At 33.2% G+C, this 57671-nt stretch carries 55 protein-coding genes and 1 riboswitch (2 of these 56 cut by a window edge); of the genes, 31 read left to right on the top strand and 24 right to left on the bottom strand.

The annotated features are described in order from the left end of the window. Positions 1–39, bottom strand: partial view of a FecCD family ABC transporter permease gene (locus ACWA1B_RS16015; RefSeq protein WP_456908573.1) — the beginning only. The gene continues 990 nt to the left of window position 1, outside the view; 39 of the gene's 1029 nt are visible here — the first part of the coding sequence; its start codon is at positions 37–39; the stop codon falls past the left edge of the window. A 1-nt stretch (position 40) separates the two neighbouring features. Continuing rightward, the gene (locus ACWA1B_RS16020; protein WP_456908575.1) at positions 41–1183 is read right to left on the bottom strand and encodes an ABC transporter substrate-binding protein; all 1143 of its coding nucleotides are present in this window, start codon (positions 1181–1183) and stop codon (positions 41–43) included. Positions 1184–1278: 95 nt separating this feature from the next. Here ACWA1B_RS16020 and ACWA1B_RS16025 point away from each other — a divergent pair, with 95 nt between their 5' ends. The 8 genes from ACWA1B_RS16025 to ACWA1B_RS16060 all read left to right on the top strand — a co-directional run bounded on the left by ACWA1B_RS16025 (position 1279) and on the right by ACWA1B_RS16060 (position 8991). After that, the gene (locus ACWA1B_RS16025; RefSeq protein WP_456908577.1) at positions 1279–1641 is read left to right on the top strand and encodes a DUF5522 domain-containing protein; all 363 of its coding nucleotides are present in this window, start codon (positions 1279–1281) and stop codon (positions 1639–1641) included. A 31-nt stretch (positions 1642–1672) separates the two neighbouring features. After that, positions 1673–2056 (top strand): four helix bundle protein, encoded by a 384-nt coding sequence (locus ACWA1B_RS16030; RefSeq protein ID WP_456908579.1) that lies wholly within the window; start codon positions 1673–1675, stop codon positions 2054–2056. 16 nt (positions 2057–2072) lie between these two features. Continuing rightward, the gene (cobU, locus tag ACWA1B_RS16035) at positions 2073–2582 is read left to right on the top strand and encodes a bifunctional adenosylcobinamide kinase/adenosylcobinamide-phosphate guanylyltransferase (protein WP_456908580.1); all 510 of its coding nucleotides are present in this window, start codon (positions 2073–2075) and stop codon (positions 2580–2582) included. A gap of 149 nt (positions 2583–2731) precedes the next feature. After that, complete coding sequence (cobT, locus tag ACWA1B_RS16040; RefSeq protein ID WP_456908582.1) at positions 2732–4411, top strand: nicotinate-nucleotide--dimethylbenzimidazole phosphoribosyltransferase; 1680 nt, start codon at positions 2732–2734, stop codon at positions 4409–4411. A 54-nt stretch (positions 4412–4465) separates the two neighbouring features. Beyond that, positions 4466–5263, top strand: a complete 798-nt coding sequence (locus ACWA1B_RS16045; RefSeq protein WP_456908584.1) for an adenosylcobinamide-GDP ribazoletransferase — start codon at positions 4466–4468, stop codon at positions 5261–5263. Then, positions 5248–5784, top strand: a complete 537-nt coding sequence (locus ACWA1B_RS16050; RefSeq protein ID WP_456908586.1) for a histidine phosphatase family protein — start codon at positions 5248–5250, stop codon at positions 5782–5784. The genes ACWA1B_RS16045 and ACWA1B_RS16050 overlap by 16 nt, the downstream gene beginning before the upstream one ends. Positions 5785–5851: 67 nt before the next feature. Then, a riboswitch (cobalamin riboswitch) is annotated at positions 5852–6056 on the top strand. Positions 6057–6083: 27 nt separating this feature from the next. Further along, complete coding sequence (locus ACWA1B_RS16055) at positions 6084–7937, top strand: TonB-dependent receptor plug domain-containing protein (RefSeq protein ID WP_456908588.1); 1854 nt, start codon at positions 6084–6086, stop codon at positions 7935–7937. Between the two features lie 4 nt (positions 7938–7941). Further along, a complete protein-coding gene (locus tag ACWA1B_RS16060) occupies positions 7942–8991 on the top strand; it encodes an amine dehydrogenase large subunit (RefSeq protein WP_456908590.1) in 1050 nt (349 codons plus the stop codon). A gap of 74 nt (positions 8992–9065) precedes the next feature. Here ACWA1B_RS16060 and ACWA1B_RS16065 read toward each other — a convergent pair whose 3' ends face one another. Further along, on the bottom strand, positions 9066–10538 hold the full coding sequence (locus ACWA1B_RS16065; protein ID WP_456908592.1) for a S41 family peptidase: 1473 nt from the start codon (positions 10536–10538) through the stop codon (positions 9066–9068). Between the two features lie 163 nt (positions 10539–10701). Between ACWA1B_RS16065 and ACWA1B_RS16070 the strand changes: the two genes are divergently transcribed. The 5 genes from ACWA1B_RS16070 to ACWA1B_RS16090 all read left to right on the top strand — a co-directional run bounded on the left by ACWA1B_RS16070 (position 10702) and on the right by ACWA1B_RS16090 (position 13422). Beyond that, entirely contained in the window at positions 10702–11211 is a 510-nt protein-coding gene (locus ACWA1B_RS16070) for an RNA polymerase sigma factor (protein ID WP_035649689.1), read from the top strand. Next, positions 11198–11656 (top strand): hypothetical protein, encoded by a 459-nt coding sequence (locus ACWA1B_RS16075; protein ID WP_456908594.1) that lies wholly within the window; start codon positions 11198–11200, stop codon positions 11654–11656. The genes ACWA1B_RS16070 and ACWA1B_RS16075 overlap by 14 nt, the downstream gene beginning before the upstream one ends. Before the next feature lie 16 nt (positions 11657–11672). Next, on the top strand, positions 11673–12200 hold the full coding sequence (locus ACWA1B_RS16080; RefSeq protein WP_456908596.1) for a DUF4252 domain-containing protein: 528 nt from the start codon (positions 11673–11675) through the stop codon (positions 12198–12200). Positions 12201–12202: 2 nt separating this feature from the next. Beyond that, positions 12203–12739, top strand: a complete 537-nt coding sequence (locus ACWA1B_RS16085; RefSeq protein ID WP_456908598.1) for a DUF4252 domain-containing protein — start codon at positions 12203–12205, stop codon at positions 12737–12739. Positions 12740–12873: 134 nt separating this feature from the next. Beyond that, the gene (locus tag ACWA1B_RS16090) at positions 12874–13422 is read left to right on the top strand and encodes a Riean_0653 family protein (RefSeq protein ID WP_456908600.1); all 549 of its coding nucleotides are present in this window, start codon (positions 12874–12876) and stop codon (positions 13420–13422) included. A gap of 71 nt (positions 13423–13493) precedes the next feature. Here the strand turns inward: ACWA1B_RS16090 and carB are convergent, their stop codons facing one another. After that, complete coding sequence (carB, locus tag ACWA1B_RS16095; RefSeq protein WP_456908602.1) at positions 13494–16349, bottom strand: carbamoyl-phosphate synthase large subunit; 2856 nt, start codon at positions 16347–16349, stop codon at positions 13494–13496. 145 nt (positions 16350–16494) lie between these two features. Next, entirely contained in the window at positions 16495–16656 is a 162-nt protein-coding gene (gene rpmH / locus ACWA1B_RS16100; protein WP_008464848.1) for a 50S ribosomal protein L34, read from the bottom strand. A 168-nt stretch (positions 16657–16824) separates the two neighbouring features. On the opposite strand from rpmH, the gene ACWA1B_RS16105 reads away from it, so the two are divergent. Next, positions 16825–17340, top strand: coding sequence for a DUF2892 domain-containing protein (locus ACWA1B_RS16105; RefSeq protein WP_163398961.1), 516 nt, complete (start codon positions 16825–16827; stop codon positions 17338–17340). Between the two features lie 252 nt (positions 17341–17592). Here the strand turns inward: ACWA1B_RS16105 and ACWA1B_RS16110 are convergent, their stop codons facing one another. Next, a complete protein-coding gene (locus ACWA1B_RS16110) occupies positions 17593–18252 on the bottom strand; it encodes an alpha/beta hydrolase family protein (protein ID WP_456908605.1) in 660 nt (219 codons plus the stop codon). Between the two features lie 281 nt (positions 18253–18533). Between ACWA1B_RS16110 and ACWA1B_RS16115 the strand changes: the two genes are divergently transcribed. Further along, positions 18534–18839, top strand: a complete 306-nt coding sequence (locus tag ACWA1B_RS16115) for a GNAT family protein (RefSeq protein ID WP_193745228.1) — start codon at positions 18534–18536, stop codon at positions 18837–18839. Here ACWA1B_RS16115 and ACWA1B_RS16120 read toward each other — a convergent pair. The 3 genes from ACWA1B_RS16120 to ACWA1B_RS16130 all read right to left on the bottom strand — a co-directional run bounded on the left by ACWA1B_RS16120 (position 18836) and on the right by ACWA1B_RS16130 (position 23297). Then, the gene (locus tag ACWA1B_RS16120) at positions 18836–20266 is read right to left on the bottom strand and encodes an anion permease (RefSeq protein WP_456908607.1); all 1431 of its coding nucleotides are present in this window, start codon (positions 20264–20266) and stop codon (positions 18836–18838) included. The genes ACWA1B_RS16115 and ACWA1B_RS16120 overlap by 4 nt on opposite strands. Before the next feature lie 20 nt (positions 20267–20286). Beyond that, entirely contained in the window at positions 20287–21438 is a 1152-nt protein-coding gene (locus tag ACWA1B_RS16125; protein ID WP_456908609.1) for a porin, read from the bottom strand. A 224-nt stretch (positions 21439–21662) separates the two neighbouring features. Then, positions 21663–23297, bottom strand: a complete 1635-nt coding sequence (locus ACWA1B_RS16130; protein ID WP_456908611.1) for an ABC-F family ATP-binding cassette domain-containing protein — start codon at positions 23295–23297, stop codon at positions 21663–21665. Between the two features lie 243 nt (positions 23298–23540). On the opposite strand from ACWA1B_RS16130, the gene ACWA1B_RS16135 reads away from it, so the two are divergent. Continuing rightward, positions 23541–23984 carry a PepSY-like domain-containing protein gene (locus ACWA1B_RS16135; RefSeq protein WP_456908613.1) on the top strand — a complete coding sequence of 148 codons (444 nt, stop codon included), beginning with the start codon at positions 23541–23543 and terminating at the stop codon, positions 23982–23984. 272 nt (positions 23985–24256) lie between these two features. On the opposite strand, the gene ACWA1B_RS16140 is transcribed toward ACWA1B_RS16135, so the two are convergent. Next, positions 24257–25432, bottom strand: a complete 1176-nt coding sequence (locus ACWA1B_RS16140; protein ID WP_456908615.1) for a GlmU family protein — start codon at positions 25430–25432, stop codon at positions 24257–24259. A 165-nt stretch (positions 25433–25597) separates the two neighbouring features. Further along, positions 25598–25852, bottom strand: a complete 255-nt coding sequence (locus tag ACWA1B_RS16145; protein ID WP_011921626.1) for a type B 50S ribosomal protein L31 — start codon at positions 25850–25852, stop codon at positions 25598–25600. Positions 25853–26101: 249 nt separating this feature from the next. On the opposite strand from ACWA1B_RS16145, the gene ACWA1B_RS16150 reads away from it, so the two are divergent. The 5 genes from ACWA1B_RS16150 to ACWA1B_RS16170 all read left to right on the top strand — a co-directional run bounded on the left by ACWA1B_RS16150 (position 26102) and on the right by ACWA1B_RS16170 (position 32198). Continuing rightward, positions 26102–26632, top strand: a complete 531-nt coding sequence (locus ACWA1B_RS16150; protein WP_035649711.1) for a DUF4199 domain-containing protein — start codon at positions 26102–26104, stop codon at positions 26630–26632. Between the two features lie 9 nt (positions 26633–26641). Continuing rightward, complete coding sequence (locus tag ACWA1B_RS16155; RefSeq protein WP_142451809.1) at positions 26642–27598, top strand: glycosyltransferase family 2 protein; 957 nt, start codon at positions 26642–26644, stop codon at positions 27596–27598. A gap of 146 nt (positions 27599–27744) precedes the next feature. Further along, the gene (locus ACWA1B_RS16160) at positions 27745–29472 is read left to right on the top strand and encodes a phospho-sugar mutase (RefSeq protein WP_456908618.1); all 1728 of its coding nucleotides are present in this window, start codon (positions 27745–27747) and stop codon (positions 29470–29472) included. A 75-nt stretch (positions 29473–29547) separates the two neighbouring features. Further along, positions 29548–31377 carry an ABC transporter ATP-binding protein gene (locus tag ACWA1B_RS16165; RefSeq protein ID WP_456908620.1) on the top strand — a complete coding sequence of 610 codons (1830 nt, stop codon included), beginning with the start codon at positions 29548–29550 and terminating at the stop codon, positions 31375–31377. A 119-nt stretch (positions 31378–31496) separates the two neighbouring features. Next, entirely contained in the window at positions 31497–32198 is a 702-nt protein-coding gene (locus ACWA1B_RS16170) for a DUF2971 domain-containing protein (protein ID WP_456908622.1), read from the top strand. A 150-nt stretch (positions 32199–32348) separates the two neighbouring features. Here ACWA1B_RS16170 and ACWA1B_RS16175 read toward each other — a convergent pair whose 3' ends face one another. The 4 genes from ACWA1B_RS16175 to ACWA1B_RS16190 are packed head-to-tail and all read right to left on the bottom strand — an operon-like array spanning position 32349 to position 37924. After that, on the bottom strand, positions 32349–33071 hold the full coding sequence (locus ACWA1B_RS16175; protein ID WP_456908624.1) for a CREC-EF hand family protein: 723 nt from the start codon (positions 33069–33071) through the stop codon (positions 32349–32351). 31 nt (positions 33072–33102) lie between these two features. Next, the gene (locus tag ACWA1B_RS16180) at positions 33103–33771 is read right to left on the bottom strand and encodes a hypothetical protein (protein WP_456908626.1); all 669 of its coding nucleotides are present in this window, start codon (positions 33769–33771) and stop codon (positions 33103–33105) included. After that, positions 33768–36230, bottom strand: a complete 2463-nt coding sequence (locus ACWA1B_RS16185) for a TonB-dependent receptor plug domain-containing protein (RefSeq protein ID WP_456908628.1) — start codon at positions 36228–36230, stop codon at positions 33768–33770. Before ACWA1B_RS16185 ends, ACWA1B_RS16180 begins: the two co-directional genes overlap by 4 nt. An 11-nt stretch (positions 36231–36241) precedes the next feature. Continuing rightward, positions 36242–37924 (bottom strand): M23 family metallopeptidase, encoded by a 1683-nt coding sequence (locus ACWA1B_RS16190; protein WP_456908630.1) that lies wholly within the window; start codon positions 37922–37924, stop codon positions 36242–36244. A gap of 179 nt (positions 37925–38103) precedes the next feature. Between ACWA1B_RS16190 and ACWA1B_RS16195 the strand changes: the two genes are divergently transcribed. The 3 genes from ACWA1B_RS16195 to rny all read left to right on the top strand — a co-directional run bounded on the left by ACWA1B_RS16195 (position 38104) and on the right by rny (position 40463). After that, positions 38104–38394 carry a hypothetical protein gene (locus ACWA1B_RS16195; RefSeq protein WP_026727596.1) on the top strand — a complete coding sequence of 97 codons (291 nt, stop codon included), beginning with the start codon at positions 38104–38106 and terminating at the stop codon, positions 38392–38394. 6 nt (positions 38395–38400) lie between these two features. Beyond that, complete coding sequence (locus ACWA1B_RS16200) at positions 38401–38694, top strand: cell division protein ZapA (RefSeq protein WP_456908632.1); 294 nt, start codon at positions 38401–38403, stop codon at positions 38692–38694. Between the two features lie 209 nt (positions 38695–38903). Then, positions 38904–40463, top strand: a complete 1560-nt coding sequence (gene rny / locus ACWA1B_RS16205) for a ribonuclease Y (protein ID WP_456908634.1) — start codon at positions 38904–38906, stop codon at positions 40461–40463. Positions 40464–40541: 78 nt separating this feature from the next. On the opposite strand, the gene ACWA1B_RS16210 is transcribed toward rny, so the two are convergent. The 5 genes from ACWA1B_RS16210 to ACWA1B_RS16230 form a co-directional block, all read right to left on the bottom strand. Then, positions 40542–42062 (bottom strand): PAS domain-containing sensor histidine kinase, encoded by a 1521-nt coding sequence (locus ACWA1B_RS16210; protein WP_456908636.1) that lies wholly within the window; start codon positions 42060–42062, stop codon positions 40542–40544. A 141-nt stretch (positions 42063–42203) separates the two neighbouring features. After that, positions 42204–43100, bottom strand: a complete 897-nt coding sequence (gene xerD / locus ACWA1B_RS16215; protein ID WP_456908638.1) for a site-specific tyrosine recombinase XerD — start codon at positions 43098–43100, stop codon at positions 42204–42206. An 84-nt stretch (positions 43101–43184) separates the two neighbouring features. After that, complete coding sequence (locus ACWA1B_RS16220) at positions 43185–43793, bottom strand: porin family protein (RefSeq protein ID WP_456908640.1); 609 nt, start codon at positions 43791–43793, stop codon at positions 43185–43187. 312 nt (positions 43794–44105) lie between these two features. Continuing rightward, a complete protein-coding gene (locus ACWA1B_RS16225) occupies positions 44106–44687 on the bottom strand; it encodes a porin family protein (RefSeq protein WP_456908642.1) in 582 nt (193 codons plus the stop codon). A gap of 161 nt (positions 44688–44848) precedes the next feature. Continuing rightward, a complete protein-coding gene (locus ACWA1B_RS16230; protein ID WP_456908644.1) occupies positions 44849–45361 on the bottom strand; it encodes a hypothetical protein in 513 nt (170 codons plus the stop codon). Positions 45362–45640: 279 nt separating this feature from the next. On the opposite strand from ACWA1B_RS16230, the gene ACWA1B_RS16235 reads away from it, so the two are divergent. The 3 genes from ACWA1B_RS16235 (at position 45641) to ACWA1B_RS16245 (ending at position 49301) form a co-directional block, all read left to right on the top strand. Continuing rightward, positions 45641–46201, top strand: a complete 561-nt coding sequence (locus ACWA1B_RS16235) for a porin family protein (protein ID WP_132988377.1) — start codon at positions 45641–45643, stop codon at positions 46199–46201. Positions 46202–46328: 127 nt separating this feature from the next. Further along, positions 46329–46742 carry a type II 3-dehydroquinate dehydratase gene (gene aroQ / locus ACWA1B_RS16240; RefSeq protein WP_035649746.1) on the top strand — a complete coding sequence of 138 codons (414 nt, stop codon included), beginning with the start codon at positions 46329–46331 and terminating at the stop codon, positions 46740–46742. A gap of 69 nt (positions 46743–46811) precedes the next feature. After that, positions 46812–49301: a DUF5686 and carboxypeptidase regulatory-like domain-containing protein gene (locus ACWA1B_RS16245; protein ID WP_456908646.1), complete on the top strand. Its 2490-nt coding sequence runs from the start codon at positions 46812–46814 to the stop codon at positions 49299–49301. Positions 49302–49469: 168 nt separating this feature from the next. Here the strand turns inward: ACWA1B_RS16245 and ACWA1B_RS16250 are convergent, their stop codons facing one another. From ACWA1B_RS16250 to ACWA1B_RS16265, 4 genes are all read right to left on the bottom strand, one after another. Then, complete coding sequence (locus ACWA1B_RS16250; RefSeq protein WP_456908648.1) at positions 49470–50348, bottom strand: cation diffusion facilitator family transporter; 879 nt, start codon at positions 50346–50348, stop codon at positions 49470–49472. Between the two features lie 153 nt (positions 50349–50501). Beyond that, positions 50502–51815: a UDP-N-acetylglucosamine 1-carboxyvinyltransferase gene (murA, locus tag ACWA1B_RS16255; protein WP_091497287.1), complete on the bottom strand. Its 1314-nt coding sequence runs from the start codon at positions 51813–51815 to the stop codon at positions 50502–50504. A gap of 93 nt (positions 51816–51908) precedes the next feature. Further along, on the bottom strand, positions 51909–52628 hold the full coding sequence (locus ACWA1B_RS16260; RefSeq protein WP_456908650.1) for a DUF4290 domain-containing protein: 720 nt from the start codon (positions 52626–52628) through the stop codon (positions 51909–51911). A gap of 3 nt (positions 52629–52631) precedes the next feature. After that, positions 52632–52928 (bottom strand): DUF493 family protein, encoded by a 297-nt coding sequence (locus ACWA1B_RS16265; protein WP_035649758.1) that lies wholly within the window; start codon positions 52926–52928, stop codon positions 52632–52634. Positions 52929–53214: 286 nt separating this feature from the next. Between ACWA1B_RS16265 and ACWA1B_RS16270 the strand changes: the two genes are divergently transcribed. From ACWA1B_RS16270 to fmt, 4 genes are all read left to right on the top strand, one after another. Beyond that, the gene (locus tag ACWA1B_RS16270; protein WP_456908652.1) at positions 53215–54132 is read left to right on the top strand and encodes an alpha/beta hydrolase family protein; all 918 of its coding nucleotides are present in this window, start codon (positions 53215–53217) and stop codon (positions 54130–54132) included. Positions 54133–54368: 236 nt separating this feature from the next. Continuing rightward, positions 54369–54902: an AAA family ATPase gene (locus tag ACWA1B_RS16275; protein ID WP_035649762.1), complete on the top strand. Its 534-nt coding sequence runs from the start codon at positions 54369–54371 to the stop codon at positions 54900–54902. Positions 54903–54967: 65 nt separating this feature from the next. Further along, positions 54968–56863, top strand: a complete 1896-nt coding sequence (locus ACWA1B_RS16280) for a RecQ family ATP-dependent DNA helicase (protein WP_456908654.1) — start codon at positions 54968–54970, stop codon at positions 56861–56863. After that, positions 56863–57671 carry the 5' portion of a methionyl-tRNA formyltransferase gene (gene fmt, locus ACWA1B_RS16285; RefSeq protein ID WP_456908656.1) on the top strand. It continues 139 nt past the right edge of the window, so the window shows 809 of its 948 coding nt (coding positions 1–809); its start codon is at positions 56863–56865; the stop codon falls past the right edge of the window. The genes ACWA1B_RS16280 and fmt overlap by 1 nt, the downstream gene beginning before the upstream one ends.

Below are 57671 nucleotides of genomic sequence, written 5' to 3' on the forward strand. Positions count from 1 at the left end.
AACGACAAATAAAATGGTATTTCGTTTTTTGTTTGCCAATTTAATTCAGTTTTGATGCAAAAGTAAATTCATAACCCGTCAATAAATCCGGATGGAAAATCTTGATATAATCTTTTAAAACCAAATCCGGACGGCTTGGCGATAACTCATAAAAAATCGTTCCGCCAGTTGCTCCAAATTTACTCTCTAAAGAATAAACCGCTTTGTTTTTAAAAGCATCAAATTCACCATAATGCGGATTCGCTTTCTGTAATTCTTCTAAAGTTTTAAAAGAACCTGAAACCACCCAAACATTTGCACCTTTTGCTTTATCCAGCACTTTTTCAAAAGACAAACCTTCACTTCCTGTTCCTTTTAAATTGCTCCATAAATAATCGGCTTTTGCATCTTTCATAAATTGTGCAACCCAGCTATTCCCTTTGGCTACATACCAAACATCTTCATACATTGAACCGTATAAAACTTTTGTTGTTGCCGGTTTATCTGTTACTAATTTTTTGGCTTGATTGTAGCTTTCAACAATTTTATCAAACAATTCTTTGGCTTTGTCTTCTTTTCCAAATAACGCCCCGTAAAGCTTAATCCATTCGGCTTTTCCAAGTGGAGATTGTTCCATCCAATCGCCTTGAATCAAAACATTCAAACCGCTTTTTTTCAAATTATCCAACATCGGATTATTGTTGTCAACTCCAAAAGTCACAATCAAATCTGGGGATAATTCGATCAGCTGCTCACTATTTAATTTTTCGTTTTGTCCAACATTTTTTACCGAACCTTTATCAATAAGTACTCTTGTTTTTTCAGACGAAATATAATCGGTGTGTGGAAAACCAACCAATTTATCTTCAACTTCCAGCATTTCTAAAAACGGAATATTTGTTGTCGAAGTAACCACTACTGACTCTAATGGCACTTTTATTGTTGTATAGGTTTGAAGACTGTCCGGAACTTTAGCATCTTTCTCTTTTAAAACATATTTAAAATCCTTATTTGCATTAGGCCAAGGATTTGAGATTGTAACTACAAAATATCCTTCTTGTTTTACGATAGAAAGCCCTGAAGCGAATTCGATGCTGTTTTTTGCAGTTTCTGATTTTACGGTTTCAATATTCTCACTTTTTTTACAACTTGTAAGAAGAAAAAAAGAAAGAAAAAATACTAACTTAGGTAAATAAAATTTCATATTTAACGTTTTGGATAGGGACAAAGGTAAATCATTTTCTGATTTTTTTGTTTACTTTTATTCTTACAAAATTCAACAAATTGTATCTTTACATTATGAATACCACAAAAACAAAAATTTGCTCAAGCTGTGAAACTTCTTTCAGCTGTGGAGATATTTCAGTTGAAAACAAATGCTGGTGTAATGACTACCCACCTATTTTTAATCTTTCAGAAGGAGGTGACTGTTTGTGTCCAGACTGTTTCAAAGAAGCCTGCGAAGATAAAATCGATGCTTATATAGAAACAATAACTCCTGAAAAAGCTTTAAAAAACAAAGCCGCATCGTTGCCCAAAACAGATAAACTTATTGAAGGTATTGATTACTACATGGAAAATGGCAATATGGTTTTTAAAACCTGGTATCATCTCAAAAGAGGCAAATGTTGTGGAAACGGTTGCAGACATTGCCCTTATTAAATTATTAATTATAAATTGTTAGTTGTTAATTATGAAAAACAATGTCGTTAAAAATAAAAGCTTTGATTTCGCAATTCGTATTATCAAATTAAATCAACATCTAAACAACAACAGAAAAGAATTTACTCTTTCTAAACAACTTTTAAGATCTGGAACAAGTGTTGGCGCAATGATTAGGGAAGCTGAACATGCAGAAAGTAAAAGCGATTTTATTCATAAATTTGCAATAGCACAAAAAGAAGCTAATGAAACTGTTTACTGGTTGGAGTTATTAAAAGCAACAGATTATCTTAACGAAAAAGAATTTGATAACATTCATCACGATGCGATTGCAATTTTAAAATTAATAACAAGTATCTTGAAGACTTCAAAAAACCAATTAGTAGCAAAACAAATCCAAAAAATTAATAATTAACAATTAACCATTATAAATGATTTATTTAATTACTGGTGGAGAGCGTTCTGGAAAAAGCCATTATGCACAAAATTTAGCTTTACAACTTTCTGATTCACCTCTATACGTTGCAACAGCGAGAAAATGGGATTCCGATTTTCAGAATCGTATTGATCGTCATCAGCAAGAACGTGACGAACGCTGGACTAATATTGAAAAGGAAAAACATTTAAGCGAAATTGATTTTTCAGGAAAAGTGGCACTTATTGATTGCGTCACGCTCTGGCTGACTAACTTTTTTGTTGATACTAAAAATGATGTTTCTTTATCTTTAGAAGAAGCAAAAAAAGAATTTCTTTCGATTGCCAATCAGGAAAATGCTACACTAATAATTGTTACCAACGAAATTGGAATGGGCGTCCACGCCGATACTCACATTGGCAGAAAATTCACTGAGCTACAAGGTTGGATGAATCAATTTTTAGCCTCAAATGCTGATGAAGTTGTCTTGATGGTTTCTGGAATTCCAGTTAAAATAAAGGGCTAAAATTCCAATATTTAAATTCCAAATCCCGAACATCTATAAAATTCAAATATTTAAAATTCAAATTCCAATATACTGAAGTACCTTTACAAAAGAGAACAATCATATTAATAATGATTTTGGAATTTGAAATTAAAAACTTGGAATTTAAAATGAGCCATTTAGATGATATCTTAAAATCACGCCGCGATACACGACATTTTACTACCGATGAAGTTCCTGACGAAGTGATTCAAAAAGCTTTGCAGGCCGGTCACTGGGCACCTTCTGTTGGATTAACAGATGCAACCAGATATTATCTCATAAAATCTTCTGAAGTTAAAACAGCTATTAAAAATCTGTTTTTAGAGTACAACAAAAAAGCCGAAGAACTTACCGATAATCCAGAACAGAAAGAACTTTACAGATCCCTAAAACTGGAAGCAATTGAAGAAGCTCCGGTCGGTCTTATAATTGCTTATGATCGTTCGGTCTTGAATCAATTTACGATTGGAACTGTTGGCAGCAATGAAGCGGTGAAATTTAGTTCGGTTTGTGCGGCACAGAATATTTGGCTTTCACTTACAGAACAAGGCTACGGAATGGGCTGGGTTTCTATTTTAAACTATTATCAATTCAAAAAAATTCTGCATTTACCCGAAAATATTGAACCGCTTGGTTATTTCTGCGTTGGAAAACCGGCAACAAATTATAACAATCAGCCAATGTTGCAACAATTGCATTGGAAACAAAAATCGGAAGCGCCAATTTGTACAGAAATTCAAAATGTAAACGAAAATTCTGTTTCAGAAATCACAACTAATTTCACATCAAAAAATAAAATTGCAACCGATTTTGATAAACTTCTTCAAGAAAAGATAGATTCAAAAACAAAACCAATTGGCGCTTTAGGAACTTTAGAAACACTAGCTTTTCAAATAGCAACGGTTTTTGAAACTTTAACTCCGAAAATCAAAAATCCAAATATGGTCGTTTTTGCCGCTGATCATGGAATTGCAAATCATGGCGTAAGCGCTTATCCGCAAGATGTGACCCGCCAAATGGTTGGGAATTTTCTAGACGGAGGCGCTGCAATAAATGTTTTTTGCAAACAAAACCATATGCAATTATCAATTGTCGATGCTGGAGTCAATTATGATTTTCCAACAAATGCAAAATTGATTGACGCTAAAATTGCTAAAGGAACACAATCTTTCTTGCATGTGCCCGCCATGAGTCAAACGGAACTTCAATTGTGTTTTGAAAAAGGAAAATCAATCGTTCAAGAAATCGCGAAAACGGGTTCGAACTGCATTGGTTTTGGCGAAATGGGAATTGGAAACACTTCAACAGCTTCAGTTTTAATGAGTCTTTTGACCGGTTTTCCTATTGAGGAATGTGTTGGAAAAGGCACAGGAGTTGTCGATGAAAAATTAATTCAGAAACAAAATCTTCTCAAAAAAGCAATTGAAAATTATTCCGGTCAAGCCGAATTAAAAGAACAATTGGCTTTCTTTGGCGGTTTTGAAATTCTACAAATGGCAAGCGGAATGCTGACTGCCTTTGAAAATAAAATGCTGATTCTAATTGACGGGTTTATTTGCAGTACCGCATTTTTAATTGCAACCAAAATGAATCCTGAAATTATACAAAATGCTGTTTTTTGCCATTGCTCTGCTGAGAATGCACATCAAAAATTACTTGATTATTTAAATGCCAAACCAATTTTAAACCTAGATTTGCGTCTTGGCGAAGGAACTGGCTGTGCAATTGCTTTTCCAATTTTAAAATCGGCTGAAGTTTTTTTGAATGAAATGGCTAGTTTTGAAAGTGCCGGAGTTAGTAGAAAATAGTATTCAGTCTCAGTTTTAGTCTTAAAACTAAATTTTCTTAATTAATTATCTTAAATGAAAAAAGAACTACACATCTTCTTTACCTGTTTAATGTTTTACACCCGAATTCCATGTCCAAAAAACATTACGCATCATCCTGATTATTTAAACAAAGCCACACGATATTTTCCTTTTATCGGTTGGATTGTCGGAAGCATTTCATTTCTTGCTTTCTACCTTTTTTCGTTATTTCTTTCTATAGAAACCGCTGTAATTTTTGCAATTATCGCTTCTATTTTAACAACTGGAGCATTTCATGAAGATGGTTTTGCAGATGTTTGTGATGGTTTTGGCGGCGGCTGGACCAAGGAAAAAATCCTAATGATTATGAAAGACAGTGCAATTGGTGCTTATGGAGCAATTGGACTTGTTTTATTGTTTTTGGCCAAATTCAAATTGCTTTCAGAATCTCTTCTAATTTTCAAAAATGACAATAACTATTTTTTATTATTCTTATTATTTATCTCGGCTCACTCTTTAAGCCGTTTGGCAGCAATCAGTATTATTTTTACTCATGAATATTCACGAGATGATGCAACAAGTAAAAGCAAACCGATCGCAAAAAACCATACCTGGAAAGAAATTCTCGGATCCTTTTTCTTAGGGTTACTTCCTTTGCTGGCACTCTCCTATTTCTCTTTTGAGATCAAAACGATTTTGATTTTGATTCCTATTTTTTTGACAAGATATTTTCTAGCAAGATATTTCCAAAAATGGATTGACGGCTATACAGGCGATTGTCTTGGAGCCACACAGCAAGTCTGCGAAGTTATTTTTTATTTAAGTCTTCTTTTTATATGGAAATTTATCTAGTCCGCCACACCGAAACAATCTGCGAAAAAGGAATTTGCTACGGACAATCGGATGTTGATATTGTGGTTCCTTTTGATATTATTTTTGATGAAATTGTTTCGCAGTTGCCTTCTGAAGCAATGATTTTTTCGAGTCCGTTGAAGCGCTGTGTAACTTTGGCAAAACACATCCAAAATAATATCAAAACGATATCCTATCAAGAAGATGATCGTTTAAAAGAAATGAACTTTGGCGATTGGGAACTTAAAAACTGGAATGAAATTCCGCCCGAACAACTCAATCCCTGGATGGAAGATTTTGTGAATATAAAGGTTTCAAATGGAGAATCTTTTGTTGAATTGCATGATCGTGTTGGCAACTTTTTGTTGAATACAATTTCAAAAAATGTACAACATCCAATTGTTATTGTTTGTCATGCCGGAATTATAAGAAGTATCTTATGTCATCAAACTTTCCTGCCTTTAAAAGAGGCTTTTCAAAATAAAGTTGATTTTGGTCAAGTCATTAAAATTGAGCTTTGACAAAGCTTTCGTTCAGAATTTATCGGAAAAAGTAAAACAAATTTGAAAATTCAATAATTTTAACTTTATCTTTGCGCAAAATTAAGGTTGTGTTTTAATAACGAAAACACATTAAAAGGGAATCAAGTAAAAACTTGAGCTGTACCCGCAACTGTAAGCTTAGTTCTGAAAAGAATGCTTGTTGTAACTACAAAGCCACTGCTCGCCACGGCGAATGGGAAGGCATACAACAAGACGCAAGCCAGGAGACCTGCCTTTGAAACAAAGATCGAACTCTCGGGAAAAAGAGTGTAGAAATTATGACTTTAAAAAAATATTTCGCTTTTACTTTATTATTGTTGTGCCAATTTATTTGGGCGCAAAAAGATTCTATTACCAGTCTGAAAGAAGTTTTGGTTTCAGATTCAAATCTTAAAAAATACTCTGCTTCGCAATCGGTTTTAAAACTCAATGATTCTGTTATCAATAAAAACGAGGCTTTATTAACTGATCTATTAAATTTCAATTCCACTATTTATTTTAAAGAATACGGCCGCGGCATGCTTTCGACGGTTGCTTTTAGAGGCACGACTTCGTCACAAACAGCAGTGATTTGGAATGGAATCAACATCAATTCCCAAATGAATGGAAGTACAGATTTCAACACTATTTCTGGTTCCGATTATAATTCTATCAGCGTAAAAGCTGGTGGAGGAAGTGTCATTTACGGAAGCGGTGCCGTAGGAGGAACTGTTCATTTAAATAACGATTTGGCATTTTATAATCGTTTTGAGAATAATTTAAAACTTGATTACGGAAGTTTCAATACAATTGGAATTAATTATAAAACCAATATTTCGAACGAAAAATGGAGCGCACAAATTGGTTTCTCAAAAAACAGCTCAACAAACGATTATAAATATTTGAACCGATATACTTGGAAAGGCGAACAACGCTGGAACCAAAACGGACAATACTACATTATCACAATGAGCGCCAATTTGGGTTATAAATTTGATGCAAAAAACAGTTTGAAATTATATACTCAGACTTCAAATACTGATCGAAATACTTCTTTAATAACTGAGACAGAAACTCCAAGTAAATATGTAAACGGCTTCAATAGAAATTTACTGGAATACGACGGAAATTATGGCAAGTTTACTACCAATTTCAAAACAGCATATATTTTCGAAAATTACCAATATTATCCAGACAACGCTTTTAATCAATATACTTACGGAAAAACAGAAAGTTTTATCACAAAAGCTGATTTAGGATATACACTTTTCAAATCAACTCAAGTAAATGGAATTTTAGATTATAACCGAACTAAAGGCTACGGAAGCGGTTTTGGAGATAATACAAGAGAAATCAGTTCTGCGGCATTATTAGTAAAACAAGATTTTTCGAAAGACTGGAAAAATGAATTTGGTATTCGAAAAGAATTCACAGACAATTATAAATCGCCAGTTTTGTTCAATTTAGGTTCTTCTTATCAATTTGGAAAACTGTATAATTTAAAGTTGAATTTATCCCGAAACTTCAGAATCCCAACATTTAATGATTTGTATTGGGAAGAAGGCGGAAATCCAAATTTAAAACCCGAAAGTTCGTATCAGGCGGAAATAGGAAATGTTTTTACTTTCAAAAATATTTCACTTACGCAAACACTTTACTACATCAAAATTACCGATTTATTACGATGGGTTCCAGGAAGCGGGGGCATCTGGAGACCAGAAAACACAGACAAAGTAAACAGTTATGGTGCTGAAACTTTAATTAGCTGGAAAAAACAATATGGCAAAAATTATTTTGGAGCTAATGCCACTTATGCATATACAGTATCAGAGAACACAGAAACTGACAAACAGTTGTTTTTTGTTCCATTTAATAAAGTAACGGCCGCTGTGTCTTATTCAAGAAACCGAATTTCAGCTTACTACCAATTCCTTTACAATGGTTTTGTTTATACGCAAGCAGATAATGATCCAAATGAAATAGTTGATGCTTATATGGTTTCAAATATTGGAATCGACTATGATTTAAAATTTTTAAGTTCTTTCAAACTTGGATTTCAAGTATTAAATCTTTGGAACGAAAATTATGAAAGCCTTGAAAATAGACCAATGCCAGGAAGAAATTTTAATTTGTACTTAAACCTTAAATTTTAATATAATGAAATTAACTAGATTATTTTTATTAGCAATAAGCGCATCGCTTTTTGTTTCTTGTTCTAACGACGATGATAATGCCCCAAAGAGAGTTTATGATAATGGATTTTTCATCTTAAACGAAGGAAATTCTGGCGGTGGATCAGTTTCTTTTGCAAGTGATGATTTAGCCAATTTTACAGCTGACGTTTATAAAACAGCAAATGCAGGTGATTTTGCAGGAGTATATCTTCAAAATATCTTTTTCAATGGAGACAACGCTTATATCATTGCTGGTGGATCTAACGTAATTAATGTTGTAAACAGATACACATTTAAGTTAATTGCAAAAGTTGACAGCGGATTGGCAAACCCAAGATATGGTGTTATAAAAGATGGAAAAGCATATGTAACAAATGCTAACACCTATTCTTACAGCAATCCTGCAACTGGAGATACTGATGATTATATTGCTGTAATTGATTTGGCCACAAACAAAGTAGAATCTAAAATTGAATTGAAAGCTACCGCAAACCGAATTTTATTAGAAAACGGAAAATTATACATTACAGATTCTTACAATGACAAAGTATTGGTTGTAAATCCTACGACAAAAGCATTAGAAACTCCTGTGACAATTGGTTTCAGCGGAGACAGCATGGAAGTTAAAGATGGGATTTTATATGTTTTGAGAGCGCCTTACGGAGACAACAGAAGTGAAATTGTAAAAGTAAAACTATCTGATAAATCAGTTACTAAAATCACTTTCCCAAAATCTTTAGACAGAGCTGGGTATTTGGATATTTATAATGATAAAGTTTACTATACTTCTAACAAATCAGTTTACGCAATTAGCCCTTCTGCAACAGAAGCATCTACAACACCAATTTTAACTGCGAATCTTCCAACTGGTGGTTCTATTTATGGATTTGCTGTTGAAAACAATAAAATTTATATTGCTGACGGTGGTGATTTCGGATCAAACAGTAAAGCTTACATCTATAATTTAAGTGGTGTATCACAAAAAGAATTAACTGTAGGAGTTGGACCAAATGGTTTCTACTTCAACAATTAATATACCTTTTATTTTTAAATTAGTTTTTGGATTTTTTTTGAAAAAAAGGCTTTCATTTCTGAAAGCCTTTTTTTTTATTTTAACGATTTTGAAAACCCTTTTGGAACAGTTTCCAAATACATATCATTTCGTAATCCGTTGATTTTTTTCGAATCATCTATATAAGGCAAAACAAAACTTTTATCGGTTTGAATCTTTTTAGCAGTAGCTCCGGTAATTTTAGAAATTGCCAAATTTAATAATGGTTCCGCTGGATCTCCAAGTACTCCGTAACTGCTCACATATTCTAACTGTACATATGTAGGCACTAAGCCAGAAGTATAATCTCCAAAATCCTGAGCGTTGGTAATTTTAAAAACCAAAGGCTGCATTGCATATTTATGATTTGGATTTACATTAGATTTCGTGAAAGTCGGAGAATCATAAACGGTAAATGAACCAACATTTTTTCCAATGGTTGTTTCTCCAATTTGAACAACATCAATATAAGGCTTTAAACCATTAATAACTAATTCACTTGCCGATGCCGTGCTCGAAGTTGTTAAAATATAAACCTTTGATAAATTCAAACTATTTAAAGCCGTACCGTCAATATTATTGACAAATCTTTGGTTCAAAGTCTCCAGATCATCTGTAGTCATTGTAGCCATTAATTTCAAGTTATATTGCTGTTTCGAAAATATTTTTCCGTTAAATTGCCCTGTGATCATGCTCGCTAAACGAGTTGATGTACGTACAGAACCACCTCCGTTATATCTTAAATCCAAAACTAAATCGGTAACACCCTGTGCTTTTAATTCACCAAAAGCCTGATTCAGTTTAACATCATAATCCGAATAAAAACCATTATACATTAAATAGCCAATTTTACGACCGCCAGAAGTAATCACCTTATTAATTAAAATTGGATTTTCTTCTAAAACTGTTTTCGTCAAAGCCACCGATTTGCCATTCAAAACAAAAGTTGAACCATTATAATCGGCAAGATTTAAGGTATAACTGTCTGGGGCTAACAATAATGATTGATAATTAGAAACCGTTAGTTTTGTACCATTTACAGCCGTAAATAAATCACCTCTTTTTATTGCTTTCCCCGAAGCATCAGAATTTGCAACAATATAACGTACATAACCCACAACATCATTTGAGCCACTGGCAACTCTCATTAGTCCAAAATCTACTCCATTATTTTTCGTGATTCCGTTAAGTTCTTGTTCCAAAACAGTATAATCATCAACGATCCAGCTAAAACGGTCAATTGCTGTAGCAGGATATTTACTGATTGGTTTATTTAATAAATCTTGAAACAATTCTTTTGGATCTGAATATCCAGATAAGTACGAGTTTAATTCTGCTTGACTGCTAAATCTATCATCAGCTAAATTTGGCACATCAGCCTGCCACAAATAAACTTCATTTAATCCTTTCCAGATAAAATCATTTACTTGTAAAGTTGCCGGAGCCTCTACATCATCCTGATCTTCACAGGACTGCAAAGTAAAGACAAGCAAAAAAATTAGTAGTAAACTCTTTAATATTGTTTTCATAAAAAATGTTCTTGGTAATCTATTAACGTAAAAATACTACCTTTAGTTTTAACTCTATCAAGTTTATTTCATTTTTTCATCATTTTTTTTAAAAAATGGCTGTAACAAAAATAATAGTGCCTCGTCTTGACTATATAAGCTAACGAATAACCAACCAAATTTTATGAATCAGAATGTGTTTATAGAATTAATTAATCCTTTTAAAGACAAAGTTTTTCGTCTGGCAAAAAGATTGCTAACCAGCACCGAAGAGGCTGAAGATGCCACTCAGGAAGTGATGGTAAAATTATGGAACAAAAAAGACAATTTAGATTCCTATAATAATATCGAAGCAGTAGCCATGACAATGACCAAAAATTATTGTCTGGATCAATTAAAATCTAAAAGAGCCGGAAATCTCAAAATTGTGCACAACAATTTTACAGACCGGGAACCTCAATTGGATAAAAAATTAGAAGATTCTGACAGTTTGGAATGGGTCGAGAAAATTATAAATCAGCTGCCAGAGCAGCTCCAAATATTAATTCAGCTTCGCGATGTTGAGCAATATGAATTTGATGAAATTGCGAAAATTGTCAACATGAATGAAACGGCTATTAGAGTAGCACTTTCAAGAGCGAGAAAAAAAATTAGAGAATCAATGGTTAACACACACAGTTATGGAATTAGATAGAATAGAAAATATATTAGAAAAATACTTTCAGGGAGAAACTACTATTGCTGAAGAAAAAGAATTAAAAGAATATTTTTCGTCTCCAAATGTTGCGCAGCATTTAGAGCAATATCAGCCAATGTTTGGATATTTCTCTCAGGTAAAACAACAAAAATCAACGCAGGAAATTCCACTACAAACTAAGAAACGAAATGTGGCGTGGTTATCGATTGCAGCATCTGCTGTTGTTTTACTCGGAATTGGGACTTACTTCTTTACAAGCGAAAAAAATTCAGCTCCTGCTGTAGCGCAGTCAGAATTAGGAACCTATGATAATCCAGAAGAAGCTCTCGCAGCAACGCAAAAAGCTTTAGCACTATTATCAAACAATGTTAATGTAGGCATTGAAAGTGTGCAATATATTAACGAATATGAACAATCAAAAAACAAAATCTTTAAACAGTAATTAAAATCAATCAAAAATGAAAAATCTTATTATAACACTAGTTTTCACCTTTTTCACACATTCATTCTACGCGCAAGGCGCTTTTGACAAATTTGATGGTCAAGACGATGTAACATCAGTAATTGTAAACAAAAAAATGTTCGATTTAATGAGCAAGGTAAAAGTTGATGCTTCTGATAAAGAAACGCAGCAATACATTAATCTGATTAAAAAATTAGATTACCTAAAAGTGTTTACAACTAAAAATCCTAAAATCGAAGCTGATATGAAAGCTTCTGCAGACAAATACATCAAAACGGCAGGTCTTGAAGAATTAATGCGTGTAAACGATAGCGGTAAAAATGTCAAAATAATGGTAAAATCCGGAGCAAGCGATACACAAATCAAAGAATTACTGATGTTTGTTGACGGTGCAAAAAATGATGAAACTGTTTTATTATCACTAACAGGTAATTTTGACCTAAACGAAATTTCAGTATTGACAGATAAAATGCAGCTTCCTGGTGGAACTGACTTAAAAAAAGCCTCTAAAGGCAAAAAATAATCATGAAAAGTCGTGTTTTTACCTCAGCCCTTATAGCATTGCTAACTTTGATAAGCTGCAATTCTGAACCTTCATTGCAAAAGTATTTTGTCGAAAATAATGAGAAAAAGGACTTTATTGCAATTGATGTTTCATCTAATATTTTAAATATAGACAAAGCTAAATTATCAGCCGAGCAAGCAGAAGCTTTAAAATCATTTGACAAGATGAACATTTTAGCTTTTAAAGCGACAGATAAAAATCAAGCCGAATTTGAAACAGAACACACAAAAGTAAATGCCATTTTAAAAAATCCTAAATATCAGCAATTGATGAAAGTGGGTTCTGGCAAAGACGGCGCTTCAATAAGTTATGTTGGTACAGATGAAAATATCGAAGAATTCGTAGTTTTTGCTAACCGAAAAGAAAATGGTTTTGCTGTTGTCCGCGTTTTAGGAAAAAACATGAATCCGAATAACATTATGACAATTATGTCGGTTCTTCAAAAATCAAAAATAGATATGGAACAATTGAAGCCTTTGCAGCAATTGATTAAATAATCATCAATCTTATTTTTTATAATCAGAAAAAGCTCCGAAATTGTTTGGAGCTTTTTTTATACCCATTACGTTTTACCGTAAAATAGATTACAATCGTTTAGCTACTTTTGGATTTTAATCCAAAAATCAACCTAATGAAAACACCAAAAATCATCCTTTTTCTTTCTCTAATTATTGCTTTAAACAGCTGTTCAAGCGACAACTCAACTCCAGACGACACTACACCAACTTCAACATTCGCAATGACGGCAAAAGTTGATGGTACATTATGGGAAATGCAAAATCCGTTTGGTTCAGATTATGCTACAAAAACATTATTTGATATGTATCCAGCAGAACAATATATTCTTTTACAAGGAAGAAACAGTAATTTTGTAGATGAAATCAGACTTTACATTAAGAGAAGCGATCTAAAAGTTGGAACCTATCCTATAACAAAAAATACTTTTGATGCATCTAAAACACAAGTTGAAATCTCATTCAATACTAAAGGAAAAAGTCAATATCCTGTTAATGGTTCAGTATCAATTACAACAATTGACTTAAGTGCTAAAAAAGTAACTGGAACATTTTCATTTAATTGTGTAGATGATGACGCTAAACCAATTAGCGCAACTAATCCTATTACAACAAAAGTAACGGAAGGTACTTTTAATTATAGATATGATGTAGCAGGGAAATAATTCTGATGTATTTCTATATAAAAAAGCTCCAATCTTCATTGGAGCTTTTTCTTTTATAATAGAATCTGAGATTATTTACTCAAATACATTTTTCTTCTAGAATACAATTCGTAGAATTGATCGTCTTTTAAATCATCAATAAACAAGATACTTTCTCCTGTTGACTTCATTTCTGGCCCTAACGCTTTGTTTACGTTCGGGAATTTGCTGAAAGAGAAAACCGGTTGTTTGATTGCATAACCTTTTAATTGCGGATTGAAATCAAAGTCAGTTACTTTATTGTGGCCTAACATTACTTTTGTAGCGTAGTTCACATAAGGCTCTCCGTAAGCTTTTGCAATAAAAGGAACCGTTCTAGAAGCTCTTGGATTTGCCTCGATGATGTAAACCGTATCATCTTTAATCGCAAACTGAATGTTGATTAAACCAACCGTTTTTAAAGCTCTAGCAATTTTATGTGTATGATCTTTAATTTGCTGCATTACAAATTCTCCTAAGTTAAAAGGAGGCAATGTTGCGTTACTATCTCCAGAGTGAACTCCACAAGGCTCGATGTGCTCCATAATTCCGATGATGTAAACATTTCCATCAGCATCACAAATTGCATCTGCCTCAGCTTCGATTGCTCCAGCTAAGTAGTGATCCAAAAGTAATTTATTTCCTGGAATTGCTTTCAACAAATCGATAACGTGTTCTTCCAACTCTTTTTTGTTGATTACAATTTTCATTCCCTGACCTCCTAATACATAAGAAGGACGAATTAAAAGCGGAAAATCTAAAGTATCAGCCAATTTTGAAGCTTCGTCTGCTGTTTCAGCGATTCCGAATCTTGGGAAAGGAATATGTAATTCAGTCAATAAGTCTGAGAAACGTCCTCTGTCTTCTGCTAAGTCAAGTGCATCAAAACTAGTTCCGATAATTTTTACGCCGTATTTAGATAATTTATCTGCTAATTTAAGAGCTGTCTGACCTCCAAGCTGAACGATTACACCTTCTGGTTTTTCATGTTGGATGATGTCATAAATATGCTCCCAGAAAACTGGTTCGAAGTATAATTTATCAGCAGTATCAAAATCTGTAGAAACCGTTTCAGGATTACAGTTAATCATGATCGTTTCATAACCGCATTCTTTCGCAGCTAAAACTCCGTGTACACAAGAATAATCAAACTCGATTCCTTGTCCAATTCTGTTTGGTCCAGAACCTAAAACGATTACTTTCTTTTTATCTGTTACAACACTTTCGTTGTCAACAAAACGTTCTCCGTTTGCTTTCTCAATTTCAGCCTCAAAAGTCGAGTAATAATAAGGAGTTTGTGCCTTAAACTCAGCCGCACAAGTATCTACTAATTTAAACACACGGTTGATTTTTTGTTCCATACGTAAAGTATGAACTTCACTTTCTAAACAACTCATCATGTGAGCTAATTGTCTGTCGGCAAAACCTTTTTGTTTTGCCTCAAGCAATAATTCTTTTGGAAGATTTGAAACTTTGTAGTTTGAGATTTCTTTTTCTAAAGTATAAAGCTCTTCGTATTGTTTCAAGAACCACATATCGATTCTTGTAATTTCATGAATTGTACTCAATGGAATTCCCATTGCGATTGCGTCATAAATTACAAAAACACGATCCCAGCTTGCATAAGTCAGTTTCTCGATAATTTGTTCGTAATTTTTATATCCTTTTCCGTCAGCACCTAAACCATTTCTCTTAATTTCTAGAGATTGAGTTGCTTTATGAAGCGCTTCCTGAAAAGAACGCCCGATTCCCATAACCTCACCTACAGATTTCATCTGAAGACCTAAAGTTCTATCTGAACCTTCAAATTTATCGAAGTTCCAACGTGGTATTTTTACGATTACATAATCTAAAGTTGGTTCGAAAAGAGCCGAAGTAGATTTTGTAATTTGATTTTGCAACTCATCTAAGTTGTATCCTAATGCTAATTTAGAAGCGATTTTTGCAATTGGATAACCAGTCGCTTTTGATGCCAAAGCAGACGAACGAGATACACGAGGATTGATTTCGATTGCTACTATATCTTCTTTTTCGTCTGGCGAAACTGCGAATTGCACATTACATCCTCCTGCAAAATTTCCGATACTTCTCATCATTAAGATAGCGTAGTCACGTAATTTTTGGAAAGTTGTATCCGATAATGTCATTGCCGGAGCAACTGTAATCGAATCTCCAGTGTGGATTCCCATTGGATCCATATTTTCGATAGAACAGATAATTACAACGTTGTCATTTTTATCTCTTAAAAGCTCTAACTCGTATTCTTTCCATCCCATCAAAGCTTTGTCGATCAAAACTTCATGAATTGGAGAAGCTTCAAGTCCGCGAGTTAAAAGCTCATCAAAATCTTCTTTTTTATAAACCACCGCTGCTCCAGTTCCTCCCAGTGTAAACGAAGGACGAATTACAAGCGGAAAACCAAACTCCTGTGCAATTTCTTTTCCTTCTAAGTAAGAAGTAGCTGTTTTTGCTGGCGCTGTTGGTACTTTAATTTTTTCTAAAAGCTGTTTAAATTGCTCTCTGTCTTCTGTAATATTAATCGCGTTCACATCAACACCGATTAATCTTACTCCGAAATCCTGCCAGATTCCTTTTTCTTCAGCTTCCAAACACAAGTTTAAAGCCGTTTGCCCTCCCATTGTTGGCAAAACAGCATCAATTTGCGGATGTTCCTTCAGAATTTCAATAATCGATTTTGTTGTTAAAGGTTTCAAATAAATATGATCGGCCATCGATGGGTCGGTCATAATCGTCGCTGGATTCGAGTTTATCAGAATAACCTCAATTCCTTCTTCACGAATCGAACGTGCAGATTGAGATCCTGCATAATCGAATTCGCAAGCTTGACCAATAACAATAGGTCCTGAACCTATTATTAAAACTGATTTTATTGATGTGTCTTTAGGCATTTTGTATGTATTGTGTAGTTATATAAGTACTTTAAAAACTTTTCTAGTATACTAAAAACTAGAAAGTTGAGATTTTTTTTACCGACAAGGTATAAAAAAAGGCGATACTAAAAAAGTAATCGCCTTATGTATGTTTATACAAACATTATTTTTTGTGTCTAGGCTCGCTAGAAACAGTTAATTTATGTCTTCCTTTTGCTCTTCTACGCGCTAGAACTTTTCTTCCATTCGCAGAAGCCATTCTGTCCATAAATCCGTGCTTATTTCTTCTTTTTCTTTTCGATGGTTGAAATGTTCTTTTGCTCATTGCTTTGTATCTTTAAAAATGGTATCTAATTAACTCTTTCTTGGTTTTGAATATCGTTGCTCAAAAACCGAGTGCAAATATACAAAGACTTTTTTTTCTGGCAAGCACTTTAATAAAAATATTTTTAATTCATTTTACTATATTTGCAATCACAAATTTACATTAATTATGTTTCACAAAAATATTAAACTAATTTTAGCCGGACTTCTTGTTGTAGCTGGCATTTGGCAATTTACAGAAAGTAATATCGGAAATGGAATATTTCTTATATTATTGACTGCAATTCCAGTTTTTCTTTACTTTAAAAATGAATTTATCCTTTTAGCCTTTCTTAAATTAAGAAAACAAGACTTCGAAGGCGCTAAAAAATGGCTGGCATATATTAAAAACCCTGAAGCTGCATTGGTAAGAAAACAGCAAGGTTACTTTAATTACCTTCATGGAATCATGTTATCTCAAACGAATATCAATCAAGCTGAGAAACATTTCAAAAAAGCAATCGAACTTGGACTATCAATGGATATGGATTTGGCTGTTGCTAAATTGAACCTTGCCGGAGTTGCAATGTCACGCAGAAGAAAATTAGAAGCGACTAATTTATTAAACGAAGCTAAAAAATTAGACAAACAGGGAATGCTGAAAGAGCAGATTTCTATGATGAAAGAACAAATGAAGAAAATCTAATTTTTTCAAATCATAATATTTAAAATCCCAAATTCTAAAAAAGAGTTTGGGATTTTTTTTATTTTAAATTTTCTTTCTAACGCGCGACCAACACTTAGTTTGTCATTTCGACGAAGGAGAAATCTCCGCAAGTAGCCCGACAAAGATTGTCGATTTTGATTATAGAGTTACTGGTGGAGATTTCTCCTTCGTCGAAATGACAAGATTGCGCTAAAATCCAGAAAGAATTTAGAATTTAAAATTTTATTCTAACTAATCCTCCAATATAATCGAAGGCAAGTTCTCGTTGAGCCATTTATACTTATTCAGAATCATAATGTGCGTTCCGCCTTTTACGACAATGCATTTATTGATATATTTTATAGGAAAAACATCATCCTGATCGCCATGAATATGAATTACTTTCTCGTCAACTTCATTTCTATCCCATAAAATAATTGATTCTACAGCCCACTGCAGATAATTAAGATCTCGTACAGCCAAAAATTTCTCGTATAATTTGATGCGTTTATTTACCTTTTCTCCAAAAGAATATTTAGCCAGATTTTCAATATTCAAAATCAACTTCATCGGAATTAATTTGTAGGCTTTTGTTTTTTTTCCGATTTTCATTCTTCTTGGAAATTCAACATTACTTCTGACACTCGAAATAATAATTACCTTTTGAGCCTTAATATGTTTTGAAATTTCCTGAACCAGAATTCCTCCAAAAGAAACGCCAATCAAAACCGGATTTTCATGTTTGATATTCTTTGCAATTCGAACTGCATAATCAGATAAAGATTCTTTCGGCTTAGGAATCTCCCATTCAAGCAAATGAGTTTCAAAAACAGATTCATCTAACTTTATTCTTTCAAAAATAGCAGGACTAGCCGCCAAGCCAGGCATAAAATAAACAGGAATTTTACTCATTTGTCAAAAAAGGTATTTTAATTACAAATCTCAATTTCAAGATAAATTTACTTTTTTTAACAATATGCACAGCAAATCTTGCACCATAATCCATATTAAAACAAATAAAATTACAAAATATTCAAAAAAAAGGCGTTCTAAAAAAATAATTTCATATTGAAAATCAAATGATTAACTTTGTATTTCCAAATCATTCATGTTTAACATTCTTGCATAAGTATTTAAACAGAATAACGCCCTAAATCTATTTTATATTTAAACCTGCTAAAAAATGACAAATTATGGAATCTATTGAAACTACATTGGCAATTAAAGACAACACTTTTGCGAGACAATTTGAAACTTTAGCTCCAGAAGGAATGCTTACTGTTGAATATTCATTTCAAGAAAAGAAAATTTTCCTAACCAAAATCAACACACCTGAAGGCTATGATAATCAAGCCGTACTTGACAACATGCTGAAAAACATCATGGAATTAAATACAGAGAAAAAATTCAGAGTTGTTCCTATTCACCCAAAGATTGTTACTTTTTTCAAAAAAAATCCAAAATACAAAGAATTGCTTCCTCCAGGAATAAGGATTTAAAAATCACCAATTAATCGGAGCCACAAACCTCCTATTACCATATAAACAAAAAGCATAACTAATCCAGTTATCAGGCCTTTGACCCACCAGCTTTTTAGGTCGACATAACCACTTCCGAAAAAGACTGGTGCCGGTCCATGTCCGTAATGCGTTAAAGTTCCGTATATCGATCCCACAAAACCAAGCATAAAAGCAAGAAGCAAGCCCGGAATTCCAAGTGAAACTCCAACTCCTAATAAAGCTGCATACATTGCCGCAACGTGCGCTGTTGCGCTTGCAAAAAGATAGTGGCTAAAAAAGTACACCAATACAATGATAGGAAAAGCCATTTGCCAGCTCAACCCTCCAATTTCGGCTTTTACCAAATCACTAAACCATGCAATAAAGCCTAACTCATTTAATGAACTTGCCATCATTACTAAAACTGAAAACCAAACAATGGTATCCCAAGCGCCTTTTTCGGCTTTTACATCATCCCAAGTTAAAACTGAAGTCAATAGCAAAATCACCAAACCAATAAACGCTGTTGTTGTGGCATCTATTGAAAACAAATCCCCTGTCATCCATAAAAACAGCAAAATAAAAAAAGTCAACAACATCATCCATTCGTTACGAGTAATGGAGCCCATTTCTTTAAGTTTTTGAGCTGCAATTTGAGGCGCATCTCCCGTTTTCTTCAATTCTGGCGGATAAATTTTATAAAGCACAAACGGAATTACAAAAAACGAAACCAACCCAGGAACAATGGCCGCAGTTGCCCAAGAAATCCAAGTGATTTTAATTCCAAGATTAAGCGCAAATTTTTGACACATTGGATTACTCGCCGTTCCAGTCAAAAACATAGACGATGCTATTAAATTTGCATTATAACTATTCAAGGTTAGATATGCTCCTAATTTTCGATGCGTTTCTGGCTTATCTGGCATCGAACCAAAACTCATTGACATGGACTTCATAATTGGATAAATAATTCCACCTCCACGGGCTGTATTACTTGGAACCGCAGGAGCCAAAACCAAATCAGCAAGCCCTAAACCATAAGCAAGTCCTAGCGAGCTTTTGCCAAATATTCGAATAAACAAAAAAGCAATTCTATTTCCTAAACCCGTTTTTATAAATCCTCTCGCAATAAAAAATGAAATCCCGATAAGCCAGATTACTTTATCGCCAAAACCTTTCAGTGCCAATGTTATAGATTTCCCAGCATCACCAGGCGCCAAAACCTGTGAAAAAGCTGTTAATGCAATAGCAATCATACACATAGTTCCCATTGGAGCTGCTTTCAAGATAATTCCTAAAATGGTCGCAACAAAAATGGCGAACAAATGCCATGCTTCAGCAACAACACCATTTGGAGCAGGAATTAACCAAATTGCAACTCCCACAGCAAGTGTGATTATAGTTTGGGGAATTTGTACTTCTTTCATAAAAACAAGATTTAAGTTAATTAAATTCTAAGCTGAAGTTGAATCAAAAACAAGTTATTATTGTAAGTGGTTGTATCTGGAACATTATAATCAAATCGGTCAATTTGAAATCCTGCTTCAATACGGCCTAAATAGGCTTTTCCAAATTCAAGACTCACCATTGGCGTATAAGTTTGTCTAAGATTAGAGTCGATTTTGTAACTCGGATCAAATCTTTCGTAACGACATGAAAATTCTAATGCGGTTAATTTATTATAATGAGCAACGTATCTAACATTTGGCAAAAAGTAAATTCCGCGCATTTGATAATCAGCTACATTTGGGGTTCTTGATGCAACTGGCAAAGAAAAATATAAATTATGATTTGTTCCTTGTTTGTATTCAACCTGCAAATCTAAACTCAATTTATCATTAAGTTTGAATTCACTCGTGACATCAGCGCCAATTGCAAAAACATCTTCTTTAAAAACTTTTCCGTAACCTCCATTCAACCCAAGATTAATATCATACTTTTTTGATAACTGCAGTACCCATCTTGTAGAGAACTGCTTACCGTTATCTTTATCCATTTCTTGGTTTTTCCCAGTTCCATTCAAAACAGAAAAAGCATAATTTACAGGTATTTTCCCAACATCAAAAGCTCCGGTTGCAGAGGCGCCGATCTGAAAACTCGTCCATCCATTTTTCCCAAATTCATAATATTGATTAGAAAAATCAAACGACTTGATAATATCTACAGGAACCAACTCTTCAATACCAAACGCTGGCCTGAACTGCCCTCCAATAAGCGCTATATATTTATTAAAAGTATATTTTCCGTATGCATTTTCAAGCACTTTCCCTTTTGTATCTGATTTAAAATCAGCCAGGTTTACTAAAATTACAACTTCGGTAGTTTCACTTAGTTTTGTATTAAGACCAACGCGCATTCTTTTAATATCAAATGAACTCTGAGTAACATTTCCTGTTGAATGATGCGCTCCTAAAACATCGACATTCTCTTCAAAACTTTCTAAATATCTGGCTTGTATAAGCCCTTTAAACTGAAATACGGGATATTTAATATCACTTTCAGAATCAGTCGCAGGTTGCGTTTGTGCAGTTTGTGCAATCGAAAACAACGGCATTAGAAATAAAACAAGAATAATTTGAAGAAGTAAAGTCTTTTTCATAGGCTTATAAATTAAACTTTATAAAAAGGTTCAGAATTATTTTTTCATATTTGGGGCATATAAAAAAAACACAAACACTTATGAATCAACGCAAAAACAGTTATAAATATAATAAAAAATCGATAACTTGTAAAAATAGTTGCATTAAAATTTGATTATCAATTTTAACAAAATAAAAAAGGCGCAAGTTAATTCTTGCGCCTTTTTACTATTTTATAAGATTTTTACTTTTCGATTTCTCTCATCGAATCCATTTTTTTATGTGCCAAGAAACCGGCAACATCTTCAAAATGCTCTTTAACTCTTTTGTTTCCGAATTCAAAAACCTTTGTTGCTAATCCGTCAAGGAAATCACGATCGTGAGAAACCAAGATTAAAGTTCCGTCAAAATCACGTAATGCATCTTTGATAATGTCTTTTGTTTTCATATCCAAATGATTCGAAGGCTCATCCAGAATCAACAAATTAACCGGCTCAAGCAATAATTTAATCATTGCCAAACGTGTTTTTTCTCCTCCAGAAAGCACTTTTACTTTTTTAGTAATATCATCACCCTGAAACATGAAAGCTCCTAAAATATTTTTGATTTGCGTTCTAATATCTCCAACAGCAATATTATCGATAGTTTCAAAAATAGTAGCATTTTCATCTAATAATGAAGCCTGATTTTGAGCAAAATATCCAATTTGAGAATTATGACCAATTTCAACACTTCCAGAATCAACACCAATTTCTTTCATAATCGCTTTAATCATTGTTGATTTTCCTTCTCCATTTTTTCCAACAAAAGCAACTTTCTGACCTCTTTCAATTACAATATTTGCATCTTTGAAAACCACATGATCACCATATGATTTAGACATTTCTTTTACAATAACCGGATATTGCCCAGAACGTGGCGCAGGCGGAAATTTCAAGCGCAATGCTGAAGTATCCACTTCATCAACCTGAACGATTTCCAGTTTTTCAAGCATTTTTACACGCGACTGAACAGCATCTGTTTTAGAGAAAGTTCCTTTAAAACGATCAATAAACGCTCTATTATCAGCAATCATTTTTTGTTGCTCATCATAAGCTTTTTGCTGATGAATACGACGATCTTTTCTTAATTCCAAGTAATGAGAATATTTAGCTTTGTAGTCATAAATTCTTCCCATTGTTACTTCGATAGTTCTGTTTGTAATATTATCTACAAACGCTCTATCGTGCGAAATTACCACAACAGCTTTCGCAGAAGTCAACAAAAACTCTTCTAACCACTGAATACTTTCGATATCCATGTGGTTTGTTGGCTCATCCAGCAAAATCAAATCTGGTTTCTGCAATAAAATCTTTGCAAGCTCGATACGCATTCTCCATCCTCCAGAAAATTCAGAAGTCTGACGTCCAAAATCTTCACGATCAAAACCTAAACCAACTAAAATCTTTTCAACTTCAGCTTCGTAATTTATTTCTTCAATTGCATAAAATTTCTCGCTTAAATCCGAAACTCTTTCGATCAATTTCATGTATTCGTCACTTTCGTAATCAGTACGAACGGTCAATTGCTCATTGATTTCATCAATTTCGGCTTTCATTTTGAAAATTTCGCCAAAAGCTTTTGAAGCTTCTTCCATTACAGTCGAACCATCTTTTGTTAATAAATGCTGAGGCAAATAAGCTACTACAGCATCTTTTGGAGTCGAGATACTTCCAGTTGAAGGTTTGTTTTCTCCTGCAATAATTTTTAAAAGTGTCGATTTTCCCGCACCGTTTTTACCCATAAGGGCAATTTTATCATTTTCATTTATAGCAAAAGAAACATCGCTAAAAAGTGTAGTTCCGCCAAACTGAACCGAAATATCGTTAACTGTAATCATTTGTCTTTGTTAATTTGTTTAATCGGTTAATCGTTTATTTGACCACCCATTTTTTTCGTGGTGCAAAGATAGATTTAATTAGATAATGTGCCAATTTGATAATTAGATAATTTTGAAAATGTGTCAATTAGACAATATTCTAATTGAATAATGCTTAAACTGCAACAAACGAAAGCTTAATAGTCTTTTCATATTTCAAAATTTTAATCTTATCTTGTATAAGAATTTAAAAATCAGCAAAATATGAAAACAAAATTAAAACTGATGGCTTATCTGATTGCAGGATTATTATTTGGATTTTCTGCAAATGCGCAAAAAACGGTAATTAAAAAAGAAGCTTTACCGGCAAATGCACAAACATTTTTAAAAACACATTTTGGATCTAAAAAGCCAAGTTATATATTGCAAGACAAAGAAATACTTTCTATAGAATATAAAGTTCAATTTGACAAACAACTCGAAATCGAATTTGACAAGAAAGGAAACTGGAAAGAAGTAGATGGTAAAAATGATAAAATTCCAAAATCTATTATTCCGAAAAAAATTGCTTCTTACATAAAAACAAATTTTCCTAAAGAAAAAGTGACCAAAATAGAAATCGGATCTTCAGGTTATGAAACAAAACTAACCAACGGCTTAGAATTAAAATTCAATTTGAAAGAAGATTTTATTAAAATAGACAAATAAGTTAAATTTGAAAATGTGTCAATTTGATAATGAGATAATTAGAAAATATATCAATTAGATAATCCCTAAATCCTAAAAAAATTACACTCGATCCCTAAACTGGACTGAAGCCCAGCCCTAAAATATAATAGGTTCCTGCGGAACAACAAGAGAGCCTATGGGCTCGGGCTATATTGTAGCGGTGGACTTCAGTCCAGTTTAACATGCAAACATGCAACAAAACAAAACCCGACAGATTTTAAAAAAACCGTCGGGTTTGAAAAATTATCTAATTAATCTTTTCTCCATTTTTTTGTTTCCTCAAAAATATGCTCTAAGATTGAAGCTTCAACTTCGTCGAATTCAATATTTCTTCTTCCCATAACCAATTTAGCTGTTTCAAATGCTTTTTTAGTTACATAAGTTGTAAATCCTGCAGCACCGCCCCAAGAGAAACTCGGAACAAAATTACGAGGAAAGCCAGAACCAAAAATATTGGCACTTACACCAACTACAGTTCCGGTATTAAACATGGTATTGATTCCGCATTTACTGTGATCTCCCATCATTAAACCACAAAACTGAAGCCCTGTTTTTGCAAAACCTTCTGTTTCGTAGCTCCATAATTTCACTTCTTCGTAATTATTTTTTAGGTTTGAATTATTTGAATCTGCACCAATATTACACCATTCACCTAAAACAGAATCGCCTAAAAATCCGTCATGACCTTTATTTGAATTTTGGAATAAGACTGAATTTTTAACCTCTCCTCCTATTCTTGATCCCGGGCCAACTGTTGTTGCACCGTAAATTTTGGCGTTTAGTTTCACCATAGCATTTTCACATAATGCAAAAGGCCCTCGAATTACAGTTCCTTCCATAATCTCGGCATTCTTACCTATATAAATTGGTCCTGTCGAAGCGTTTAAAGTTACAAACTCTAATTTTGCACCTTCTTCGATAAAAATATTTTCAGGCGCAATAACATTTACACTTTTAGGAATTGGCTGTGATTTTCTGTCTTCGGTCAAAAAAGCAAAATCGGCGCGAATTGCTGCGTCATTTTTTGAAAAAATATCCCAGGTATGTTCAACTGTCAAACAATCTTCGTTGTACTGAATGATTTCATACGAATCAAAATCAACTTCTTCTTGATTTTCTGAAGCAAAAAAAGCAATTACATCATCACCTTTAAAAATGGCTTGATTTGCCTTTAAATCAGAAACCATTTCAGCAAGCTTATCATTTGGCAAATAAGCGGCGTTGATCATTACATTTTCCTCCATTTCCACCATGGGAAATTTTTCAGATAAATATTCTTCAGTAATTGTTGTTATAGTTGAACCAAGGCGCATTTCCCATTTTTGACGAATTGTCGTAATTCCGATAAGAATATCAGCCACAGGCCTTGTAAAAGTAAAAGGTAATAAAGCATTCCGAACGGGACCGTCAAAAAGAATGTAATTCATAAATAAAAAAATTTGGTACTTGTTAAAATTTTGATTTGGTTATCGGGATCAAAGTTACAAATATTTATCTGGTTTCATAAAAAGCCATTTTAATGATAAGCATAATTTAAAGCATAAAAAAAGCCTTCCAAATCTGGAAGGCTTTTGTATGATTTAAAACAGCTATTATTTTTTAGCGTGTTTAGCGTATTTAGTTTTGAATTTATCAATACGTCCTGCAGTATCGATAAGTTTAGATTTACCAGTATAAAAAGGGTGAGATGTTCTAGAAATCTCCATTTTTACAACTGGATACTCAACTCCGTCAACTTCAATTGTTTCTTTTGTATCTGCAGTAGATTTAGTGATAAAAACGTCATCATTTGACATGTCTTTAAATGCAACTAATCTGTAATTTTCTGGGTGAATTCCTTTTTTCATCTTTCTTTTTATTTATTGTTTGGAGTATTTTTATTTTGAAGCTTTTTCATGGTTAGAAAAAGGTATAAACAAGCGATACTCTTTTTTGTTTAAAAATTTAATTATTTTTGAGTGTGCAAATTTACAATTCTTTTTTAATAAACAAATACTTAACTCACTTTTTTTTAGTTTATTTCGAAAAGCTTTTTTTATCTATGATTATAGTGGGAATTACTATATTTGTGGATTAATTTTAAAACATATAGAAATATGATTAATGAAGTTATAAAAAAGAATGGTATTACTTATGGTGTAATGATTGGAATTGCATCTGCATTATTCACTGCAACTATCTATGCTGTTGATTTAAATTTATTCACTGCATGGTGGATGGGTATAATAGGTATAGCAATAAGTATTACGATAAGCATTATTTTGCTTTCTAAAACTAAGAAAGAATTAAAAGGTGTTTTTCCGTTTAAAGATGCTTTTACCACTTATTTTATAGCTGCCGTGATTGGCGTTGTGATTTCTACAACTTTTAACATTCTTTTATTTAACGTTATTGATCCAGGTGCAAAAGACACTTTAAACGAAATAATGATCAAATATACTGCAAACATGATGCAGAAATTTGGAGCTCCGGCTTCGTCTATCAATGAAGCAATTGAAAAAATGAAAGCAAGCAGTCCTTACTCGACTTTCGAATTATTAAAAGGATCTGCTTTTGCAATAGTAATCAGTGCCATTTTCGGATTAATTTTCGCAGCATTTTTCAAAAGCAAAACTACTCAAGAATAAAAAACATAAATGAATTTATCTATACTTATACCGCTTCTAAACGAGGAGGAATCGCTTAAAGAACTCTATTCGTGGATCATTAAAGTGATGCAATCTAACAATTACTCTTATGAAATCATTTTTGTAGATGATGGAAGTACAGATGATTCTTGGAATATTATTGAAAGCTTTTCAAATGAAAATCCTAATGTAAAAGGAATTCGTTTCATGAAAAACTTCGGAAAATCTCAGGCGCTGCATGCTGGTTTTGCAAAAGCTCAGGGTGATGTCATTATTACAATGGATGCTGATTTACAAGACAGCCCAGATGAAATTCCGGGTTTATATGAAATGATCACAGCTCAGAAATATGATTTGGTTTCTGGCTGGAAAAAGAAACGCTACGACTCAGTTGTAGCAAAAAATCTGCCTTCAAAATTATTTAACTGGGCGGCCAGAAAAACTTCGGGCGTTGAATTAAATGATTTTAACTGCGGATTAAAAGCATATAAAAACACGGTTGTTAAGAATATCGAAGTATCTGGCGAAATGCACCGATACATTCCGGTTTTGGCAAAAAATGCAGGTTTCAGTAAAATTGGCGAAAAAGTGGTAATTCACCAAGCTAGAAAATATGGTGAAACAAAATTTGGAATGGAACGTTTTATAAACGGTTTTCTGGATTTGATTACCATTTGGTTTTTGTCAAGATTCGGAAAAAGACCAATGCACTTATTTGGCGCGATTGGTTCTTTGATGTTTATTATCGGTTTTTTGTCTGCTGGATACATTGGAGTTTCAAAACTGTACCATATGTATACCGGAATGAAATACAGCTTAGTTACAAATAATCCTTGGTTTTACATTGCTTTGACCACAATGATTTTGGGAACTCAGCTATTTCTTGCAGGATTCTTAGGTGAAATTATCTTAAGAACCAAAAGTAACGAGGCACGTTATAAAGTAGCCCGCGAAGTTAATTTTTAACATAAAAGCCCAAACCCTGATGGGAACGGCATCCTTTTGTGGTGGTCCCGATAGCTATTGGAAACCGCAAAAGATATAGTGGACAGCAGGAATCAGCTCCTGAAAAAACTTATCTTTAAATTAAAATTTACATAAAAAATATTGACATGAATATAGCACCTAATATATTAAGCGCCGTTAATGAATGGTTAACACCTACATTTGACAAAGAAACGCAAGCTGCAGTTAAGGAATTAATGACAACTTCTCCAAAAGAACTCGAAGAAAGTTTTTATAAAAATTTGGAATTTGGAACTGGCGGAATGCGTGGTGTAATGGGAGTTGGAGACAACAGAATCAATAAATATACACTTGGAAAAAACACTCAGGGATTATCTGATTATTTGCATGAAGTTTTTCCAAACGAGCCTTTAAAAGTGGTTATTGCTTATGACTGCCGTCATAATAGTAATACTTTAGCAAAAGTGGTTGCGGATGTTTTCTCTGCAAACGGAATTCAGGTTTATTTATTTTCAGACCTAAGACCAACTCCAGAATTATCTTTTGCACTTAAATACCTAGGATGCCAATGCGGAATTGTTTTGACTGCTTCTCACAATCCACCAGAATATAACGGTTACAAAGTATACTGGCAAGATGGCGGGCAAATTGTTCCTCCGCAAGACAAAGCCATTATCAATGTAATTGAAAATTTAGGCTACGACAAAATTAAATTTGACGCAAACGAAAGCTTGATCAAATACATCGACACTGATATTGATAAAGCTTTTGTAAAATCGTCTATCGAAAATGCAAGTTTTAATACTCCGGCTGAAGCCAAAGACAACTTGCAAATTGTTTTCACTTCATTGCACGGAACTTCTATAAAATCTATTCCTGATACTTTATCACAGGCAGGTTACAAAAATGTTCACATTGTTCCGGAACAGGCAATTCCTGATGGGGATTTCCCAACAGTAAAATCTCCAAATCCAGAAGAACCAGAAGCTTTAACAATGGCTTTAGCTTTAGCAGACAAAACAAATTCTGATATTGTTGTAGGAACAGATCCTGATTGTGACCGTTTAGGCGTTGCTGTTCGCAATAACGATGGTAAAATGATTTTGTTGAACGGAAATCAAACGATGATTTTGATGACTTCTTTCCTATTGAAACAATGGAAAAAAGCTGGAAAAATCAACGGAAAACAATTCGTGGGTTCAACAATTGTTTCAACTCCTATGATGATGGAATTAGCAACTAGCTATGGTGTTGAATGCAAAGTGGGATTGACAGGTTTTAAATGGATTGCAAAAATGATCAAAGATTTCCCGGAACTTCAATTTATTGGAGGTGGTGAAGAAAGCTTTGGTTTCATGGTTGGTGATGCTGTTAGAGATAAAGATGCGGTTGCGGCAACCTTATTAATATGCGAAGTTGCGGCACAGGCAAAAGCTGCGGGATCTTCTGTTTACAAGGAACTTTTACAACTTTATGTTGAAAATGGTTTTTACAAAGAATATTTGGTGTCTTTAACTAAAAAAGGAATGGAAGGTTTAGAAGAAATCAACCAAATGATGATCAATTTGCGTCAGAATCCTTTGAAAGAAATCAACGGACAAAGAGTGATTATGGTTGAAGATTACGATTCATCAATTGCTTTAAATTTATTAACCGGCGAAGAATCTACAATGGATATTCCAAAATCAAATGTATTGATTTATTACACAGAAGACGGATCTAAAATTTGCGCAAGACCAAGTGGAACTGAGCCAAAAATCAAATTCTATATCAGCGTAAATGCAGAAATCGAATCGGTTTCTGATTTTGAGGAAGCCGAAAAATTCTTAGACGAGAAAATACAGAATATTATTGCAGACATGCAATTGAATTAATAAAATACACATACATCTTTTAAAAACCCGATAACTTATAAAGCTATCGGGTTTTAATGGTAAAAAAACACCTAAATGAGTAATTTCAAAAAAATAGTTCCTTTTATATATCCATATAAAAAATACGCATTCTTAAATATCTTTTTCAACATTTTGTATGCGCTTTTTAGCACGCTGTCATTTGTTGCCCTAATTCCTATGCTCCAGGTTTTATTTGACAAAACGAAAGAGATTTACACAAAACCAACATATCATGGCATTTTAAAACTCCAGAAATATGGACAAGATTATTTAAGCTATTATATTACTACAACAAAAGGAGACCATGATCCTGGTTTTATTTTATTTGTAATGGTTGCCATAATTATTTCGATCTTTTTATTAAAAAACCTATCCGATTATCTGGCAATGTTTTTTATTAACTTTTTAAGAAATGGTGTTTTAAGAGATATGCGAAATGCGTTGTATAAAAAAACATTGGAATTGCCTTTGGCTTTTTATTCTGAAAAAAGAAAAGGAGATGTTATCTCAAGAATATCTGCTGACGTGAACGAGGTACAAAACTCATTTTTAGCCATACTGGAACTTATTGTAAAAGAACCACTTACGATAATTTTCACTATAATTATGATGCTGATTTTAAGCGCAAAACTTACCATATTTGTTTTTATTTTTATTCCGATTTCTGGATATATCATTTCGTTAATTGGAAAACAGCTGAAAAAACAATCTTCAAAAGCACAACAGGAACAAGGTGCTTTTTTATCTACAATTGAAGAAACTATCGGTGGTTTGAAAGTGGTAAAAGGATATAATTCTGAAAACTATTTCAATACTGTTTTTCAGAACTCTACTCAACGTTTCTTTAATTTATCAAACAGCATAGGGAACCGTCAAAATTTAGCTTCACCTGCAAGTGAGTTTATGGGAATTACTGTAATTGCCATTTTGCTTTGGTATGGAGGCCAAATGGTTTTAATCGATAAAACATTAGAAGGCGCAACATTTATTGCCTATATGGGATTAGCCTATAACATTCTTACGCCAGCAAAAGCGATTTCTAAAGCTTCATACGGAGTAAAAAGAGGAAATGCTGCAGCTGAACGTGTTCTTGAAATTTTAGAACAGGAAAATACTATTGTTTCTAAAGAAAATGCCATTGAAAAAACAACTTTTGATAGCAACATCAACATTCAAAACATCAATTTTAAATATGAAAGTGAAACAGTTTTAAAAGACTTTTCTCTTCAAATTAAAAAAGGTCAAACTGTTGCTCTTGTTGGTCAGTCTGGAAGCGGAAAAAGTACAATTGCAAATTTATTAACTCGTTTTTATGATGTTAATGACGGAACGATTTCAATTGATGGAATTGATATTAAAGACATGAATCTACAATCGCTTCGTAGTTTGATGGGATTGGTTACTCAGGACAGTATTTTATTCAATGATACAATCAAAGCAAACATTTCATTAGGAAAACTTGATGCAACTGACGATGAAATTATAGAAGCATTAAAAATTGCCAACGCATATGAATTTGTAAAAGATCTTCCACAAGGAATTTATACTAATATTGGAGATAGTGGAAACAAACTTTCAGGCGGACAAAAACAGCGTTTATCTATAGCAAGAGCCGTATTGAAAAATCCTCCGATTATGATTTTGGACGAAGCAACATCAGCATTGGATACTGAAAGTGAGAAATTCGTTCAGGTTGCCCTTGAAAATATGATGCAAAACAGAACTTCAATCGTAATTGCGCACAGACTTTCAACTATTCAAAAAGCAGATGCTATTATTGTGATGCAAAAAGGAAGAATTGTAGAACAAGGAACGCACGAAGAATTAATTGCTCTTGACGGAACTTACAATAAACTGGTAACCATGCAATCTTTCGAGTCTTAAGATCGAGCTGAAACCAAATTAATTTATTACAGATTAAAGAAATATTAAATCTATATTTAATTTCTTTAATCTGTTTTTATTTTTATAACTTTAGGTAGCTTTTGACTAATCTCCTAAAAATGTACCTTAATAACCCGAATATAAAACTGCCCGAAGATCCCGAAACTGTAGTTTGGAAATATCTAGACTTATCTAAATTCCTGGATTTATTACTTTCGAAGAAATTATTCATGTCGCGTTCAGACAAATTTGAAGATCAATATGAAGGTACTTTTAGCGAACCGACTTACGAAGAAATCAAAAAACTGGCCGTTGACAATCCTGACTTTTTGAATTATTACAAAACACATCGGGAGCAGGTTGCGATAAGCAGTTGGCACATCAATGAATATGAATCGTTTGCAATGTGGCAGATTTTTACACAAAACAGCGAAGGTCTTGCTATTCAATCTACAATTGGAAGATTGCAAAAAGCTTTGAATCCTGAAAACAATTTTGATCAATATATAGGCGAAGTAAATTATATCGACTACAAAAAAGAATATATCCCTTTTAACGATTTATTCTTTCCGTTTTTATTTAAAAGAAAAAGCTTTCAATATGAACGAGAAGTCCGCATTATTACCGATACTTCAAAAAGTACAATAAAATTAAATGATGGTTTAAAAATCAATGTTGATATCAATCAACTGATTGAGAAAATTTACATCCATCCAAAATCTGAAAACTGGTATAAAAAATTGGTTATAGAATTGGTTGAACGACTGGGTTTTGGTTTTGAAATTGAAAAATCAGATTTAGAAAGTGATATTTTAATCTAAGGTTCTAAGTTTTTTTTGCCACAGATTGCACAGATTAAATGATTTTATTTCCATGTCATTATAAAGAAAGCCTGTTAAATATTTAACAGGTTTTCTTTATGTCATAGATTTGAAAACCTTAGATCCTTAGCGTCTTAGCAACTCAGAACCTTAGATAGGCTTATAGGCCTTAACTTCCCATTTTTTCGTAGCTAAATCTATATAATTATAATGAAGAACATCGTTTTTATCGAATTGACCATTTTGGTTGGTATCTTCAATTGTTCTGAAGTAAATTCGATTTTTTGATTCGATTAAACTCCAGTCTACTAATTCCTGAAGATCTGGAGAAATTTTCGTGAAGTTTTCTCCACTAATATCACTCAAATACAACGTTTTAATATCTCCGGTATCAATTTTCCCATCTTTATTAGTATCCGAATCTGTTAAGGTGTACACCATTACTTTGTTCTGAGTTTTATCTGCAACCGTTTTTAAATAAGTAGCTGTTAAAATCAAAACTGGTTTATCTGATAATGGCCTAATAGAATCTGAATCAACTTTCTGGAATTTTAAATTTTGCAAATAACCAGTGATTTCATATTCGCCCAAATTAGAAATCGTAAAACTAACATCATTTACACTTGAAGAACCATAGCGCGCTTTTGAACCTCTTTCATATACTCGCAGATCGCCAACTGGGTGAATTAAATAATTCGTTCCTTCCATCTGTATAGGAAGATCGGCAATCTCAATCTGCGTAGAATCTGTTTTGGCTACAACACTTGTTTTGTTTGAAGCATCATAAATTACTTTCGGCTTCTTCACTTCGTCCTTACAACTCACTGTAGTTCCGACAATTATTAAGGCGATATATTTTAGATAATTTTTCATTTACGGCAATTATATTAGAATATCAAATATACTATTTTTGATTGTAAATTTTGGTTTTATTCAATTTAACTAAAACGATGATATTTAAAAGTACAAGTCCTAAATAACCTAATGAAAGTGATCGCCACTTTTGTTTAAAAAAAGAAACTTGAAAATTACGCTCTTGTTCTTCTCTTTCATTTTTTCGCATCCAGAGTCTCTGTTGTGCCATAATAGCTCCGGTATCACAATTCATTCTATAATGCTTAGTAGTATCTTTAACTTTTTTATAAGTATTACTGCTTCCTAAAATATAAATATCATTATTATTTATAGTCCAAGTCGGAGCCTTCTCCTCATCAATGATATCTATAATTCTGATAAAAGTTTCATAATATGTTTTTGGCCCAAAATGTATTTTCACGCCATTTAAAGTATCTTTATCAGCTACCAATTTTCTAAGATAAAGCTTCACTTCATTCAATTCTTTATTACCATCTAGATCACTTCCATCAAAACTAAACACCTTATAATTCCGTAAAGCAGCAACCTTATATTTTTCAAAATCATTTTTATTAGGCATTCCTAATCCTATAGCATTATAAACCTTAAAAGCATCAACTTTATAAAAATGATAAAAACAGAATAACGGAATAAAAACCAAGGAAATCATTCCTGGAACGTAAAAAATTCTTTTTCTTTTTTCACGTTTTTCGATCATAACCTTGCATTTAACTTAATGTTAAAAACTCTCGAAGTCATGTAATTTGGAATCGCATATTGATTTTTAGAATACACATCACGAACCCAAGCATTTGTAATTGCATTTTGATTATTAAAAAGATTAAAAATTTCCAATCCAACTGATAATTCTTTAAAATCCTTCAACCATTTCGCTTTAGCAACTTTTGTACTGCTGTCCACAAAAACTTTGGCAAAGCCTACATCTGCCCTTCTGTAATCATTCAATCGGTTTTGATATAAATAAGGATCTGAATATGCCGGAGCACCACCAGGCAAACCTGTGTTATAAACTAGATTCAGATACAATCTTACACTTGGAATATTGGGCATATAATCCTGAAACAACATGGCAAATTTTAAGCGCTGATCTGTTGGTCTGGCAATATATCCTTTATCTTCATAATTTTCCTCGGTTTTCATATATCCAAAACTTACCCACGATTCGGTTCCTGGAACAAATTCTCCATTCAACCTGAAATCAAAACCTTGAGCGTAAGCTTTCGCATTATTATTGGCAATATATCGAATTCTTACATTGTCAATCGAATACACATTTACATCTGAAAGTGATTTGTAATACACCTCCGTTACCCATTTAAAAGGTCGGTTCCACATTTTAAAATTGTAATCATTTCCTAAAACAATATGTACCGATTCCTGCGCTTTAACATTCGGATTTACAACTCCGTCTAAATCACGAAGTTCCCTATAAAAAGGCGGTTGATGATACAATCCTCCAGAAATTCTAAAAACCATATCCATATTCCAATCGGGCTGAATTGCAAATTGTGCACGCGGACTCACAACAATTTGATCTTTCCCTTCAACCAATGCCCCTTGAACATTCCAACTTTGAAAACGTGCGCCTAGATGATACCAAACCTGACTTGAGCCAATTGCTGTTTTTTTATTAAATTGAGCATACCCAGCAAGCCTATTTATAGTGTTAAAGTTTGTTGCCCGAATATCCTGATACGGCAATAACGGACCAGTATATGGTTGATACGGCTGATTATTTTTTGGCAAAATTACCAAAGGCGGATTAATTGAAAATCCAGCAGAATCAATCACTTCCCACTCCACAACACGATCACGAATCGATTCCCGGGTGTATTTCAAACCAAATTCAAGCTGACTGTCATTCAGCCATTCCTTAAATCCTTTAATTTCAGCATTTGCTATTAAAGCATCCAAATCATTACGTGCATGATTAAGCTGCGAACCAATACCGCGCGTAAAATCGATATTTTCGACGTTGCCCTCTTCATCAACATTTCCTAAACGATATTGTGCCAAAATATCAAAATGTTCCTGTTCAGTGGTATGGAAAAGCGAACCAATCAATTTAAAAGTCAAACTTGGCGAGGCTTTATAAGTTGTTTTTAAAGCACCAAAATAAGTCTCGTATTTATCTTTTTCCTGACCTTCATAATAAACCGTCAAAGCCATTGGCTGATCGATAGTTCCAAAATTTGTCTGGCGCGTTAATGGTTGGTAGGAATATTTGTTCTGCGAAATATTTCCAAGAAAACTCATTTGCCATTTTTCTGAAATATCATAATTAACATTCGTCTGAATATCTGCAAAAACCGGAGTATAATTCGTTTCCGTATCTTGACTATTTACCAAAAGGCTATTATTTCGATAACGAATTCCTGTGACTGCTGACCACTTCTTGTTTTTAGAAACCAAATCAACAGCAGCACTTCCTCCTAAAAAACTAGCTTCAAAAGCAGCACCAAAGTGAGTTGGTTTTCGGTACGTAATATCTAAAACAGAGGATAATTTATCTCCAAATTTTGCTTGAAATCCTCCAGCCGAAAAATCAACATTTTGAACCAGATCAGTATTAGTAAAACTCAAACCTTCCTGTTGGCCTGACCGAATCAAAAACGGACGATAGACTTCTACTTCGTTAACATACACTAAATTTTCGTCGTAATTTCCACCACGAACTGCATATTGCGTACTTAATTCATTATTCGAATTTACGCCGGGTAATGTTTTTAAAATATTTTCGATTCCGGCATTTGCGCCTGGAATCTTTTTAATCGTTTCCGGCTCTACAGTTACAATTCCCTGAACGCGTTTTTTATTTTTTGAAGAAACAAAAACCTCACCCATTTGTTCCGCAGAATTGTTCATCACCGGATTAAAAAGAAAAACTTCGCCAGGCTTTAAACTTACTGACAAACTCAACATTTTTAAAGAAATATGAGTAAAAATCAGGGAAACTTTTTTGTTTGAAGGCAGTTCAATATCAAAAACACCATTCGAATCAGACTGAACCACATTTCCTAAACACGAAACATTCACGTCGGCAACCGGACTATTTTCAGTATCTAAAATAACACCTTTAACATGAGCGTTTTGAGCAAATGTCGCATGGCCAAGGCATGCAAAAAAGAAAACAAGTATTAGCTTATAAGTATTCAAACGTTTTGATTTTATTTTTGTTGACTTCTAAAAAAATGAGTTTCAAAAACGGCGACATTTCCAACATTATCAGTCACTTCGACTTTTAAATCATTTGCTCCTTCAGCCACTAATGCATCATCAAAAGTATGTGTAATTTTTCTGGTTTTATTATCATATTCAAACAAAATCCAATTTCCGTTTAAATAACCATTATAAGATTTAATGCCAGATGCAGCATCGCTAATTGTTAATTGAATTTTCTTCACATCACTAATCCATTTGTCCTGAATAGATTTAGCGATAGTAATTTTAGGAGCAATTGTATCGAGAACCAGCCCGAATTGCCCTAACGTTTTTGATTTTGCCGTAAAAACATCACCCTTTCTTGAAGTTGCATTATAACTGCCACTTCTTCCAATAAAAAGTTTATCTCTCAAAGTCTCTTCATACGAATCGTCTTTAATGGTAACTGTAAAATTAGAATGTACAGGTACAACATCATCGTGAACATATATTTTGTTGTTTTTCACATCAAAATTCAGATTGAAATCATCATAAAAAGTTCCAGCCGGAAAAAATACCGACATATTGTCTTTTTCAAAATTAGCATCTCTGTTTGCTTTAATAAAATAGGGCGAAGTTACAGGTGTTTCAGCAACAACAGGTGTAGCTGTATCATATTCAACAGGAACATTAATTGTAGTCATGTTTCCAAAATAATCAGAAACTTCAATTCGGTACATTGAAGCTAGATTCGGCTCGACCGGAATAATTCCTCGCAGAGAATCTGTTTTTATAATGCTTAAAGCAAAAGGCGTTTTCATAAAAAGCTTCTGTACGCGCTGACCTGATTTTTTATATTTCGGATAATCGATAAATGCATTTATATAACGCATTTCATCAAACGAATAAGTATTAAATTGATAATTAAAATTTTGATTTCCGTTTAAAAAAGTTGAAACATTAAAAACGCCATTTTTATTTCCTGAAACGTCATCAAAATCGACAGCCGTTATTCCGAAACCAATTTTTCCATTCGCTTTCACTTTTCCAGCCAAATAAGTCCCGTCTTTTTGAAGCGACAAATTCAGCATCATGGGTTGTTTTGACTGATTAGCTGCTGTGTTTTCCATTGGATAAACATAAAGATTCGAAACAGAAGGCTTTTTAGTATCCGTGAAATTTTTGTCAAAGCCAAAAAACATCGGATTAATTACGAATTCTGTTTTGGTATCCCGAATTTCAAAATGAAGATGTGGTCCTTCAGACGAACCTGTATTTCCAGAAAGCGCAATTAACTGGCCCTTAGTTACCGGCAATTCATCAGGCTTTGGAAACATTTCAATCTCGAAGGCTTTTTCTTTATAATGTGTTTTTTGAATATAGTCCTGAACGGGCCCAATCGCGGTCTGCAAATGCCCGTAAACAGAAGTATAACCATTAGGATGCGTGATATAAATGCATTTTCCGTTGCCAAAAGTAGAAATTTTGATTCTAGAAATATAACCATCAGCCACAGCATAAACATTCAATCCTTCCCTTTGATTTGTTTTCAGATCAAAACCAGCATGAAAATGATTCGGTCTCAACTCTCCAAAATTTCCTGAAAGCTGCATAGGAATATCAAGCGGGGCGCGAAAATAATCTGTAGGATATTGAGTCTGAGCAGAAATAAATTGGCAGAATAATAAGGTGAATATCGAAAATTTCATAAGCAACATTTTTGCTAAGGTAAAAAAATAAGAGCCGAAATCCGAGGATTTGGCTACAAAAATACAATTAACTGAATTTCATTGATTTGCCTATTTTAACTACAAAAAAATCGATAAAAAATTGCATTAATAAAAAGGAATACTAACTTTGTATGATTAAGTAATGAATAGGATTTATAATGAGTGTAATTGCCGAAATAATTGATACTCTTGAATATAAAGTCGAGAAGCTTTTTGAGAAATCAAAAGGTTTGGAGAAAAACAATCAGGATTTACAATTAGAATTAGCCAAAGCTGTGCAAATCATCCAGAAACAATCTGAAGAAATTGAGGCTTTGAAGAAGCAATATGAGACACTTAAAATAGCCAATTCGTTGCTCGGCAGCGACAATAACAAGAGAGAGACAAAGCTTAAAATAAATTCATTAATTCGCGAAATTGATTACTGTATAGCACAACTATCAGATTAGTAAAACATGGACGGAAAGCTTAGAATCAAAATATCAATTGCAGATCGTGTTTACCCATTAACGGTTGAACCATCTCAAGAGGAAGGACTTAGAAGTGCTTCTAAAAAAATTGATGCAATGATAAAGCAGTTCGAAGAAAATTACGCAGTTCGCGACAAACAAGATGTATTAGCTATGTGTGCATTGCAATTTGCATCACAGGTTGAACAAAAACAAATTGATAACGCAATCGATGGAGAAGAAACCATCGAAAGAATTAAGAAATTAAATTTGCTATTAGATCAATATCTCGAAAAATAAACGTTCTTTACAGAAACTAAGATACTGCCTACATTAGTTCACAATTGGTAAACTCAACACTAACAATTTAGAATGAGCAAATCGTCGCTACTATAGTATGCCCTCCTTTTGGCTGGGAAACTTGAACAGTGAGTTAGCTCAAAACTTGTCTTTACGAGTTTATACAAGCAATTAATGTAGGCTTTTTTTATATATAAACCTTAACAAACATGGACATCATAACGATCATTATTGGTATTGTAGGAATTGCAGCAGGTTTTGCAATTGCTAAAATCATCGAAAAAAGTAATATTTCTAATCTAATCAAAAACGCTAAAAAAGAAGCAGCTTCTATTTTAAAAGATGCTAATTTGGAAGCTGAAAATATTAAAAAAGATAAAATTCTTCAGGCAAAAGAACGTTTTATCGAATTAAAATCAGAGCACGAACAAGTTATTTTAGCAAGAGACAAAAAAGTTGCTGAAGTAGAAAAACGTGTGCGCGATAAAGAATCTCAGGTTTCAAATGAACTTTCGAAAGCTAAAAAAGTAAACGACGACTTTGAAGCTAAAACTCAGGAATACATTAATAAAATTGAGATCCTAGACAAAAAACAAGCTGAAGTTGACAAATTACACAAAAGTCAATTACAGCAGCTTGAAGTAATTTCTGGATTGTCTGCTGAAGAAGCAAAAGAGCAATTAATTGAAGGCTTAAAAGCTGAGGCTAAAAGCAAAGCTATGTCGCATATTCAGGATACTATTGAAGAAGCTAAACTTACTGCACAGCAGGAAGCTAAAAAAATCATCATCAATACTATTCAAAGAGTTGGAACTGAAGAGGCGGTTGAAAACTGTGTTTCTGTTTTCAACATTGAATCTGATGATGTAAAAGGTAGAATTATTGGTCGTGAAGGACGTAACATTAGAGCTTTAGAATCTGCAACGGGTGTAGAAATTATTGTTGATGATACTCCGGAAGCTATTATCCTTTCTTGTTTTGATCCGGTTCGTAGAGAAATTGCTCGTTTGTCATTGCACAAATTAGTAACTGACGGACGTATTCACCCGGCAAGAATCGAAGAAGTTGTTGCTAAGACTGCAAAACAAATCGACGACGAAATTATTGAAGTTGGTAAACGTACTGTAATCGATTTAGGAATTCACGGGTTACACCCTGAATTGATTAAAGTTGTGGGTAGAATGAAATATCGTTCTTCTTACGGACAAAACTTATTACAGCACTCTAGAGAAGTTTCTAAACTTTGTGGTATCATGGCTGCCGAATTAGGGTTAAATGTAAAACTGGCAAAAAGAGCTGGTTTGCTTCATGATATTGGTAAAGTTCCGGATACAGAAAGTGATTTACCTCACGCACTTTTAGGAATGCAATGGGCTGAAAAATATGGTGAGAAAGAAGAGGTTTGCAATGCAATTGGAGCACACCACGACGAGATTGAAATGAAATCATTATTATCTCCAATTATTCAGGTTTGTGATGCTATTTCAGGTGCAAGACCAGGCGCAAGACGTCAGGTTCTTGATTCATACATTCAACGTTTGAAAGACCTTGAAGAAGTGGCTTACGGATTTAGCGGAGTTAAAAATGCTTATGCAATTCAGGCAGGTAGAGAACTTCGTGTAATTGTAGAAAGCGAAAAAGTTTCGGATGACAATGCTGCAAATTTATCATTCGAAATTTCGCAAAAAATACAAACAGAAATGACTTATCCAGGTCAGGTAAAAGTAACAGTAATTAGAGAAACAAGAGCAGTTAATATTGCTAAGTAATTCTCTTTTAAACATAAACAATAAAGGCTATCTTTTGAGATAGCCTTTATTGTTTTATAATGGTTTGAAAAAATTAAATTACAAATCGCCAAATATAATTTTAAAACTTGTCCCAACTCCTACTTCACTTTCAACACAAATACTTCCTTTCATAGCTTCGATTTGATTTCGAGTGATATAAAGGCCAATTCCACGCGCATCTTCATGTTTATGGAATGTCTTATACATTCCGAATAAAAGATCACCATGAATAGCCAAATCGATCCCTAAACCATTATCTGTAATCTTCAACGATTTGTAACCATCCGGCTCAATTGCAAAATCAAAAACAATTAAGGGATCGCGATCCGGATGTGCATATTTAATTGCATTTGTTGTAAAATTCAGCAACACACTTTCGAGATACGCCGGATTAAAATTAATGGTCAAATAATTAGGCACATTATTTACTATCGTAACATTTTTACGTTTATCATAACCTTTTATCGCTGCAATTGTTTTTTCAATATATTCACAGAGTTTCAAGGGAACAACTGCAATATTGATATTACTTTGTGTTTTTACAATTTGAGTTAAATTTGAAATTGTATCATTCAAATCGTTCGAAACGGTTCTTAAATGCAGCAACATTTCGCTTATGGTTTGTTTATCAACATCGGCATCTATAAAGTCTAAAATTGATTTTATATTCCCTGCCTGAGTATTTAGATTGTGCGAAACAATATGCGAGAAATTTAGCAATCGACTATTTTGATCACTGTATAACTTCATTGTTTTTAAAAGCTCCAGCTCTTTTTCTTTTTGCTGAGAAACATCGGTATGTGTGCCAATTACGCGCAAAGGCTTGCCATTTTCATCGCGTTTAATCACTTTTCCGCGATCAAGAATCCATTTGTAATTCCCGCTTGAAGTCATTACACGATGGTAATTTTCGTAATATGGAATTTTGTTATCAAAATGATCATGAATGTCCGAATAATATTTTGGAAGATCATCAGGATGAACAATTTTATCCCAGCGTTCCGGATCATCAAAAACATCTGTCGATTCTACTTCTAAAATTTTAAGCGAAAGCGAAGAATAAAAAACCCGATTGGTCACCATATCCCAATCCCAAATTCCAACTGTAGAAGCGTCTAAAGCAAACTGAAAACGTTCTTCGGATATTCGAAGCCTTTCTTCTTTATCTTTTAAATCTGTGATATCAGAAACATGACCAAAAAAACTCACGTTTCCGTCTGGAGATAATTCCGTTTTTGAAGCTACTTTAAACCAGCGAAGCCCTTTTTTTGGCAAAACTGCTCTAAACTCAACTTCCCAAGGTTTAATTTCTTTTCGCGCTTTAACTAAAGATTGAAAAAACAAATCACGGTCCTGCGGAAAAATCCTATCGTAAACAATTAATTTAATATCGTTTGTAAATTCTTTGGCAGAAATCTCAAATATATCATCAGCAGATTTGCTGACAAGAGGAAAAGAATAATTGTTATTGTTATCAATTACAAATTGAAAAAGCAAATCGGGCATTTCAGCCAACAATTTTTTGTAAAAATTATTTACTTCCAGACAATCTTCATTTCCATAGCAATCAAAAACCATACAATAACATTTATAAAAAGCGAGTCAATTTTACCTCAAAAAACGAAAAACATGCAGTTCATCGATTTTATTTACTTTTAGTAGAAATTATCATACAATATATTAATTTTTGAAATAAAAATTAGCTTTAAAGCAAAAAAATCACTTTCTGGGATGAAAAGTATGCATTACTTCCTTTAAAAAACTTCGATCCAAATGCACATAAATTTCGGTTGTCGTAATCGATTCATGCCCGAGCATTAATTGAATTGATCGTAAGTCGGCACCATTTTCTAAAAGATGAGTAGCAAAAGAATGACGCAGTGTATGCGGACTAATATTTTTATGCAAACCAACTCTCACAGCCAAATCTTTTATAATGGTAAAAATCATAGCACGGGTAAGCTGATTTCCTCGTCGGTTTAAAAACAATGTATCTTCGAATCCTTTTTTGATAATCAAATTAGGGCGAACTTCATCTTTATAAATTTCAATATATTTTTTGGTCAACTTCCCAATGGGTACAAAACGTTCTTTATTTCCTTTTCCTGTTATTTTTATAAACCCTTCATCAAAATATAAATCAGATATTTTTAACGTGGTTAATTCTGAAACACGAAGACCGCAGCCATATAACGTTTCAAGTATAGCCCGGTTTCGTTCTCCTTCGTTTGAACTTAGATCAATTGCTGCAATTAAAGCGTCTATTTCTTCAACAGATAAAGTATCAGGTAATTTTCTTCCAGTTTTTGGACTCTCGATTAATTCCAATGGATTATCATTTCTATAATCTTCAAAAATCAAATAATTAAAAAAGCTTTTCAATCCAGAAATTATTCTAGCCTGTGAACGTGGATTTACTTCTTTTGCAACCGAATAAATAAACTGCTGTAAAGTTTCATCTGAAATTTTTACTGGCGAAACCTCAATTTTATTTTGTTCCAAAAAAAGGCATAACCGCTCAATATCAAACTCATAGTTTTCGATTGTGTTTTTAGACAAGCCTCTCTCAATTCGCAAATACGATTGATAATCTTTTATATATCGGTCCCAATTCATAATTACAAAGTAAATACTTTTTAGAAATAAAAAAACCTTCCTGGAATTAAGAGGAAGGTTTTCAAAATATATGCTTTTCTTAAATTAGAATTTGTACCCTACAGATAGAGAGAAAACACCGTTGTGAGCTTTTGCATAATCAGCAGCTTCACCATCAATCATATTAGATAATCCAATATTATAACGAACACCTGCAGAAAATTTATCTGTAAAATCATAACCTGCACCTAAATTAATTCCAAAATCAACAGATTTAAAACTGTCTTTAACATCTTCTTCTGCAGAATTTCCTAATACTGTCGCTTCTGCTTTTGCATTAACAAGAAATCCTATTTGAGGACCAGCTTCAACATTAAATTTTTCAACGATATAATATTTTGCCATAATAGGTAAATTAATATACGCTAATTTATAATTAAGTTCAGCATCATATACATTCCCCTCGTACTCAAATTCTCCCTTTTCCTTTGCACCTTGTGTAGAATACAAAAGTTCTGGCTGAATAGCAAATTTTTCAGAAAGTTTTATTTCGGCAAAACCCCCAACATGAAAACCAACTTTCGATGATGCATTCTCAATATCTCCCGTTATAGTAGATACATTCAAACCACCTTTTACTCCAAATTTAACATCTTGAGCATTTGCAAAACCGAATGCCATTACTGCAACTGCAGATAAAATAATTTTTTTCATTACAATTTATTTTTGGTTAAAATTAATAGGCCAAATATAGAAGCACCAAAATCAATAACCTTACGGAAAAGCGTAAAAGCAAAATTTCTTTATGATTTTTTAAAAATTTGATTACAATTCAAACCTCATTTTACTTCAAATTTAACTTCCTTAGCATTCATAAATACATATGCTACAACTACATAAGCATATAAAACTTTTTTTTTATTCTTATAATTTCTTTCTTTGATTAAATTAATTAACAATAAATAATATAATACGAATAAAAAAAGCCTCCTGATTAGGAGGCTTTACAAATATAATTCTAGATCATTAGAATTTATATGCTAAAGATAGTGCAAGGTTGCTATTTTTAGCACTGTCATAATAATCATCTGCATTATCCACATCTTCATCACTAAGCGGAGACAAACCAATAGTATATCGAAGACCTACAGAAAAATTATCAGTAAAACTGTATCCGGCTCCAATATTAAAACCAAAATCTACAGATCTTGTAAAATCTTTAATATCCTCACCTTCCGCTTTAGCCGACAATAAAATACCTAATTGTGGACCAGCTTCAACATTAAACTTTTTATCAATTATGTAATATTTGGCCAATACCGGAATATTCAAATAATTTAATTTAACATCGCCATCAGATCCAAAAGGGCCGTCAACTTTAGTTCCTTGAGCAGAATACAAAAGCTCTGGCTGAATAAAAAATTTCTCAACAACGTGAATTTCCGCAAAACCACCTACGTGGAAGCCTACCAAAGATTTAGTATTTTCTACCTCTCCTCCTACAACATTTGAAATATTTAGACCTCCTTTTATTCCAAATCTTGTATCCTGAGCATTACAAAATGCAAAAGCCATTAGTGCAATGGCAGATAAAATAAGTTTTTTCATTCTGATTTATTTTGGGTTAAAATTTAATAAATCAAATATAAAACTATACCTACTAAAAATCAATTAGTTTTTTAACAAATAAATTAGTACTATGCAACCTCAAACAAGAAAAGCCCTCCTCAAAATTGAGGAAGGCAATCAAACACTAACTAATATTTTTTTTAGAAGTGCAATGCAAATCCAACATTGAATTGGAAAACATCTTTTCCATAATCTTCGTTCATAGAAATATTGTAACGTAATCCTGGCTCAATAGAAACATTATTTCCAATAAACCATGCATAACCTCCTTGTAAGCCTAAATAAGAAGGATTTTCATTCGCATCTTTCACACTGGCTCCTGTATAAGAAGCTTCAAGGGGAAATTTATTTAATAAATAATATTTCGCACCAACTTTATACGAAATTGCATTAACACTGTGTCCAAGATCATTATATCCAAGACCAGCTTTGACAGCTAAATTATCAGCTACAAAGTAACCTCCTTCAGCACCGACACTCCAAGAAGTTTCTCCATCTTCAGATTTTAATTGAAAACCAGTGTTACCAACGTTCGTATTGCCTCCAAATCCCGTATTAGCTTCAATTAACCATTTCCCTTTTGCGGTTTGTTCTTGTGCATTTGCGAAACCAAAAGCCATAACTGCGATAGCTGCTAAAATTAATTTTTTCATGATTTTATTTTTAATTACTCAGTCAAAAGTAAAATTATACGTATTAAAAAAAGACCACTAAAAGAAATCAAAATAACAAAATAAGACAGAATTAAACTACAAAAAAAAATATTGATTTAAAATATTTAATTGAATATCACATTTCAGAACTATCGAAAATTAAAAAAAACATGATAATTTTAATAATTTGTAAAAACATCATGTAAAAACAATAAAAGCAAAATAATATAGTTTTGAATTGTAGATAACATATAAATACCAATTTTTAAAAACATTTTTATGAAGAAATTATTTTTAGCAGCTGTAATGTTCCTGGCAGCATCAACTGCAATACACGCACAATTATTAAAAATCGGGGTAAAAGCTGGGGTTAACTTTGCAAATCAGCATGGTGATGCTAGTTTTGATGGAATTTCTGTTGATAAGGAAGGACTGACAAGCTATCATGCAGGTTTAGTAGCAGAATTAAAATTATTAGAAAAATTTTCGATTCAGCCAGAGCTTTTGTATTCAACACAAGGAGCAACTTATAAAAATGCTGTTGACGAATTTAAAAATGAACTTGGATATTTATCTATTCCAGTGATGGCTAAATTCTATATGACTAAATCTCTAAGTTTAGAAGTTGGTCCGCAAGCATCGTTTTTATTGAGCAATAAAAAAGAATTTGATGTTCAGGACCCTAAAACTTTTGACTTTGCAGTTAACGCCGGACTTGGATTAAAAATCACTGAAGGCCTTTTTGTTCAGGCACGTTATGGTTTAGGACTTACAGAAGTTTCTACTCATGCAGATCTTAAAAACTCAGTATTTCAGCTTTCTGCTGGATTCATGTTCTAAAAATATTTCACATACTTTTACAAAAACCGCTCTATTAATTAGTGCGGTTTTTTTATTTTTACAAAAATTCAATCTCAATTGCAAAAACCAATTGCAAGATCAATATTCATTGCAAATAATTTTAAATATGAAAATCTGCATTATCAACGGACCCAATTTAAATCTTTTAGGAAAAAGAGAACCAGAAGTTTACGGAAGCCAAACTTTTGAAGATTATTTTGAAACGTTGAAAGAGAAATTTCCAAATGTTGAGCTTTCCTATTATCAAAGCAATATTGAAGGAGAATTGATTGGCAAAATTCAGGAAGTTGGATTTTCATTTGATGGAATTATTCTGAACGCCGGTGCGTATACGCACACTTCTATAGGCTTAGGCGATGCGATGAAAGCGGTTACAACTCCTGTAATCGAAGTTCATATTTCAAATACTTATGCACGCGAAAGTTTCAGACATCAATCGTATTTATCTGGAAATGCAAAAGGCGTTATTTTAGGTTTCGGACTTAAAAGTTATGAATTAGCTATTCAATCTTTTTTGTAAAGCATTTTTAACAAATTATTAATAAGCTCAGATTCAAGTTATTCTATTTTTGTAAGACAAACCACTTACATGAAAAACTTTATTTTATCTGCCTTCTTATTTTTTTCAGTTTCAAATTTTGCCCAAATCAAAGGAACTATTACCGATGAAAAAGGGAATCCATTGCCATTTGTATCCGTTTTTGAAGAAAACACGTATTCCGGAACCACTTCAAACGAACAGGGAAAATATCAGCTAAATGTAAAAGAGCCTGGTAAAAATAAAATTATTTTTCAGTATCTGGGTTTTAAAACTCAAAAGCTCACCGTCGCTTCAGATTCAAAAACGATCACTCTTGATGTAAAAATGCTCGAGGAAAGCTTTGCTTTAAATGAAGTCATTATTGATCCAAAAAACAATCCGGCAGATGCAATTATAAAAAGCGCAATTGCAAACAAACAGGACAATTCCAGCAAAACGGGACGCTACACAGCTGACTTTTACTCAAAAGGAATGTTTAAAGTCAAAGATCTGCCGAAAAAGATTTTAGGCAAAAAAGTTGACCTTGGTGCTGATATGGCATCTAATTTAGACTCCACCGGAACCGGAATTTTATATTTATCTGAAACGGTTTCGAAAATTACTTTTGAAAAACCAGACAAATTAAAAGAGAAAATAATCGCATCTAAAATTTCCGGAAATAATCGAGGATACAGCTATAATACTGCAGCGTTATCAACTTATGATTTTTATGATAACACTTTAGATTTCGACATTAAACTCATCTCTCCTATTGCAGATAATGCTTTCAGTTATTACAAATACAAACTCGAAGGAAGCTTTTATGATGACAACAAACATCAAATCTTTAAAATAAAAGTAATCCCAAAACGAGATAAAGAACCCGTTTTTGAAGGTTACATCTATATTGTAGATGACAGTTTTGCCATTTATGCCATTGATTTGGACATTAAAGGTTACCGAATGAAAAATGAATTTACTGAAACTATGAATTTAAAACAGAGTTTTAGTTATAATTCAGCTAATAAAATATGGTCAAAAAACGCGCAATCACTTTCTTTTAATGCTGGTGTTTTCGGAATAAAATTCTCCGGAACATTTAATTATGTGTATTCAAATTATGAATTTCCTGTTTCATTCGAAAAGAAAACTTTTGGAAATGAAATCGTAGCTTTTGAACCAAATGCCAATAAAAAAGATGATACTTTCTGGAATCAAATCCGCCCCATTCCTTTAACTATTGAAGAAAGTGCTGACTATACTAAAAAAGACAGTCTGCAAACTATCAGAAAATCCCAAAAATACACCGATTCTATTGATGCAAAAAACAACAAATTCAAAGTTTGGCATATTTTAATGGGCTACGATTATAAAAACACTTTCAAAAGTTATTCTTTTAATTATAAGGGTATATTAAATATCAGTTCATTAAGTTTTAATACCGTTCAGGGTTTCAATTTAGATTCTGGCTTCTCTTTTAGAAAGTGGAATGAAGAAAAAGGGAAAAGCACATCAATAAGTACTACTTTCAATTATGGTTTTTCTGATGATCGTTTGCGCGTAACGGGAGACTTCAGCCACAGATTCAACAATATTAATTATGCGTATATAGCAGCTTCGGGAGGAACTAAAACCGCTCAGTTCAATGGCGCCGAACCTATTACAAAATTTGTCAATTCGATAGCTTCTTTATTTTTTAAAGACAATTACATGAAGCTGTATAATTTGGAATTTGCTCAAATTAATTACGGCCAGGATGTCGCAAACGGAATCAATCTGAATGCAAAAATTGCTTACGAACAGCGAAAACCACTCTTCAATACCACTGATTATTCTTTCTTTAAACAAGACGATATTTATTCATCTAATAATCCATTGGCGCCGAATGATTTTACAACCTCAGCTTTTGACTCACATCATCTATTCAAAACTTCTTTGAGCGCCAGAATCAATTTTGGAAACAAATACATTTCGAGACCCGACGGCAGATTCAATGTTAGAAACGAAAAATATCCAACCGTTTATTTAGTTTTTGAAAAAGCCTTTGCAGCAAGTGAAAAAAAATATGAATTTGAAAGAATCGGTGCTTCTGTTCAATACGATTTATCACTTGGAAACAAGGGAATTCTTGGAACAAATTTCAGAGCCGGAAAATTTTATAATGCAGAAAATATCGCTTTTATGGATTACAGACATTTTAATGGAAATCAAACACACATTGGTACAACAGATCGCTATTTAAATGTTTTCAATTTGATGCCATATTATTCAAAATCAACAAACGACGCTTATTTCGAAATGCATTTGGAGCATAATGACATGGGATTTATTACTAATAAAATTCCGTTGATCAATCTTTTAAAATCGACAATGAATATTGGATTTCACACTTTAGCGATTCCAAATCGAAAGCCATACTCTGAATTTACAGTTGGTTTAGACAATTTAGGATTCGGGAAATTTAAATTATTCCGAATTGATTATGTCCATTCTTACCAAGGCAACGTTCAGCAAAACGGAGTTGTATTTGGATTGAAGATTTTAAATGTGTTAGACTAAGGTACTAAGTTGCTAAGATACTAAGGTTCTAAGTTTCTGTTTCGCGAAGATTTAAACAGATTTTAGCAGATTTAAATTTTTCTTTTTAATTAATTAATCTTTGTCAAAGTTTAAAACTTTGACAAAGAAAAAAACTTAAAACCTTAGTATCTTAGAATCTTAGAACCTCTAAGAATGATAATCATCCGGTTCAATATGTATCAAAACATTTCCTAACTGCGGAATCTGTTCTTTTAAAGTATCTTGTAGTTTATGCGATAAATCATGTCCTTCTTTTACAGAAATACTTGCCGAAACTATTGCGTGAAGATCAACGTGATAACGCATTCCTGCCTTTCTAATAAAACATTTTTCAGTACCAAGAATTCCGGGAACCATAAGGGCTACAACACGAATTTCTTCTACTAAATCGTCATTTAAATTTTCATCCATAATTTCGCCAAGTGCAGGTCTGAAAATTTTGTAGCTGTTATATAAAATAAAAAATGCTGCAAAAAGCGCAGCCCAATCATCTGCCGATTCATAACCTTTTCCCATAATGAGGGCAAATGAAATTCCGATAAATGCTGCAACGGAAGTTATGGCATCACTTCGATGGTGCCAGGCATCCGCTGCTAAAGAGGAACTATTTGTCTGTTTGCTTCGTTTCATTACCAAACGAAAAGAGTATTCTTTCCAGATAATAATTGCACCTAAAACATACAAAGTCCAAGATTTGGGTAAAGCATGTGAAGTACCAATATTAGCAATACTTTCGTATCCAATAATAGTTGCCGAGGTAATCAAAAACCCTACAACCAAAAAAGTAATTAAGGGTTCTGCACGGCCATGACCATAAGGATGATTTTCATCAGCAGGTTTATTCGAATATTTGATTCCGAAGAGCACCAAAAAAGACGCGAATATATCTGTTGTCGATTCGATTGCATCTGCAATCAAGGCATAAGAATTGCCAAAAAAACCTGCGAGACCTTTTATAAGGGCCAGGCAGGCATTTCCTATTATACTAAAAATAGTAGCTTTTATAGCTTTTTGTTCATTTGTCATTTAGACTATTTTTTCGCCACGAATTCGCGAATTAAACGAAATTTAGAATTTAGAGCTGTCTTTTATTACAATTAAGTTTTTAAATAAAATTCGTGCAATAAAATTTTAAAAATTTAAATTTTGTGTAATTCGTGAATTCTTGGCTATATCTCATTACGCTCTAACGATTTTAGCACCAATTGCTCTTAAACGCTCGTCGATACGCTCATATCCACGGTCGATTTGTTCGATGTTTTGAATTGTGCTTGTTCCTTTAGCAGAAAGAGCAGCAATCAATAATGAAATCCCCGCACGAATATCAGGAGATGACATTGTTGTTGCTTTTAATTGAGATTCAAAATTATGTCCCATAACCACAGCTCTATGCGGATCACATAACATGATTTTTGCTCCCATATCGATTAGTTTATCCACGAAGAACAAACGGCTTTCAAACATTTTTTGGTGAATCAAAACATCGCCTTTTGCTTGTGTAGCCACAACTAAAACGATACTTAATAAGTCAGGCGTAAATCCTGGCCACGGCGCATCGGCAATTGTTAGAATAGAACCGTCGATATCTGTTTTAACTTCATATCCATCTTTGTGAGCCGGAATGTAAATATCGTCGTTACGTTTTTCGATTGTAATTCCAAGTTTTCTAAAAGTATTTGGAATCAAACCTAAATTTTCCCAGCTTACATTTTTAATTGTGATTTCGCTTTTTGTCATAGCCGCAAGACCAATCCAAGAACCGATTTCGATCATATCAGGAAGAATTCTGTGCTCGCAACCACCAAGACTTTCAACACCTTCGATAGTCAATAAGTTAGATCCAACCCCTGTGATTTTTGCTCCCATAGAGTTCAACATTTTACACAATTGCTGTAAATATGGCTCACAAGCAGCGTTGTAAACTGTAGTTTTTCCTTTTGCTAAAACTGCAGCCATTACAATATTTGCAGTTCCAGTTACAGAAGCTTCGTCTAAAAGCATATCTGTTCCTTGCAATCCTTCTTCTGGAGATTCTACTCCATAAAAATGATCTTCTCTGTTGTATCTGAATTTTGCTCCAAGGTTAATAAAACCTTCAAAGTGAGTATCTAATCTACGGCGACCAATTTTATCTCCTCCTGGTTTTGGAATATATCCTTTTCCGAAACGAGCCAAAAGAGGCCCAACAATCATAATAGAACCACGAAGTGCTCCACCTTCTTTTTTGAAAGCTTCAGTTTCTAAATATCCAACGTTAACTTCGTCAGCTTGAAAAGTAATCGAACCTGGTTCGTTGCGTTGAATTTTCACACCTAAATTACCCAACAAAGTGATTAATTTATTGATGTCTATAATATCAGGAATGTTATTAATTTTTACTTTCTCTCCTGTTAGAAGCACGGCACATAAAATTTGTAATGCCTCATTTTTTGCTCCTTGCGGAGTGATTTCTCCTTTTAAAGGAGTTCCTCCTTCGATTTTAAAAATTCCCATAGATCTTTGTTAAGGTTCTGAGGTTCTGAGATTCTGAGGTTCTAAGCTAAAAAAATCTTAATATCTTAGTCCCTTCGCATCTTAGTCCCTTTTTTATTTCTGATTATTGTTTTTTTGAAAAGGTTTTTTTCCGCCTTTATTGTTGTTTTTATTGCTTTGAATTTTTGGTTGTCCACCCGTAGTCGTTTTATTTGACACACGTTTGTTGGTACGCATCAAGTCAGTTGTATTCAAAAGCTCTTCTGTGCTTTGTAATAAATTGATTTTTCCTCCTGACAATTCATACAAATGTTCAAAAATCACATCGTCTTTTACAGTGTCTTTATTCCAGCTCAAAAACGATTTTTTCATATGATTTGCAATAACTAAAACTAAGGCATTTTTCATTTCACCTTCTTCCCATTTATTGGCCACATCAATCATATACTTGATGTTATTTCCATAAAATCTGTATTTTGGAAAATTTTGCGGATACTGTAATGCATCTGGTTTCAACTGCAAAACATCTCTTGATGGAATTGGGTAAGGAGATTCAACATTTAATTTGAAATCAGACATAATAAAAAGCTGATCCCATAATTTATGCTGAAAATCCGGCACATCACGCAAATGCGGATTCAAGCTTCCCATAACCTGAATGATATATTTCGCCGCTTTGTTTCGCGTTTCATCATCTTCAATTGCAGTAGCCTGGTCTATCAATTTTTGTAAATGACGACCATACTCCGGAATAATCAAACGTTGCCTTTCAGAATTGTATTCCAAATTATAAACAACGTCACTTGCGGCTTCTTTTTTATATTTTTCGATCATAAGTTATAATGAAACTATACCTTCTATTGTAGAAACTTCTTTGTATTTACTAATCACATCATCTGAGCTGTGCATCGTAACATCAACAGAAACGCTGGTAAATTTACCTGTTTTAGATTTTGTTGTTTTAATAACTGCCCCCATTCTGTCAAAAGCTTTTTCAACACGCTCTACATTATCTGCTACAGATGGCACAATGAATTTATATAAATATTCTGCAGGCCAAGTGTTTGCGTTGTCAAGCTCTAATTTTAATCTTTCGTAAAATTCGGCTGTATTTTTTTCTTTATCGTTCTCCATTCGTAATTAAAAATAAAGGCAAATATACGTTTTTGATTTCAGATTTTAGATTTTAGATTTTAGATTTTTTCCATTGAAAATATAGTCTTTTTTTCGCCACGAATTTCACTAATTAACGTTAATTATATTGCTGTAAATCTTTTCATTAAATTTCACTAATTTCTGATTGTTTCTAAAATTTAAATTTGGATAAATTCGTGAAATTCGTAGCAAACGTTTATATTTGAAATACTTTGCCAATTTGCTCCCAATAATTATCGGGATTGCGAGATTAAAACAGATCACAATGAAAAAAATCATCTTCTTACTTTTTACATTTTTCACTTTTTACGATAGTCAAGCACAAGAAATCAAAACCTTAACTTATTTCCAAAATGACACTCTAAAACTGGATTTAGATTTATATCTGCCAAAGAAAAAATCTAACGAAAAAATTCCATTGATTATGTTTGCTTTTGGTGGAGGATTTTCTGGCGGAGAACGTACCAGCGAAAAAGAATTCGGGATGTTTATGGCGCAAAATGGCTATGCGGTTGCCAGCATTTCGTACAGTTTATATATGAAGGGAAAAGATTTTGGATGCAAAGGAACTTTAACCGAAAAGATAAAAGCAATTCAGATTGGTGTAAGTGATATGTGGCAAGCAACTGGTTTTTTAATCGAAAACGCCGACAAATACAATCTTGATACTTCAAAAATCTTTATTTCCGGAATTAGTGCTGGTGCCGAAATTGGTTTCCATGCTTCGTTTTGGGATTATAAATTGATGAATTTATACAAAAGCAATTTGCCGGAAAACTTCAAATACAAAGGTTTCATAGGTGGTTCGGGCGCTATTCAGGATATTAATTTGATTACGAAAGAAAAAGCAATTCCGATGTTACTGGCGCACGGAAATAATGACGATACGGTTCCGTACAGCGCGGGCTCACATCGCTCGTGTCCAACAAATGCTTCAGGTTGGCTGATCCTTTTTGGCTCTTATGCGGTTTACAATCAAATGAATGATTTACACAAAGATGTTGAATTGATTACTTTCTGCGGTGGCGGACATGAATTCTCTGGTTATCTTTTTCACCAAGGACAACAATATGTTTTGGATTTTGTGAATGATGTTTTGAAAGGAAAGAGATTTGAATCACATTTGATTATTCCTTCTAATAAAAAAGGGAAGGATTCAGGGAAGTATTTGTTTTGTGAGTAAACTTCAATCGTCTCAAACTTAAAACAGACTGGACTGAAGTCCAGCCCTACAATATTTACCGAGCCTTTGGCTCTTTTCACAATTTAATTCCGCAGGAATAACACATATTGTAGAGCTGGACTTCAGTCCAGTTGCCACAAACAATAGCTTCCAAAATGCCAAATTTTTCGCTTCTGATAAATATTCTTTTTAATTATGAATAAGTTTAGGTAAATTTGCCCTTTATTTTTAGAATAGTGCAAAAAGAAATCATAGTTCTCCTTGGCGGTCCTGGTACAGGAAAATCTACGCTGATAAACGAATTAGTAGCTCGTGGCTACTGTTGTTACCCTGAAATTTCTAGAGAAGTTACACTCGAAGCTCAAAAAAGAGGCATCGAGCAATTGTTCTTGGAACAGCCATTATTATTTAGCGAAATGTTATTAGAAGGACGCATCCAGCAATTTAAAAACGCTGCGCAAGAACCTGATAATGTAGTTTTTATTGACCGAGGAATTCCTGATGTTGTAGCTTATATGGATTATATTGGCGACGAATATCCGGAGAATTTCACTAAAGCTTGCGAGGATTACAAATATTCTAAAACTTTTATTTTACCACCTTGGGAAGAGATTTATCAGAGCGACACAGAGCGTTATGAAAATTTTGAACAGGCACTTGAAATTCAAAAGCATCTTATTGAAACGTATAAAAAATATGGGTACGATTTAATTGAAGTTCCAAAAGATACGGTTGAAAACAGAATTCTTTATATCTTAGATAAAATTTAGGCAGTAAGTTTAAAGTTGCAAAACTAGAAACTGATTTCTAAATTTTTAACTTTAACACTTTGGCCATGCAGGAAGCACAAGAAATTCTTTTAAAATACTGGAAACACGAAAGTTTCAGACCGCTTCAAAAAGAAATTATTGAATCGGTTTTAGAAGGGCAAGATACTTTTGCACTGCTGCCAACCGGAGGCGGAAAATCAATTTGTTTTCAGGTTCCAGCCATGATGCGTGAAGGAATTTGTTTAGTTATTTCGCCTTTGATCGCTTTGATGAAAGATCAGGTGGCAAATCTTCAAAAAAGAGATATAAAAGCCATTGCTCTTACCGGCGGTATTCATACTGAAGAAATCATTGATCTTCTGGATAATTGCCAATTCGGAAATTATAAATTCCTCTATCTTTCTCCGGAGCGTTTACAATCAGATTGGATTTTAGAACGCATCAAAAATCTTCCTATCAATTTAATTGCTATTGACGAAGCGCATTGTGTTTCGCAATGGGGCCACGATTTTAGGCCTGCATATTTAAAAATTTCCGAGCTTAAAAAATTCTTTCCTAAAATTCCTTTTTTGGCTTTAACAGCAACGGCAACGCCAAGAGTTGTTGAAGATATTAAAAGTGAATTGGGATTAAAAGACACCAAACTTTTTCAACAATCTTTTGAAAGAAAAAACATTGCTTACATGGTTTTTGAAGTTGAAGACAAATTGTATCGTGTTGAACAGATTTTAAAGAAAAATCCACAGCCGTCTATTATATACGTGCGAAATAGGAAATCGTGCCTGAATATGTCAACCCAATTGCAATCATTAGGATTTAGAGCAACCTATTATCATGGCGGACTTTCATCTCAGGAAAAAGATAAAAACATGCAATTGTGGATGTCGGAACAAGCGCAGGTTATTGTGGCCACAAATGCTTTTGGAATGGGAATCGACAAAGACAACGTAAAAACAGTTATTCACACACAACTTCCTGAAAACTTAGAAAATTATTATCAGGAATCTGGACGCGCGGGAAGAAATGGCGAAAAAGCATTTTCTGTACTATTATTCAATAATTCTGATGCAAACCAAACAGAACAGCAATTTATAAATGTGCTGCCAGATAAAAATTTTCTAAAAACGATGTATGTCAAACTTTGCAATTATTTCCAGATTGCTTATGGCGAAGGTTTAGACGATTCTTTTTCTTTTAAAATGAATCATTTCTGCCATAAATATGATTTTCCAACTTTAAAAACTTATAATGCTTTACAGTTTTTAAATCAACAGGGAATTATTACAATGTCTCAGGAGTTTTCGGAAAAAGTTACAATTCAATTTTTAATTGAGTCGAAAGAAGTCATTCGATATATGAGTCTGAATCCAAATGATGAAGAAATTCTTTTGGCCATTTTAAGAACTTATCCAGGAGTTCATGAAATGAAAACACCACTTAATCTTTCGCTGATTGCTAAAAAATCAAATCATACAGAAGAACAAGTAACGGCGCTTTTAGAAAAATTAAAAGAAAAAGATATTATTGAATATAAATCTAAAAACAACGACGCAACAATTTTATTTAATGAAGTACGCGAAGATGATTTGACAATAAATAGGGTTTCAAAATATCTGGAAAAACAAAATAAACTAAAACGCGATCAGCTTTCGTCTGTACTCTATTATATAAAAGAAGACAAAACGTGCAAGAATAGATTGGTTTTGGATTATTTTGGAGAAGAAACAAAATCGAATTGCGGCGTTTGTTCGTATTGCATTACACAAAAAGGAAAAATTACCGAAGCCGATTCTATTGCTGATAAAATTCTGCACTTATTAAAAGCAACTGCCTTAACTTCACGCGAAATTCAAAGTCAAATAAAACTAGACGCCAAAGATGTGATTTTAGTTCTTCAGGAATTATTAGAAAACAATCATATCGTTATTTTAGCAAACAATAAATACACTTTAAAAACATAATGGAAAAATTACGAATTATATTTATGGGAACTCCAGAATTTGCTGTTGGCATTTTGGATACCATCATAAAAAACAATTACGAAGTTGTTGGTGTTATTACAGCTGCTGATAAACCAGCAGGACGCGGACAAAAAATAAAATATTCAGCTGTTAAAGAATACGCTTTAGAAAACAATCTTACTTTATTACAGCCAACCAATTTAAAAGACGAGAATTTTTTAGCCGAATTAAAAGCGTTGAATGCGAATTTGCAAATTGTGGTTGCTTTTAGAATGTTGCCAAAAGTGGTTTGGGAAATGCCAAGTTTAGGAACTTTTAATCTTCATGCTTCATTGCTTCCAAATTATCGTGGAGCAGCGCCAATCAACTGGGCTATTATTAACGGAGAAACTAAAACTGGAGTTACGACATTCTTTATTGATGATAAAATTGACACTGGAGCAATGATTCTAAATTCGGAAATTGCAATTGAGCCGACAGAAAATGCCGGACAATTGCACGACCGTTTAATGAATTTAGGAAGCACAACTGTAATTGACACTTTGAAAGTTATTGAAAACGGAAATGTTACCACAACAATTCAGGAAGAGAATGACGAAATCAAAACAGCATACAAACTAAACAAAGAAAACTGTAAAATTGACTGGACTAAATCGGGTAACGAAATCAATAATTTAATTCGCGGTTTAAGTCCATATCCTGCGTCTTGGTGTTTTTTGAAAGATAAAAATGAGGAATTAAATATTAAAATTTACGATGCCAAATTAGTTTTAGAAACACATTCACATGAATCTGGAAAACTAATCAG

It is taken from the genome of Flavobacterium xizangense, from assembly GCF_054075145.1.

Bases quoted from the DNA above. Each gene is read 5' to 3' on its own strand.
- ACWA1B_RS16020 (WP_456908575.1), bottom strand. From the start codon at position 1,183: ATGAAATTTTATTTACCTAAGTTAGTATTTTTTCTTTCTTTTTTTCTT.
- ACWA1B_RS16025 (WP_456908577.1), top strand. From the start codon at position 1,279: ATGAATACCACAAAAACAAAAATTTGCTCAAGCTGTGAAACTTCTTTC.
- ACWA1B_RS16030 (WP_456908579.1), top strand. From the start codon at position 1,673: ATGAAAAACAATGTCGTTAAAAATAAAAGCTTTGATTTCGCAATTCGT.
- cobU (WP_456908580.1), top strand. From the start codon at position 2,073: ATGATTTATTTAATTACTGGTGGAGAGCGTTCTGGAAAAAGCCATTAT.
- cobT (WP_456908582.1), top strand. From the start codon at position 2,732: ATGAGCCATTTAGATGATATCTTAAAATCACGCCGCGATACACGACAT.
- ACWA1B_RS16045 (WP_456908584.1), top strand. From the start codon at position 4,466: ATGAAAAAAGAACTACACATCTTCTTTACCTGTTTAATGTTTTACACC.
- ACWA1B_RS16050 (WP_456908586.1), top strand. From the start codon at position 5,248: ATGGAAATTTATCTAGTCCGCCACACCGAAACAATCTGCGAAAAAGGA.
- ACWA1B_RS16055 (WP_456908588.1), top strand. From the start codon at position 6,084: ATGACTTTAAAAAAATATTTCGCTTTTACTTTATTATTGTTGTGCCAA.
- ACWA1B_RS16060 (WP_456908590.1), top strand. From the start codon at position 7,942: ATGAAATTAACTAGATTATTTTTATTAGCAATAAGCGCATCGCTTTTT.
- ACWA1B_RS16065 (WP_456908592.1), bottom strand. From the start codon at position 10,538: ATGAAAACAATATTAAAGAGTTTACTACTAATTTTTTTGCTTGTCTTT.
- ACWA1B_RS16070 (WP_035649689.1), top strand. From the start codon at position 10,702: ATGAATCAGAATGTGTTTATAGAATTAATTAATCCTTTTAAAGACAAA.
- ACWA1B_RS16075 (WP_456908594.1), top strand. From the start codon at position 11,198: ATGGAATTAGATAGAATAGAAAATATATTAGAAAAATACTTTCAGGGA.
- ACWA1B_RS16080 (WP_456908596.1), top strand. From the start codon at position 11,673: ATGAAAAATCTTATTATAACACTAGTTTTCACCTTTTTCACACATTCA.
- ACWA1B_RS16085 (WP_456908598.1), top strand. From the start codon at position 12,203: ATGAAAAGTCGTGTTTTTACCTCAGCCCTTATAGCATTGCTAACTTTG.
- ACWA1B_RS16090 (WP_456908600.1), top strand. From the start codon at position 12,874: ATGAAAACACCAAAAATCATCCTTTTTCTTTCTCTAATTATTGCTTTA.
- carB (WP_456908602.1), bottom strand. From the start codon at position 16,349: ATGCCTAAAGACACATCAATAAAATCAGTTTTAATAATAGGTTCAGGA.
- rpmH (WP_008464848.1), bottom strand. From the start codon at position 16,656: ATGAGCAAAAGAACATTTCAACCATCGAAAAGAAAAAGAAGAAATAAG.
- ACWA1B_RS16105 (WP_163398961.1), top strand. From the start codon at position 16,825: ATGTTTCACAAAAATATTAAACTAATTTTAGCCGGACTTCTTGTTGTA.
- ACWA1B_RS16110 (WP_456908605.1), bottom strand. From the start codon at position 18,252: ATGAGTAAAATTCCTGTTTATTTTATGCCTGGCTTGGCGGCTAGTCCT.
- ACWA1B_RS16115 (WP_193745228.1), top strand. From the start codon at position 18,534: ATGGAATCTATTGAAACTACATTGGCAATTAAAGACAACACTTTTGCG.
- ACWA1B_RS16120 (WP_456908607.1), bottom strand. From the start codon at position 20,266: ATGAAAGAAGTACAAATTCCCCAAACTATAATCACACTTGCTGTGGGA.
- ACWA1B_RS16125 (WP_456908609.1), bottom strand. From the start codon at position 21,438: ATGAAAAAGACTTTACTTCTTCAAATTATTCTTGTTTTATTTCTAATG.
- ACWA1B_RS16130 (WP_456908611.1), bottom strand. From the start codon at position 23,297: ATGATTACAGTTAACGATATTTCGGTTCAGTTTGGCGGAACTACACTT.
- ACWA1B_RS16135 (WP_456908613.1), top strand. From the start codon at position 23,541: ATGAAAACAAAATTAAAACTGATGGCTTATCTGATTGCAGGATTATTA.
- ACWA1B_RS16140 (WP_456908615.1), bottom strand. From the start codon at position 25,432: ATGAATTACATTCTTTTTGACGGTCCCGTTCGGAATGCTTTATTACCT.
- ACWA1B_RS16145 (WP_011921626.1), bottom strand. From the start codon at position 25,852: ATGAAAAAAGGAATTCACCCAGAAAATTACAGATTAGTTGCATTTAAA.
- ACWA1B_RS16150 (WP_035649711.1), top strand. From the start codon at position 26,102: ATGATTAATGAAGTTATAAAAAAGAATGGTATTACTTATGGTGTAATG.
- ACWA1B_RS16155 (WP_142451809.1), top strand. From the start codon at position 26,642: ATGAATTTATCTATACTTATACCGCTTCTAAACGAGGAGGAATCGCTT.
- ACWA1B_RS16160 (WP_456908618.1), top strand. From the start codon at position 27,745: ATGAATATAGCACCTAATATATTAAGCGCCGTTAATGAATGGTTAACA.
- ACWA1B_RS16165 (WP_456908620.1), top strand. From the start codon at position 29,548: ATGAGTAATTTCAAAAAAATAGTTCCTTTTATATATCCATATAAAAAA.
- ACWA1B_RS16170 (WP_456908622.1), top strand. From the start codon at position 31,497: ATGTACCTTAATAACCCGAATATAAAACTGCCCGAAGATCCCGAAACT.
- ACWA1B_RS16175 (WP_456908624.1), bottom strand. From the start codon at position 33,071: ATGAAAAATTATCTAAAATATATCGCCTTAATAATTGTCGGAACTACA.
- ACWA1B_RS16180 (WP_456908626.1), bottom strand. From the start codon at position 33,771: ATGATCGAAAAACGTGAAAAAAGAAAAAGAATTTTTTACGTTCCAGGA.
- ACWA1B_RS16190 (WP_456908630.1), bottom strand. From the start codon at position 37,924: ATGAAATTTTCGATATTCACCTTATTATTCTGCCAATTTATTTCTGCT.
- ACWA1B_RS16195 (WP_026727596.1), top strand. From the start codon at position 38,104: ATGAGTGTAATTGCCGAAATAATTGATACTCTTGAATATAAAGTCGAG.
- ACWA1B_RS16200 (WP_456908632.1), top strand. From the start codon at position 38,401: ATGGACGGAAAGCTTAGAATCAAAATATCAATTGCAGATCGTGTTTAC.
- rny (WP_456908634.1), top strand. From the start codon at position 38,904: ATGGACATCATAACGATCATTATTGGTATTGTAGGAATTGCAGCAGGT.
- ACWA1B_RS16210 (WP_456908636.1), bottom strand. From the start codon at position 42,062: ATGGTTTTTGATTGCTATGGAAATGAAGATTGTCTGGAAGTAAATAAT.
- xerD (WP_456908638.1), bottom strand. From the start codon at position 43,100: ATGAATTGGGACCGATATATAAAAGATTATCAATCGTATTTGCGAATT.
- ACWA1B_RS16220 (WP_456908640.1), bottom strand. From the start codon at position 43,793: ATGAAAAAAATTATTTTATCTGCAGTTGCAGTAATGGCATTCGGTTTT.
- ACWA1B_RS16225 (WP_456908642.1), bottom strand. From the start codon at position 44,687: ATGAAAAAACTTATTTTATCTGCCATTGCACTAATGGCTTTTGCATTT.
- ACWA1B_RS16230 (WP_456908644.1), bottom strand. From the start codon at position 45,361: ATGAAAAAATTAATTTTAGCAGCTATCGCAGTTATGGCTTTTGGTTTC.
- ACWA1B_RS16235 (WP_132988377.1), top strand. From the start codon at position 45,641: ATGAAGAAATTATTTTTAGCAGCTGTAATGTTCCTGGCAGCATCAACT.
- aroQ (WP_035649746.1), top strand. From the start codon at position 46,329: ATGAAAATCTGCATTATCAACGGACCCAATTTAAATCTTTTAGGAAAA.
- ACWA1B_RS16245 (WP_456908646.1), top strand. From the start codon at position 46,812: ATGAAAAACTTTATTTTATCTGCCTTCTTATTTTTTTCAGTTTCAAAT.
- ACWA1B_RS16250 (WP_456908648.1), bottom strand. From the start codon at position 50,348: ATGACAAATGAACAAAAAGCTATAAAAGCTACTATTTTTAGTATAATA.
- murA (WP_091497287.1), bottom strand. From the start codon at position 51,815: ATGGGAATTTTTAAAATCGAAGGAGGAACTCCTTTAAAAGGAGAAATC.
- ACWA1B_RS16260 (WP_456908650.1), bottom strand. From the start codon at position 52,628: ATGATCGAAAAATATAAAAAAGAAGCCGCAAGTGACGTTGTTTATAAT.
- ACWA1B_RS16265 (WP_035649758.1), bottom strand. From the start codon at position 52,928: ATGGAGAACGATAAAGAAAAAAATACAGCCGAATTTTACGAAAGATTA.
- ACWA1B_RS16270 (WP_456908652.1), top strand. From the start codon at position 53,215: ATGAAAAAAATCATCTTCTTACTTTTTACATTTTTCACTTTTTACGAT.
- ACWA1B_RS16280 (WP_456908654.1), top strand. From the start codon at position 54,968: ATGCAGGAAGCACAAGAAATTCTTTTAAAATACTGGAAACACGAAAGT.